The organism is Chryseomicrobium imtechense (assembly GCF_041475995.1).
In the GTDB taxonomy this organism is placed as follows: Bacteria; Bacillota; Bacilli; order Bacillales_A; family Planococcaceae; genus Chryseomicrobium; species Chryseomicrobium aureum.
Window position 1 is genome coordinate 57,672 of the sequence record NZ_JBGOBM010000005.1, and the last position, 57,671, is coordinate 115,342.

At 40.6% G+C, this 57,671-nt stretch carries 61 protein-coding genes, 4 pseudogenes and 2 riboswitches (2 of these 67 cut by a window edge); of the genes and pseudogenes, 5 read left to right on the forward strand and 60 right to left on the reverse strand.

Features of this window, described 5'->3' with window-relative positions; translation table 11 throughout:
- Positions 1–352, reverse strand: partial view of a queuosine precursor transporter gene (locus AB5N96_RS06420; RefSeq protein ID WP_204590578.1) — the 5' portion only. Its footprint begins 281 nt before the window's first position; the window shows 352 of its 633 coding nt (coding positions 1–352); the start codon lies at positions 350–352; its stop codon lies beyond the left edge, outside the window.
- An 11-nt stretch (positions 353–363) separates the two neighbouring features.
- Positions 364–864, reverse strand: coding sequence for a preQ(1) synthase (gene queF, locus AB5N96_RS06425; protein WP_204590579.1), 501 nt, complete (start codon positions 862–864; stop codon positions 364–366).
- Positions 865–960: 96 nt separating this feature from the next.
- A riboswitch (PreQ1 riboswitch) is annotated at positions 961–1,007 on the reverse strand.
- A 168-nt stretch (positions 1,008–1,175) separates the two neighbouring features.
- Here queF and AB5N96_RS06430 point away from each other — a divergent pair.
- On the forward strand, positions 1,176–2,264 hold the full coding sequence (locus AB5N96_RS06430; protein ID WP_499704983.1) for a CapA family protein: 1,089 nt from the start codon (positions 1,176–1,178) through the stop codon (positions 2,262–2,264).
- Positions 2,265–2,339: 75 nt separating this feature from the next.
- On the opposite strand, the gene AB5N96_RS06435 is transcribed toward AB5N96_RS06430, so the two are convergent.
- The 9 genes from AB5N96_RS06435 to AB5N96_RS06475 form a co-directional block, all read right to left on the reverse strand.
- On the reverse strand, positions 2,340–3,386 hold the full coding sequence (locus AB5N96_RS06435) for a YkvI family membrane protein (RefSeq protein ID WP_499704984.1): 1,047 nt from the start codon (positions 3,384–3,386) through the stop codon (positions 2,340–2,342).
- A gap of 13 nt (positions 3,387–3,399) precedes the next feature.
- Positions 3,400–4,512: an o-succinylbenzoate synthase gene (gene menC, locus AB5N96_RS06440; RefSeq protein WP_499704985.1), complete on the reverse strand. Its 1,113-nt coding sequence runs from the start codon at positions 4,510–4,512 to the stop codon at positions 3,400–3,402.
- Positions 4,509–5,306 (reverse strand): GNAT family N-acetyltransferase, encoded by a 798-nt coding sequence (locus tag AB5N96_RS06445; RefSeq protein WP_499704986.1) that lies wholly within the window; start codon positions 5,304–5,306, stop codon positions 4,509–4,511. The genes menC and AB5N96_RS06445 overlap by 4 nt, the downstream gene beginning before the upstream one ends.
- Complete coding sequence (locus AB5N96_RS06450; protein ID WP_499704987.1) at positions 5,303–6,424, reverse strand: amidohydrolase; 1,122 nt, start codon at positions 6,422–6,424, stop codon at positions 5,303–5,305. Before AB5N96_RS06450 ends, AB5N96_RS06445 begins: the two co-directional genes overlap by 4 nt.
- Positions 6,425–6,428: 4 nt before the next feature.
- Positions 6,429–7,286, reverse strand: a complete 858-nt coding sequence (locus AB5N96_RS06455) for a MurR/RpiR family transcriptional regulator (RefSeq protein ID WP_499704988.1) — start codon at positions 7,284–7,286, stop codon at positions 6,429–6,431.
- Positions 7,287–7,568: 282 nt separating this feature from the next.
- The gene (locus AB5N96_RS06460; RefSeq protein ID WP_499704989.1) at positions 7,569–13,115 is read right to left on the reverse strand and encodes a pullulanase; all 5,547 of its coding nucleotides are present in this window, start codon (positions 13,113–13,115) and stop codon (positions 7,569–7,571) included.
- A 199-nt stretch (positions 13,116–13,314) separates the two neighbouring features.
- Positions 13,315–14,928 (reverse strand): M20/M25/M40 family metallo-hydrolase, encoded by a 1,614-nt coding sequence (locus tag AB5N96_RS06465; protein WP_499704990.1) that lies wholly within the window; start codon positions 14,926–14,928, stop codon positions 13,315–13,317.
- A gap of 258 nt (positions 14,929–15,186) precedes the next feature.
- Positions 15,187–16,161 (reverse strand): ornithine cyclodeaminase family protein, encoded by a 975-nt coding sequence (locus tag AB5N96_RS06470; protein WP_499704991.1) that lies wholly within the window; start codon positions 16,159–16,161, stop codon positions 15,187–15,189.
- A 90-nt stretch (positions 16,162–16,251) separates the two neighbouring features.
- Entirely contained in the window at positions 16,252–17,529 is a 1,278-nt protein-coding gene (locus AB5N96_RS06475) for an MFS transporter (RefSeq protein WP_204589588.1), read from the reverse strand.
- A 136-nt stretch (positions 17,530–17,665) separates the two neighbouring features.
- Between AB5N96_RS06475 and AB5N96_RS06480 the strand changes: the two genes are divergently transcribed.
- The gene (locus AB5N96_RS06480; protein WP_275580366.1) at positions 17,666–18,154 is read left to right on the forward strand and encodes a helix-turn-helix domain-containing protein; all 489 of its coding nucleotides are present in this window, start codon (positions 17,666–17,668) and stop codon (positions 18,152–18,154) included.
- An 825-nt stretch (positions 18,155–18,979) separates the two neighbouring features.
- Here the strand turns inward: AB5N96_RS06480 and AB5N96_RS06485 are convergent.
- The 3 genes and pseudogenes from AB5N96_RS06485 to AB5N96_RS06495 form a co-directional block, all read right to left on the reverse strand.
- The gene (locus tag AB5N96_RS06485; RefSeq protein WP_499704992.1) at positions 18,980–19,927 is read right to left on the reverse strand and encodes a hypothetical protein; all 948 of its coding nucleotides are present in this window, start codon (positions 19,925–19,927) and stop codon (positions 18,980–18,982) included.
- Between the two features lie 97 nt (positions 19,928–20,024).
- Positions 20,025–21,155, reverse strand: coding sequence for an SEC-C metal-binding domain-containing protein (locus AB5N96_RS06490; protein ID WP_499704993.1), 1,131 nt, complete (start codon positions 21,153–21,155; stop codon positions 20,025–20,027).
- 126 nt (positions 21,156–21,281) lie between these two features.
- Positions 21,282–22,418: pseudogene (locus AB5N96_RS06495) on the reverse strand (DegT/DnrJ/EryC1/StrS family aminotransferase); the annotation flags it as partial.
- A 310-nt stretch (positions 22,419–22,728) separates the two neighbouring features.
- On the opposite strand from AB5N96_RS06495, the gene AB5N96_RS06500 reads away from it, so the two are divergent.
- Positions 22,729–23,070, forward strand: coding sequence for a hypothetical protein (locus tag AB5N96_RS06500; RefSeq protein WP_499704994.1), 342 nt, complete (start codon positions 22,729–22,731; stop codon positions 23,068–23,070).
- A 253-nt stretch (positions 23,071–23,323) separates the two neighbouring features.
- Here the strand turns inward: AB5N96_RS06500 and AB5N96_RS06505 are convergent, their stop codons facing one another.
- From AB5N96_RS06505 to flgB, 28 genes and pseudogenes are all read right to left on the reverse strand, one after another.
- On the reverse strand, positions 23,324–23,533 hold the full coding sequence (locus tag AB5N96_RS06505; protein WP_499704995.1) for a response regulator transcription factor: 210 nt from the start codon (positions 23,531–23,533) through the stop codon (positions 23,324–23,326).
- Positions 23,534–23,546: 13 nt separating this feature from the next.
- Entirely contained in the window at positions 23,547–23,903 is a 357-nt protein-coding gene (locus AB5N96_RS06510; RefSeq protein ID WP_499704996.1) for a response regulator transcription factor, read from the reverse strand.
- 136 nt (positions 23,904–24,039) lie between these two features.
- A riboswitch (cyclic di-GMP riboswitch) is annotated at positions 24,040–24,121 on the reverse strand.
- 138 nt (positions 24,122–24,259) lie between these two features.
- Positions 24,260–24,619, reverse strand: a complete 360-nt coding sequence (locus tag AB5N96_RS06515) for a PilZ domain-containing protein (protein WP_499704997.1) — start codon at positions 24,617–24,619, stop codon at positions 24,260–24,262.
- 2 nt (positions 24,620–24,621) lie between these two features.
- On the reverse strand, positions 24,622–25,050 hold the full coding sequence (locus tag AB5N96_RS06520; protein WP_204589595.1) for a YaaR family protein: 429 nt from the start codon (positions 25,048–25,050) through the stop codon (positions 24,622–24,624).
- On the reverse strand, positions 25,047–25,415 hold the full coding sequence (locus AB5N96_RS06525; protein ID WP_499704998.1) for a hypothetical protein: 369 nt from the start codon (positions 25,413–25,415) through the stop codon (positions 25,047–25,049). Before AB5N96_RS06525 ends, AB5N96_RS06520 begins: the two co-directional genes overlap by 4 nt.
- Before the next feature lie 15 nt (positions 25,416–25,430).
- Positions 25,431–26,177 carry a FliA/WhiG family RNA polymerase sigma factor gene (locus AB5N96_RS06530; RefSeq protein WP_499704999.1) on the reverse strand — a complete coding sequence of 249 codons (747 nt, stop codon included), beginning with the start codon at positions 26,175–26,177 and terminating at the stop codon, positions 25,431–25,433.
- 12 nt (positions 26,178–26,189) lie between these two features.
- Entirely contained in the window at positions 26,190–27,041 is an 852-nt protein-coding gene (locus tag AB5N96_RS06535; protein WP_499705000.1) for a P-loop NTPase, read from the reverse strand.
- Positions 27,016–28,134 carry a flagellar biosynthesis GTPase FlhF gene (flhF, locus tag AB5N96_RS06540; RefSeq protein WP_499705001.1) on the reverse strand — a complete coding sequence of 373 codons (1,119 nt, stop codon included), beginning with the start codon at positions 28,132–28,134 and terminating at the stop codon, positions 27,016–27,018. The genes AB5N96_RS06535 and flhF overlap by 26 nt, the downstream gene beginning before the upstream one ends.
- Complete coding sequence (flhA, locus tag AB5N96_RS06545) at positions 28,135–30,183, reverse strand: flagellar biosynthesis protein FlhA (protein WP_499705002.1); 2,049 nt, start codon at positions 30,181–30,183, stop codon at positions 28,135–28,137.
- Between the two features lie 4 nt (positions 30,184–30,187).
- Positions 30,188–31,282 (reverse strand): flagellar biosynthesis protein FlhB, encoded by a 1,095-nt coding sequence (gene flhB / locus AB5N96_RS06550; protein WP_499705003.1) that lies wholly within the window; start codon positions 31,280–31,282, stop codon positions 30,188–30,190.
- Positions 31,283–31,286: 4 nt separating this feature from the next.
- On the reverse strand, positions 31,287–32,069 hold the full coding sequence (gene fliR, locus AB5N96_RS06555) for a flagellar biosynthetic protein FliR (protein WP_499705004.1): 783 nt from the start codon (positions 32,067–32,069) through the stop codon (positions 31,287–31,289).
- A complete protein-coding gene (fliQ, locus tag AB5N96_RS06560; protein ID WP_204589603.1) occupies positions 32,066–32,335 on the reverse strand; it encodes a flagellar biosynthesis protein FliQ in 270 nt (89 codons plus the stop codon). Before fliQ ends, fliR begins: the two co-directional genes overlap by 4 nt.
- Positions 32,336–32,349: 14 nt before the next feature.
- Positions 32,350–33,030 carry a flagellar type III secretion system pore protein FliP gene (fliP, locus tag AB5N96_RS06565; RefSeq protein WP_338032434.1) on the reverse strand — a complete coding sequence of 227 codons (681 nt, stop codon included), beginning with the start codon at positions 33,028–33,030 and terminating at the stop codon, positions 32,350–32,352.
- On the reverse strand, positions 33,030–33,575 hold the full coding sequence (locus AB5N96_RS06570; protein ID WP_204589605.1) for a flagellar biosynthetic protein FliO: 546 nt from the start codon (positions 33,573–33,575) through the stop codon (positions 33,030–33,032). Before AB5N96_RS06570 ends, fliP begins: the two co-directional genes overlap by 1 nt.
- 16 nt (positions 33,576–33,591) lie before the next feature.
- Positions 33,592–33,906: pseudogene (fliN, locus tag AB5N96_RS06575) on the reverse strand (flagellar motor switch protein FliN); the annotation flags it as partial.
- 554 nt (positions 33,907–34,460) lie between these two features.
- Positions 34,461–35,351 carry a flagellar motor switch protein FliM gene (locus tag AB5N96_RS06580; RefSeq protein ID WP_499705005.1) on the reverse strand — a complete coding sequence of 297 codons (891 nt, stop codon included), beginning with the start codon at positions 35,349–35,351 and terminating at the stop codon, positions 34,461–34,463.
- A gap of 18 nt (positions 35,352–35,369) precedes the next feature.
- Positions 35,370–35,579 carry a flagellar FlbD family protein gene (locus AB5N96_RS06585; RefSeq protein ID WP_204589607.1) on the reverse strand — a complete coding sequence of 70 codons (210 nt, stop codon included), beginning with the start codon at positions 35,577–35,579 and terminating at the stop codon, positions 35,370–35,372.
- A 9-nt stretch (positions 35,580–35,588) separates the two neighbouring features.
- Complete coding sequence (locus AB5N96_RS06590) at positions 35,589–36,407, reverse strand: flagellar hook-basal body complex protein (RefSeq protein WP_499705006.1); 819 nt, start codon at positions 36,405–36,407, stop codon at positions 35,589–35,591.
- A gap of 15 nt (positions 36,408–36,422) precedes the next feature.
- Complete coding sequence (locus AB5N96_RS06595) at positions 36,423–36,872, reverse strand: flagellar hook capping FlgD N-terminal domain-containing protein (protein ID WP_204589609.1); 450 nt, start codon at positions 36,870–36,872, stop codon at positions 36,423–36,425.
- A 12-nt stretch (positions 36,873–36,884) separates the two neighbouring features.
- Positions 36,885–37,958, reverse strand: a complete 1,074-nt coding sequence (locus AB5N96_RS06600) for a flagellar hook-length control protein FliK (RefSeq protein ID WP_499705007.1) — start codon at positions 37,956–37,958, stop codon at positions 36,885–36,887.
- 148 nt (positions 37,959–38,106) lie between these two features.
- A complete protein-coding gene (locus AB5N96_RS06605) occupies positions 38,107–38,553 on the reverse strand; it encodes a flagellar FliJ family protein (protein WP_499705008.1) in 447 nt (148 codons plus the stop codon).
- 2 nt (positions 38,554–38,555) lie between these two features.
- Positions 38,556–39,875 carry a FliI/YscN family ATPase gene (locus AB5N96_RS06610; protein ID WP_499705009.1) on the reverse strand — a complete coding sequence of 440 codons (1,320 nt, stop codon included), beginning with the start codon at positions 39,873–39,875 and terminating at the stop codon, positions 38,556–38,558.
- Complete coding sequence (locus AB5N96_RS06615; RefSeq protein ID WP_499705010.1) at positions 39,844–40,584, reverse strand: FliH/SctL family protein; 741 nt, start codon at positions 40,582–40,584, stop codon at positions 39,844–39,846. Before AB5N96_RS06615 ends, AB5N96_RS06610 begins: the two co-directional genes overlap by 32 nt.
- Positions 40,577–41,599 carry a flagellar motor switch protein FliG gene (gene fliG, locus AB5N96_RS06620; protein WP_499705011.1) on the reverse strand — a complete coding sequence of 341 codons (1,023 nt, stop codon included), beginning with the start codon at positions 41,597–41,599 and terminating at the stop codon, positions 40,577–40,579. Before fliG ends, AB5N96_RS06615 begins: the two co-directional genes overlap by 8 nt.
- A gap of 11 nt (positions 41,600–41,610) precedes the next feature.
- The gene (fliF, locus tag AB5N96_RS06625; RefSeq protein ID WP_204589615.1) at positions 41,611–43,227 is read right to left on the reverse strand and encodes a flagellar basal-body MS-ring/collar protein FliF; all 1,617 of its coding nucleotides are present in this window, start codon (positions 43,225–43,227) and stop codon (positions 41,611–41,613) included.
- A gap of 24 nt (positions 43,228–43,251) precedes the next feature.
- Complete coding sequence (gene fliE / locus AB5N96_RS06630) at positions 43,252–43,551, reverse strand: flagellar hook-basal body complex protein FliE (protein ID WP_204589616.1); 300 nt, start codon at positions 43,549–43,551, stop codon at positions 43,252–43,254.
- A 12-nt stretch (positions 43,552–43,563) separates the two neighbouring features.
- On the reverse strand, positions 43,564–44,001 hold the full coding sequence (flgC, locus tag AB5N96_RS06635) for a flagellar basal body rod protein FlgC (protein ID WP_204589617.1): 438 nt from the start codon (positions 43,999–44,001) through the stop codon (positions 43,564–43,566).
- A 5-nt stretch (positions 44,002–44,006) separates the two neighbouring features.
- Positions 44,007–44,405, reverse strand: a complete 399-nt coding sequence (gene flgB, locus AB5N96_RS06640) for a flagellar basal body rod protein FlgB (protein WP_204589618.1) — start codon at positions 44,403–44,405, stop codon at positions 44,007–44,009.
- 249 nt (positions 44,406–44,654) lie between these two features.
- Here flgB and AB5N96_RS06645 point away from each other — a divergent pair, with 249 nt between their 5' ends.
- Together AB5N96_RS06645 and AB5N96_RS06650 are read left to right on the forward strand one after the other, a co-directional pair.
- A complete protein-coding gene (locus AB5N96_RS06645) occupies positions 44,655–45,479 on the forward strand; it encodes a flagellar hook-basal body protein (RefSeq protein WP_499705012.1) in 825 nt (274 codons plus the stop codon).
- 15 nt (positions 45,480–45,494) lie between these two features.
- Positions 45,495–46,322 carry a flagellar hook-basal body protein gene (locus AB5N96_RS06650; protein ID WP_499705013.1) on the forward strand — a complete coding sequence of 276 codons (828 nt, stop codon included), beginning with the start codon at positions 45,495–45,497 and terminating at the stop codon, positions 46,320–46,322.
- Between the two features lie 45 nt (positions 46,323–46,367).
- Here the strand turns inward: AB5N96_RS06650 and AB5N96_RS06655 are convergent, their stop codons facing one another.
- From AB5N96_RS06655 to rbsB, 18 genes and pseudogenes are all read right to left on the reverse strand, one after another.
- Entirely contained in the window at positions 46,368–47,171 is an 804-nt protein-coding gene (locus tag AB5N96_RS06655) for a flagellin N-terminal helical domain-containing protein (protein WP_204589621.1), read from the reverse strand.
- Positions 47,172–47,186: 15 nt separating this feature from the next.
- A pseudogene (locus AB5N96_RS06660) lies at positions 47,187–47,339 on the reverse strand (flagellar basal body rod C-terminal domain-containing protein); the annotation flags it as partial.
- Positions 47,340–47,573: 234 nt separating this feature from the next.
- Positions 47,574–48,347 (reverse strand): annotated as a pseudogene (gene flgK, locus AB5N96_RS06665) (flagellar hook-associated protein FlgK); the annotation flags it as partial.
- Positions 48,348–48,361: 14 nt separating this feature from the next.
- On the reverse strand, positions 48,362–48,742 hold the full coding sequence (locus AB5N96_RS06670; protein WP_204589622.1) for a hypothetical protein: 381 nt from the start codon (positions 48,740–48,742) through the stop codon (positions 48,362–48,364).
- Positions 48,739–49,023, reverse strand: coding sequence for a flagellar biosynthesis anti-sigma factor FlgM (flgM, locus tag AB5N96_RS06675; RefSeq protein WP_204589623.1), 285 nt, complete (start codon positions 49,021–49,023; stop codon positions 48,739–48,741). The genes AB5N96_RS06670 and flgM overlap by 4 nt, the downstream gene beginning before the upstream one ends.
- A gap of 53 nt (positions 49,024–49,076) precedes the next feature.
- Complete coding sequence (locus tag AB5N96_RS06680; protein WP_204589624.1) at positions 49,077–49,493, reverse strand: flagellar basal body-associated FliL family protein; 417 nt, start codon at positions 49,491–49,493, stop codon at positions 49,077–49,079.
- 4 nt (positions 49,494–49,497) lie between these two features.
- Positions 49,498–50,334, reverse strand: a complete 837-nt coding sequence (locus tag AB5N96_RS06685) for a flagellar motor protein MotB (RefSeq protein ID WP_499705014.1) — start codon at positions 50,332–50,334, stop codon at positions 49,498–49,500.
- Positions 50,315–51,118 (reverse strand): flagellar motor stator protein MotA, encoded by an 804-nt coding sequence (gene motA, locus AB5N96_RS06690; RefSeq protein WP_204589626.1) that lies wholly within the window; start codon positions 51,116–51,118, stop codon positions 50,315–50,317. The genes AB5N96_RS06685 and motA overlap by 20 nt, the downstream gene beginning before the upstream one ends.
- Positions 51,119–51,134: 16 nt before the next feature.
- Positions 51,135–51,506 (reverse strand): flagellar export chaperone FliS, encoded by a 372-nt coding sequence (gene fliS / locus AB5N96_RS06695; RefSeq protein ID WP_204589627.1) that lies wholly within the window; start codon positions 51,504–51,506, stop codon positions 51,135–51,137.
- A 15-nt stretch (positions 51,507–51,521) separates the two neighbouring features.
- On the reverse strand, positions 51,522–51,881 hold the full coding sequence (locus AB5N96_RS06700; protein WP_204589628.1) for a hypothetical protein: 360 nt from the start codon (positions 51,879–51,881) through the stop codon (positions 51,522–51,524).
- 1 nt (position 51,882) lies between these two features.
- Positions 51,883–53,376, reverse strand: coding sequence for a flagellar filament capping protein FliD (gene fliD, locus AB5N96_RS06705; protein WP_499705015.1), 1,494 nt, complete (start codon positions 53,374–53,376; stop codon positions 51,883–51,885).
- Between the two features lie 16 nt (positions 53,377–53,392).
- Positions 53,393–53,719 carry a flagellar protein FlaG gene (locus AB5N96_RS06710; RefSeq protein ID WP_204589630.1) on the reverse strand — a complete coding sequence of 109 codons (327 nt, stop codon included), beginning with the start codon at positions 53,717–53,719 and terminating at the stop codon, positions 53,393–53,395.
- Between the two features lie 98 nt (positions 53,720–53,817).
- Positions 53,818–54,510: a glucosaminidase domain-containing protein gene (locus AB5N96_RS06715; RefSeq protein ID WP_499705016.1), complete on the reverse strand. Its 693-nt coding sequence runs from the start codon at positions 54,508–54,510 to the stop codon at positions 53,818–53,820.
- Between the two features lie 115 nt (positions 54,511–54,625).
- Positions 54,626–55,474, reverse strand: coding sequence for a flagellin N-terminal helical domain-containing protein (locus tag AB5N96_RS06720; RefSeq protein ID WP_204589632.1), 849 nt, complete (start codon positions 55,472–55,474; stop codon positions 54,626–54,628).
- 107 nt (positions 55,475–55,581) lie between these two features.
- Positions 55,582–55,794, reverse strand: a complete 213-nt coding sequence (csrA, locus tag AB5N96_RS06725; RefSeq protein ID WP_204589633.1) for a carbon storage regulator CsrA — start codon at positions 55,792–55,794, stop codon at positions 55,582–55,584.
- Positions 55,795–56,184, reverse strand: coding sequence for a flagellar assembly protein FliW (gene fliW / locus AB5N96_RS06730; RefSeq protein WP_392454492.1), 390 nt, complete (start codon positions 56,182–56,184; stop codon positions 55,795–55,797). It abuts the gene before it with no gap.
- An 11-nt stretch (positions 56,185–56,195) separates the two neighbouring features.
- On the reverse strand, positions 56,196–57,194 hold the full coding sequence (locus AB5N96_RS06735) for an HD-GYP domain-containing protein (protein WP_204589635.1): 999 nt from the start codon (positions 57,192–57,194) through the stop codon (positions 56,196–56,198).
- Positions 57,195–57,387: 193 nt separating this feature from the next.
- Positions 57,388–57,671, reverse strand: the 3' portion of a protein-coding gene (rbsB, locus tag AB5N96_RS06740) for a ribose ABC transporter substrate-binding protein RbsB (protein WP_499705017.1). Its footprint extends 640 nt past the window's final position; 284 of the gene's 924 nt are visible here — the last part of the coding sequence; its start codon lies beyond the right edge, outside the window; its stop codon occupies positions 57,388–57,390.

Below are 57,671 nucleotides of genomic sequence, written 5' to 3' on the forward strand. Positions count from 1 at the left end.
AATTTGTACTGATGAAATATGAAATCAAACTAGCTACAATAATACGGATACTGCCACTTAAAATCTCCTCAAACGCTAACTGGCCTTCCCAAAACGATGCGGAGGGTAAGGCAATTGTGATGCCGATAAAAAGAATTGCAGCAAGTTGCGTGACGAGACCAGCGCGAACCGTCTGCTTAGCTTGTTCTTTCCCGTACACCTCGACAATGACATCAATAATTGGGTAGGTAAAGATATAGATCACGACGGCTGCAGGCAAAATCGCAAATTCTCCGATTGAAAACAATTTAACTGCCACAATGTTTGCAAGAATCAGCAGGCCTACAAATAATCCATTTAGATAAAGTAACATGCCGCGACCTCCTACCGGTTATCCACTTTTTCAGGATAGAGATCGTGATTCATTAAACGGTGGAATGCCATCTCTTCATATTTTGTACCTGAGCGTCCGTAGTTGCACCATGGGTCAATCGAAATTCCACCACGTGGTGTAAATTTGCCCCACACTTCAATGTATCGAGGGTTAAGTAGAGTGATTAAATCATTCATGATGATATTTACACAATCTTCATGGAAATCCCCATGATTACGGAAGCTGAATAGATACAATTTTAATGACTTACTCTCGACGATCTTTTGATCTGGAATATAAGAAATATACATCGTGGCAAAGTCTGGTTGACCTGTAATTGGGCAGAGACTAGTAAACTCCGGTGCATTGAATTTCACAAAGTAGTCCCGATTTGCGTGCAGACTGTCGACCGCCTCTAATACTTCTGGTGCGTAATCTTGTGGATACTTAGTACCTTGATTTCCGAGCAATGTAAGCTCCTCTAATCCTTGTTCGTGTGTTCGTCCTGACATAAAAAAATCCTCCTTGAAATGTACTTGTTCAAGAGAGGAAAAAAATACGAATGCATACAAAAAGCCATGCCCGGAATGGACATGGCGAAGTGACATGTATCCATAGTTTTTTATAGAGGGTGTCCGCTATGAACCTCTCCTGCACAAGCAGGTTTATTTACTTTCTCAGTATATCAAAATTCCGATTAGTTTAGAATGTATTTTTTCAACTCTCTCATTCTCATATTAAAAATTATTAGATATTTTTTCCTATACAGTGTACCTAGTATTTATTATGATTAAAGCAATGAAATGGAAGAGAGTTGATTACTATGAAGTGGTTCTCATGGACTGCTTGGGCAAGTTTGCTCATTGTTATCAGTGTTATTGCATATTCAATTGGTTATCAAAAAGTTCAAGAGCTTTTGCTTCCTACCTTTTCCTATGAGCTCACTTTTCATCCTATCGACCGTTCTTCTCAAAATTTCGAACTTCCTACTCGCACAGTAACCATTGGAATGGCTGGGGATGTCTTGTTGCATAAAGATCTAAACAATTATGAAGATTACCGTCCATCCTTCAGTGGTGTCCGAGAAATGACCCAATCATTGGACTTCTTCTTGATCAATTTAGAGTCTCTAGCAGCTGGGGAAGCATTTGAGCTTTCTGGCTATCCAAATTTTAATAGTACTGACACAATTGTCGATGGGTTAGTTGATCTCGGGTCCGACTTAGTCATGGTCTCGAACAATCACACTCTTGATAAACGAGCAGCCGGATTGCGCCAATCGCTTGCAAATTTACAAGCGCGGGATTTACCCTATGTTGGCGCTTATGCATCTGAAAAAGACGCTGCCACGAAACGCATCTTTGAAGTAGATGCGCTTACAATCGGGGTTGTTTCCTATACATATGGGCTAAATGGACACATCGTGCCAGCCGACCAACCCTATCTTGTAGATCTTATCGATGTAGCAAAAATTCAAAGTGATATTCGTGACTTGGATGCGGAAGTAGATCTTGTAATTGCACTTATGCACTGGGGAACTGAATACGAATTAGAGGAAAATGAGGAACAAAATTACTTAGCAACGATTGCACACCAGGCAGGAGCAGATATCATTTTTGGTGGACATCCGCATGTTCTACAACCTTATGAAGTAATGGAATCTGGCGATAAAAAAACACATATCTTCTATTCCCTTGGAAACTTCTTTAGTGGGCAGACAATTGAAAACACCAATTATGGCGGCGTTGCCGTTCTGTCTGTTGAAACAGATGGCGACGACATTCTAGCTATTGAGCCTTCTTTTTATCCAACAGAGGTGACATTTACTCCCGACCGTGTTGTTGTAAACCCTATGCCAGAGTCTCAAGCAAGCTTTTGGACAAATCATATCGGCGTACCTCTTTATGAGTAATTGAAAAGTTCCCAGGGAAGGTTTCAAAACGCGAATTTCCTTGCGTAGTGAAATCATCCCTAGGAACTTGATAAATTATTTCTTTCGTTCTCGAACCCATGCGACGATAATGGTAGCCATGAGGGCAAAGCCTAGGTAACCAACTGTTGAATATACTTTACTCACAAGAGTCGTAAATCCAACTAAACTTGCTACGTAGCCTGCTATACCCACGAATACAATCACATACTTGAATGATTTATGGTCCGGCTGAATAAATCGAACTGTGAACGAATAAAACATCCCGACTGCAGTATTATAAATCATGGCAAGTAAAGCGATTGCCATCAAAATCCCCACTACTGGATGAATCTGCGTTGCAAGTTCAAGTGTCGGCAAATCAACACCAGCGATTGTGTCCACTTTCACAAACAAAGTTACATTCACTAAGATGATCATCAGTCCAAGTAATGCCCCACCTAATGCACCACCAATTCCTGCTACACGACGATCTTTTTCCGCCCCACCCATCACAATCAAGAGTGCAGCCCCGCAAGCGATATTATACGAAACGTAAAGCAATGCCCCAAGGAACCAGTTCCCTGCTGCTGAAGATTGTTCTATTGCAATTGCATTTGCTTCAGCAATCGATAAATCCATCGTTACTAGTGAATACCCAAGAATGACTAAAATCACTAGCAATAAATACGGCGTGATAGAGGCAATGACATTTAAAATGCTTTTCAGGTTCAGTAATAGAGTTAGAATTGTTAGAACGACCATGATGATGCTTCCAATGCGAGCATCTAACCCGAAGACTTGTTCAAATGTAGAACCTGCCCCTGCAAACATAACCACGGCTACACCGAACAAGAAGAATGTAATGAGTACATCCAGTGCAAGTCCTAAATAACGGCCACCTATATGATAAATAACTCCTTTATGTGAGGTAGTTTGTAATTGAGATCCAAGCTGCGCAAGTGTCATCCCGAGAAATGCAAACAGTGCTGTCGCTACAACTCCTCCTGCTATCCCCCATATACCAAAACTCGTAAAATATTGTAGGATTTCTTGACCAGAAGCAAATCCCGCTCCCACAATTAATCCGACGAACGCGCCAGCCATCTGTAAACTTCGTTTCATAAAACTACCTCCGTCAGTCTAAGTTGTAAGTTTTTTTCATCACAGTGTAGTCTTCTACTGCTTTATAGTCTAGTTTATAGCCAATACCTGCCGATGTTGGTACGTGAATAACGCCTTTATCTACTACCACCTCAGGCTCGATGATATCTTTCACCCAGTAGCGAGAAGATCCTGCTGTATCACCAGGCAATATGAAATTTGGAAGAGTCGTGAGCGCGACATTATGGGCACGGCCAATTCCTGCTTCTAGCATACCCCCACACCACACCGGAACGCCTTGATCCATACAGTAATCATGAATTTGTTTTGCGACTGTCAATCCGCCTACACGACCAATTTTTATATTAATAATTTTTGTTGCACCTAATTCCACTGCTTTACGAGCGTCTTCAAGAGAATGAATACTTTCGTCAAGGCAGATGGGTGTCGACAGTTCTTTTTGTAACGTTGCATGGTCGATAATATCATCTGATGCAAGTGGTTGTTCAATCATCGTCAAATTGAATTCATCTAATTGCTTAAGAAGTGCAGTATCTTCTAAACGGTAGGCTGAATTTGCGTCTGCCATAATCGCGACATCTGGAAACTCGTTGCGGAGCGTACGCATCACGTCAACGTCCCAGCCCGGCTTGATTTTCACTTTGATGCGTTTATAGCCTTCTTCCACGTAGCCACGAACCACTTCTACGAGCTCTTCCACTGAATTTTGGATGCCAATGCTAATCCCAACATCGATTTGAGTTTTTGTACCACCAAGTGCAGCTGCAAGTGATTGATTCGATTGCTGCGCATAGATGTCCCAAATAGCGCCCTCAATTGTCGACTTCGCCATATTGTTTTTGCGAATGGTTGAAAATACTTCCGTCACTTCATCCGGATGAGCCAACTCTTTGCCTAAGATAAGCGGAATGAGGAAGTCTTCAAGCATATGCCAATTCGTTTTAAACGTTTCTTCGTTGTACCAAGGGGACGAAAACGCAACGGATTCTCCGTAACCAACTGTTCCTTTTTCATCTATTGCTTCTAATAGAATGAAATCCTTCGTTTGAAAGGTGCCAAAACTAGTCGAAAATGGACTTTTCATTTCCATTTGTAAGTGGCGTAATGTGACTTCAACAATTTTCATAATGCGGTTCCTCCATAATAAACTTCTGATTTTTTTACAAATATGTAGGAATGCCAGTCCCTATCCTGCTTTAGTTCTATTGCACAGTAATCGTTTGCTACTAACTCTTGAAACAGCTTTCGAGAATCTAGCCTCCACTGGATGGCCAGTTTCGGATCCTGTTTTTTTAGCGCTTGAAAATCTTTAGGAATCGGCATTGTATAACTTTGTGCAGAACCGACTTTTCGTATATTCGTCAAGAGAGGCATCTCATTCACCCATACGATATCCGCTAAACTTTCAGGTTCAGGAAAGTCGATTTCACTTCGAGAAGCTGTAGTTGGCCAGTGTACTTCAAAACGATCAGAGGGTAGACCTGCATTTAGACCGTCTGTCATCTCCCCATAACAATTCTCTAAATACTTAAAAGATACCGCTCCAAGCTTAGTCAAATTCAAATACCCATTCCGGGCCTCAAGCGGATCATAGGTCCATACCATGTGAGTAAAGCCTCGCTTAGCAGCAAATGTTTGTTGATGATATTTCAGCGCTTCTCCAACTTTTTTGGATTGGTAGTCAGGGTGAACACCAAGCATATGCGAGCATAAATAGGCTTTTCCGTCCGAGAACCCTGCAAATCCGTAACTAAATCCAATTAAGTCTTCTCTATCAAAAGCACCGACGATGACTCCTCCGTGTTTGATAGCTGTCATCGTCTGATGGAGGGGAATAGGTTCCATGTCCCATATGATTCGTTCGAGGGCTTGCATGCCTGCCAAATCTTCACGAGATTGTAACTCGCGGTACTGTATCATGGAGACCCCTCCTCACATCTCTCTACTGCTAGTTTCGCTGCCGAGGCTAAGATACGTGCACCTTGCTCTAAATAAGTTGTATTGAATGTCATTTCCGGATGATGAAGTCCAGGTGTCACGCCACAACCCAGCCCGAGCATCGTTGTTTTAAGTTCAGGTTTGTGGAAGGAAAAGTAATGAAAATCTTCTCCACCAGGTGAAATAATCTCTGGCCCACAATGAGACTCTCCTACGGTTTCAATGATTGCGTCTTTTAGTAAGCTTGCTGCTTCTTTATTCACTTGCGCAGCTACTATCTTGGCGCCTTCATGATAGTCAATGGAGACTTTATAAAACGTCTCGACAGACGCAATCGCACGCTCCAACCCTTCGATTAGCAAGTCCATCGTATCGTTTTCTTGCGCTCGGCAATCTAAAGAGAATGTGGCTTTACCAGGAATGATATTCGCCGCAGTCCCACCTGCCTGGAGATGTGTCATTTTAATCGAACCTGAACGCCCAGGTTGAATCCAAATCCGTTTCAGTGCATCAATAAGAGCAGCCGCCGCTTCAATTGCATTGATTCCTTGCTCGGGTCTTGCCCCGTGTGCTTCGATACCAGTAATCGTTCCTCGAATCATACGAGCCGCTCCGTGATGAAGTGCGGGACTATGCACCCCTTCTGGAAGTTCAATGAGGGGGCGGACGTGAACTCCAAATAAGTACTGCAGGGGATCAATAACACCCTGGTCTAAAAGTGCGAGCGCTCCATTCCCTTTTTCTTCTGCCGGCTGAAACAAGATTCGAACCGCTCCAGTCAAATTTGCTTCGCTTAAGAGAGCTGCAGCCCCAAGCCCCATTGTCATATGTCCATCGTGGCCACATGAATGGTTCGCTTTAAACTCACCCTCTACTTCTTGCCACAAAGCATCGATATCTGTCCGAATACCAACACGTGGCGTCCCTTTTCCGATATCTACATATAAGCCTGTCATGTCTTTAAAGCGCTTTGGAGATAGTCCCAATGCTTCAAGTTCTTGTACCAAATAGTTCGTAGTTTCATGTTCTTCCCAACTGACTTCAGGATGCGCATGTAGGTGGTCAAAGTGATGCGCAAGCGTAGTTTTCAATGTAGACATTTCATCAGCTCCATCTATTTTGTAAATAGTTCACGTGCAATTTTTCATAAATCTTCTGTTGTTCTTCATAATACGGCAAATCTTGTTTCGTCATACCTGCCACCAGCGTATTGAGGAATGCCATTAGAGCTGGAAGCAAGTCGATTGTGGAATGATTCGGTGATTGCAACACAAACGGATAATCCGCTAGAAGAATGGCCGGGGCAACGGAGGAATCGGTAATGGCAAGAACTTCTGCACCAAGGGATTTGAATTGCTCCGTCACTTGCAGAGCTTCTTTGTAGTACCTGTGAAGTGAAATCAGCACGATCAGACAGTCTTCATTTATTTCACGATACAGCTTGAATAATGAAGTTGTATCTTTCGTTGCGACTTGAACATTCGGTCGCAGGATGGAGAGCGTAAACCCGAGCCACTGTGCCGCAATATAGGATGCCCCTTCCCCAATAATCACAACGCGTTTTGTTGTATGCAGTTTTTTGGTTGCTTCATCAAAAAGTTGAGCATCGATTCGAGAAGCGATGTCGGTAATTTGTTGGCTGATTGCGCCCATGATCACCGATGCGTACTGTTCTTCGTCTGTATAGGATTCTTTAGATGCTATGTAGGTCCCAAGAGAACTCGTCTGAACAACCGTTGATGTAATAGTTGATTGAAGCTCTGTATAACCAGAGAGACCGAGTGCGTAGCAGAAACGAATCACAGTTGTCTCCGATGTCTCCGCATGTTTTCCCAGTTCCGCAGCTGAATGTATAAGAACAAGCGTAGGAGAATCTAAAATCAGTTTGGCGACGCGCTGTTGAGATTTTGAAAGGGAAGGAAAGACGTGTTCAATTTTTGTTTTTAAAGTGTCTTCTCCCATACGAAGCTCTCCCTTCTTTTTTGTAGTTTTGAAGTTTACACTTCATTTTGTTGTTAGTACTGTAGCATAGATTGACTAACATTTGCAATGAGTTATCTGAATATTGAGTAGATATAGTTAGATGTGGAGCCGACTGTTCAGAAATTGTGCGAGATGACAGCGTGGACCGTGGATAGGTGACAGCCACCAAATGGAAGTCACTTCCAAATGGTGCCTGTCACCACAAAAACTTCCCCAAATAGGCACCATCAAAAAAAGACCAGCGGCTGCTGGTCTTTTGAGTTACTTCTTGTCTTTTCCTTTTGCCTTGCCTTTCCCTTTCTTCTCTTCTACTTTCACCACAACAGCTGTTAATGGATCAAGCTTCAGTTGAGAAGACGTTAGCGAGAATCCAGAAGGCTTCTTCACTTTTTTGACGCCTGCCTCGTCATTGTCTACAAGGACTTCTCCTTTTGTTAAATTTAAATCGCCTAGTGAAAGTGTGCGACTCTTCGTATCCGCGTTGACAAACACATAATACGTACCGGTACCGTCTGTGGATTTGCTTTCGTACGCGATGACTAAGTCTGTCGCTTGCACTTCAGGAATTTCAAGCAGACGAACATTTTCATTCACCAACTCAAGCTCGCCGAGTCGGAAAGCATCCGTTGAACGACGAAGTTTGATCAGTCCTTCTGTATACGCACGGGTTGTTGTGTTAATCGAAAATTTCTTTTTGTCCGTCGCTTTTTGCCAATCAAACATGTTGATGGCATCCGAAGAATCATAAGAATCATGAATGAAGTAGCCAAATGGTTTACCTGTCTCATCTTCTAATTCATGGTACTTCTGCTCCGGAACACCTTCGCCGAACCACTGCTTCGTACGGCCATACTCTTGACCCGCATGAAGGAATGCTGTTCCTTGAGAAGTTAAAATCAATGTATTTCCTAAACGCATACGCTTATGGATTTCAAGGTTGTTTTCAGGAATTGCTGGGTCTTTCTTGATGGATTGTGCAATCACATCATATAGTGTCAAGTTGTCATGCGCTTCAATATACTGCACCATATCACCTGGGTCATCGTGTGCCGTGTTCGATGGTAGTCCTTTGATGTTGTTGAAGATTGTATCAATAGAACGCGCACCGCCTGTTAAGAAGCGTGGCTCTCCTTCAGAACCAAAGCCAGATTTTAATTCATTGCGAATCTCATCTGAGAATACGCCGACGTCATCTGTCTTATTCATCCAGTCTTGATCGGCACCCATCCCAGCAAGATCTGGCTCCGCGATATGCCCCGCAAACGTTCTCCAGCCCTCCCCAATGAATAAGGCGTCTGGGTTAATTTTTGCAGCTTCGTCATAGGCTTTTTGAATGGCCGGGTACGTCGCGTCACCCATCATATCAAAACGCATGCCGTCAATCTTGTACTCATCGAACCAATACTTCACGGAATCAACCATCAACTTCTCAGCCATTGTGTGATTCGTCGCCAAGTTGTTTCCGAACCCACCAAGGAAGTTACCGTTTGCATCTTGGTAGAAATAATAGTCCGGAACGATGTCATTTAAGTGAGAAGATTTTGCCATGTGCGTGTACACGACATCTAAAACGACACCCATTTCGCGGTCATGAATTGCGTCAATCAGTTGCTTCAACTCTCTAATGCGTAGTTCAGGGTCCATCGGGTCTTCTGAATACGCTCCGTCTGGTGCAAAATAGCCGTGCGGGTCATATCCCCAGTTGTATTCATTGCCACCTGCTGAATACTCCAGTTCACGCTCATCCATCTTCGTTTCATCTCCATAATACCAAGCCATAACTGGAAGCAATTGAACGTGTGTGACGCCAAGTGACTGAATGTAATCGAGTTTATCGATCAGAGCTGTGTATGATCCCCAACGCGTTTTCAGGTCTTTTGAAATTGATGGATCCGATGTGAAGTCACGTACATGCACTTCGTAGATAATCGCATCTTCCCGCTTTTCGTATCCATCAATTTTCGCATGTTTGAAGCCTTTTGGGTCTGTTCCTTTTAGGTCAACAATCGCTGCTTTGCCGACTAAATCTCCGTCTGGTCCTGCCTCACCTTCTGTATTGACCGTAAATGCAGCAAGTGATTTTGCATATGGATCTAGTACTTGTTTTGTGATCCCGTCATGCGTGACATCATATTGATAGTAATAGCCTTTCAAGTCTTTTACACCCACATCTTTTGGTTGAACGTTTGCAGTCCAAACACCGGACTCTCCAAGTGTGAGTGCAACTGATCCGATATGTTTTGCGGAATCTTTTTTATCATAGAAATGTGCAACGACGTCTTGTGCTTTTGGTGCCCACAGTTTCAGTGTAACGGCCCCTTTTGAATACGTTGCTCCGAGATCATCACCATCATAGGCATACAATGTGTCAATCAAACGCCAGCCAGCGTCTGCTTGCACTGTACGACCCGCGAACTCAATAGATAATGGAAGCTCTTCTAAAGAGAAGTTCGCTGTCACATCTACTGTTTTACCATCGACAATCTTCACGTCAGAAATAGCCACTGCATTTCCGGATGCATCCGTAACCGTTAGTCCTTCGCGCAGTGTATCTACTTCTAGACCGTCTGTCATTGAGAACCCTAAACGAATCGTATCTTCTGACACCACTTCACCAGTTAATAAGCCAGTTGCTACATCCCCATAAGGACTGATGTAGACAGTATCATCTCCTTGTTTGATCCACAAACGGTTGTATTTATCCAGTAAGTTAAAGGATTTGTCGCCACCATCTTTTTCCTGCGTCGTTTCATTCACAATCAAGAAACTAAGTTGTTTCGCAGCTTCTGTAAGTGTGAGGTCCACATAGGCACCGTATTGGTCGCGTCCAGAAAAATCAGCTGCATCCGTCGGCCAGTTCGCAGATGGATTTTCAACATCTCCCCAGTTCCATACACCCAAGTTTTCATAGTCTCCTGCGTCACGTGTGTAGTGAATTCGCACGGTGTTTTCAGGAAGGTCGACTGGCTCGTATGTGTAAACTGTGTCATCTCCTTGTTTGATCCAGATTTCATTTTGCTCGGGAGATGAAAGTGTAAATCCTTTATCCCCACCGTCTTTCCCAGCATCCCCTTTTGTGATATCCATCACGAGGAAACCAATGTTTTTTGCACCTTCCCGAAGTTCCACATCGATGTAAGCACCGTAGCTGTCTTTTGATGTGAACAGTGTCGCACCGACTGGCCAGTTGGCAGAAGGACGTGCTACGTCGTTCCATAACCAGGCACCGAAGTTTTCATAGTTGCCGTCTGTTCGGTTGTAATGAATGCGGATATGGTTGTCTGGAATTGGCTCAACGGCTGGCGCCGTACCTTTTGTTGCAGATAGAATCGTGCCTTCTTCAAGTGTTAAAAGTACTGTACCTCCGTCTGTATTCGCAGGTAATGTCAGAACGACTGTGCCTGCTGCATCTGCTTCATACGTTTGACCAGAATAATGGTCCACGAGTTGCGCGTTCGGTGTATCCGTCTTCACTGTAATATCCGTTGCTTCACTTGCTACATTTAGACCGACATAGACTTTATCGTCAGTAAACGTGTGGCTAGTCATTAAGAACTTCTCAGCGTTCGAACCGCCAAGTGTCTCACGTTCACCTTTAGCGAATGTTTTCGAGTGATCTGCGCGGAAATTCAGTAATTTCGTGTAATGATTTAACACATCATTGTTTTCTACTTGATCCCAAGCCAAGTCATAACGGTTGTCATACTGTGGGTAGTTGTTTGCTCCAGTTTGCCCTAGTTCTTCCCCGTAATAGATGACCGGTTGACCTTTTGCTGTTGCCTGTAGGGATGCGGCCACTTTATATTTGCCAATGTCACCACCAAGACTGTAAAGGAATCCATCTTCATCATGACTTCCTAAAAATTGACCAAGTGTTGCCGTGTTGGAAAGCTTCCCATGGCGCGCTTGCAACGTCTCATTGGCAGATTGAATATTTCCGTCAACAAAGCTTCGGGCAATCGACTTAAATTCAAAGTCAAGAAGAGAATCCATCATACCTGTATTCAAGTACCCAAGCGTATTTGTGCTACTCGCTCCCCAAGCTTCTCCAATCAATTTAAAGTCTTGTTTCTTTTCAGTAAGTGCAGCTTTAAATGCCGTCCACGTTGCATCTTCCACGTGTTTCACTGTGTCCACACGGAAGTAATCAATCGTGTTCCCGTTTGGTGTCGTCGCAAGATCGATCCACTGCGTTTGCCAGTCGATGATTTGTTTACGCACTGCGGGGTCTTCTGTCTTGAAGTCTGGCAGTCCTGCTAATTCTCCTACAACTTCATCTGACCCGACTGCTGTGCCTTGTCGCAGTAAATCGCGGAACGGAGCGCGGTCTTCTTCAGATGGGTAGCCCACAGGTGGATTTTGCAAGTTCGCATCTACGTCTTTTAATCCATAACCTGAATGGTTCAATACGACATCCACCATTAATTTCATGTCCCGTGCGTGCAATTCATCAATCAATTCATGAAGTTCGTCCATCGTCCCAAAGTGTGGATTCAGTTTCGAGAAATCATTTGCCCAGTATCCGTGATAGCCGTAATACGGTTCCCCATCTTCGCCTAAACGAACATCGTATTTTACATTGTCAACGATTGGACTAATCCAAACCGTGTTGACACCAAGCGCATCTAAATAGTCCAGTTTTTCTGTGATGCCTTTTAAGTCGCCACCTTGGTATGTCCCACGTTTTGACGTATCATAGTTCATGCCGTGTGGGTCATTGTTGGAACTGTCCCCGTCGAAGAAGCGGTCTGTCAGCATGAAATAAATCACTGACTCGTCCCACTCAACTACCTTTCCTTCGGATTTCACCACTTCTATTTGTGTAGTACTTTCATACACATTTCCGTACGAATCTTTCACAGAAATCGGCAGCTCTTTCGTACCTGCTTCAACACTGTCTTTTACTGACACAGTGATTTTAGAAACGGCAGGATCTACTTCGAGTGCCCCTGACCCGCCAAGTGCAGAATCATCGACTACGATAGATGCGATAGAAAGTCCTTCTGTGAGTCCATCAATAGATAGTGTTAAAACTGCTTGATTTGTTGCAGAAATCGTCTGAGGAGAAATGTCGCCATTCACCACAAGATCTGCTTGGCGGAAATCTATAGAAGACACTCCGTCCACAGTGTTATATGGATCTGACACTTCTTTCGTTTCGCCATTTCGTGTCACGGCATAAGTATACGGTGTAACACCATTTGGAATATCTGTGACATCCACGACGAAGCGCTCATTGTCTGTTTCATATGTCATGTCATATGTTTCTCCTGCGAATTGGAGCTTTACCTTGTCAATCGTATGCATTTCGTCTGTTTTAAAAAGGTCTTTGTCACGGTAATAAAATGTCGCATCTCCTTGATTGATGACGGGTGCCGAGCCGTCTGGCACTATACGAATTTGTTCAACACCACTTGTGACATATGCCTTTGTTAGTGTGTCATTTTTATTGACTGTAATAAAACGATCCCCAAATTCTTTTTGTGCTGTATTCCAGTCGTAAGTGCTACGGAGTACAAAACCAAATTGCTTTGTATCTTTGCCAACAGCAATGTTTGCAACTGCCTGTGTCCCTTCTTTTGTCTCAAACTCGAGCTGGTCATCTTGAACGCCCGTATTCCACGCCCAGATATTCCAGTCTCCAAATTGTCCATCTTCTCGACTATACGTCATCCGTACAGTTCGGTCTTCAGATTCTTCAGTACTTGGTGAAATAGTTTGTGCTGTAGCAGCAGGTACAATTGGTGTTCCAATTCCGATAACTAACGCGAACGAAGTGACCCAAGCCAATAGTTTTTTCCCTTTCAAATGCATTCTTCCCCTCTGTTTGTAATCGCTTTCAACTTTTCGTGCAGTTGAAATTTGCGCAAGCGTTTGCACAAATATCTACATATAATGCTACAGCACAGTAAGTTTTCAGACAATTGTTTTTTGAAAATTCCGTAAGAGGACCTAGAAAAAATAAAAACCAAGAGAGCATTACTAGCTCTCTTGGCCTTCTCTATCTTCAGATGACTTCTACACTTTCCATTACAGTGCGAATCACTTGCTCCACAAACACTGGCGTTTCCACAAAAGCACTTTGAATATGAAGTCGCTCCGTACGTTTATGAGCGTCTTTTCCAAATGGCCCCACATTCAATACTGGTGCCTGCAACTGCTCCATTTCTTTAAATGGAATAGAGTAGGTGACATCCCATACCGGCGTGTTCGCTTCATAGATCTCCCAGCCCGTTGAATCCCCTTCGTAATTGACATAACTCAAGTCAGATATTCCGTTGAAATAATGCACTTGATGAACACTTAAATCAAATTGATTTTTTGCTAAAGTTTGAATCCTGGATATACACGCTTTAACCAACTCATCCTCTGAAGAATTCACTGCTGGGTAGTAAGGTGGTGTGAACAGCAGCACGATCGCTGGAGCAAACTCTGGAAAACGCGTGAGTAATTCTTTCGTGAGTTGGAGTGCAATCTCTCGGTCGTCATGACCATCTAAGGACATACACTTTTTCTTGATTGCATTGAGTACATCTTTTCCCAAACGCTCTACTGCATACTTTTCTAGTGCTTCGTAGCGCAAGACTTGAACTTTACCTAAAGGACTTCCGCCTTGTCTTTCACATACTTTTGTATACCATTCATCAATTTCATTCGCAGCAAGTTTTGCCACTTCTTCAAACTCATTGAACACATCTGCTGCGCTTTGCTTCATCGTAAATACGTTATAAAGCGCGGACGATAAGAACGGAGTCTGGGTGGAATAACTTTCCCGTAAGTCTTTTTGATGAAGCGTTACAGGAAGCGGTGTCACTTCTCCGTAGACGACTTCTTCAAACAGCGGATTCATTTCCATTCTGCGCGTCATCATGGAAGCCAACAAACTTGATGTCATTCCGCTCAGCGGTTCTCCAACGTGCGTTTCTTTTCCGTAAAATAAAGCAGAGGGCATGATTTTCCCTATGGAACCTGAATAAACTTTATACTCCGTGTCGGTCGGATTCATAGAAAATACGGGTTCCCCATTTAAAAACAAAGCGTAGTCGAGCTTCTTCTCTTCTTTCCACTCAGCCAATAGCTTTACGGCTGCTCTCATACCTGCAGAGTTCACTTCTTCGTCAGGAACGGTGAGCAATACTAAATTGATCGGCCACTCCTCTAGTAATGCTTTTTCAACGGTCGCCATATGAATCGCAAGGCCTGCTTTCATGTCCATCGTCCCGCGGCCCCACAAATAGTCGCCTGATTCTAGGTCTTCTCTAGCTACTTCTGACAAAGATTCTTTATGCGCATGAAATGCTTCTGCAAGTTCGCTTGGAGAGTACGCATATGGTGCAAGTTCACCATATTCTTCAATGCCCACTGTATCGAAGTGACTAATTAATACAATCGTTTTTTTCGCTTTCGGATGTGTTGTAAGAGCAGCAACGAATTGACGTCCTTCCCCCGCATCTCCTAAAACAAGATTCTCGGAATTTGTATGGAAGTAGGAAAGTTCCTGTAGTTTTGATGCAAGCTTTTTAGAAAATTCTTGTTCCCCAGCAGTCGTGCTGCGGCTATCCCAACCGACAAGTTCTACGAGGAGATCTTGTAGGTGGTGTGGTGTCTGCCATAATGCCATGAGTTGTTCTTCCTTTCACATTCAAGTTCTTTTTCAAGCTTACCTTCTAGAGGTGGAGAACGCTAGTCTTAAAACTGAGCGGTCGTTCTTCTACCGTAACGTTGATTTATTGTGCACCAGGAGATGGTGACAGGCACCAAATGGGAGTGACTTCCAAATGGTGACAGGCACCCCCCAACAATTTATTTATGTCGCTACAGGCATAGTTTTCTCGGTTATTTGGAAAATAATCCATAAAAAAAGAAGGCCTCTGCCTTCTCAAAATTTGATACACTCTCCTATATTTAAAACACGTGCCTTTTTATAGACACCTTTGGCAACAGCCAAGTCAAAATGAGCGGCACCAACAGATTTGAAGATTGTAATGGCATTTTTATTTCGTTCGTATCCATTCGCAATCAACTCCGCTAAAGTCCCGGTCACTTGATCAAAACTCCATTTCCCGAAAGCTTCTGCTGCCAGTAATTCGCCTGCTTCTGCTCGAACCCCTTCTAAATCATCCACGAAAACCGCGTCTGCTTGTGGAATCAATTCGACTGGAATCTCGCGCATTTCGGGAAGGTAACTCCCTACCCCCATAATGTGCGTGCCTGGTTTGACCATATCTGCAGAAAAGACATCTTCTTTAGAGCGAGTAGCACAACAAACAACATCGGCTTGTTCTACGGCTCTTCTAACATCAGACTCCACAACAATTTTCGCGCTCACACCGAACTGCATCAAGCGCTCTGCAAATCGAATAGCTTTTTCTGTAGTTCGATTCACAAGAATTATATCTTCTATTGGAAGGACTTCTACAATCCCTAAGATTTGTTCAAATGCCATAGCACCTGTTCCAATCACGGTTAGAATTCTACTCTCAGGCCGTGCAAGATGTCTTGCAGATAAGGCGCTAAGTGCACCTGTTCGAAGGCGTGTCAGATAAGAACCCGAAATCATCCCGACATGTTTCCCTGTCTCTAACTCCGTCAACAGGATGGCTCCTTGTGTCGTTGCCAAAGCTTTCGACGGATTTTCAGGAAAAATTGATACTACCTTCACAGCGGCAATCTCGTCTCCATCCGAACTTGGCATATAAAGTACCGAACCATTTTTCTCCGGAACATCGATGACCGTGCGGTGTGGGTTGATGGATTCTCCTTTATGAATCGAAACTAGCATAGTTTCAACATCTCGTAAGGCATCACTCATATGATAGAATGTCTGGATAGTTTCGTCGTTGATGATACGCATGGTTCACCTCCTAATCGGTGCCTGTCACTAATTGGAAACCACTCCCAAAACGTGACAGGCACCGCTAATTGTAGAGATTTCTTTTCAAAATTATTGAATTGCCGGTTGTTGAATACGGCCTTTGACTGCCCAAATCGCAATTAATGAAATAGCCGCTGTGAACATGATATATAGCGCGACTGGCACATATGAATTTTCAAATGTCGCTAATAGAGCTGTTGCTACTAATGGCGCCGTTCCTCCAGCCACTGCTGCCCCGACTTGGTACCCGAGAGTAACACCTGTATAACGCACTTTCGCATCGAAAATTTCAGAGAACATTGTACCAAGCACTGCTGTAATCGGAGCCCAAATGATTCCAAGCCCAATTACTGTCGCAATGACCAATAAAGCTACGCTTCCTTGGTGAATCATCCAGAAATACGGGAAGGCAAATGCCATCATCGCAACAGTTCCGGCTATGTACATTTTCTTTCGGCCGACACGGTCAGATAAGCTTCCCATGATTGGAATCAAAATCGTCGTCACAACTGTTGCAATCATCACTGCTCCAAGTGTTGCAGAGCGTGAGAATCCTAAGTTTGTAGTTGCATACGACACAATGAATGTACTGAAAATATAGAATGGTGCAGTTTCCACGACTTTCGCACCGATTGTAATCAAAACTTCTCTCCAGTAAAAACGCAAGGTTTCAACGATTGGCAATTTCGGTACTTCTCCACTAGCTTGAACAGCTTTAAATTCAGGTGTCTCATCGATACCTTTACGTATCCAAAGACCAAACACGACAAGTAAAGCACTAAAAACAAACGGCACTCGCCAGCCCCAAGACATGAATGCTGCTTCAGGTAACAAACTCATGATCCAAAGAGCGAGTGTCCCCATCACCATACCAATCGTGACACCCATTTGAGGAATTGAACCAAAAAGTCCTCGGTGTTCTGGAGGTGCATATTCTGTAGCGAGTAATAGTGCTCCTCCCCATTCTCCACCAATTCCAAGCCCTTGAATCAGACGAAGAGTGATTAAGATAATGGGTGCTGCCACGCCGATAGCTTGATACGTCGGCAAAATACCCATTGCAAATGTAGCGGCTCCCATTAGACTCAACGTTAGAACTAATGTTTTCTTTCTTCCGATCCGGTCACCAATATGGCTAAAGATCACACCACCGAATGGTCGAATAAAGAATGATAGAGCGAATGAAGCGTATGCAAGTAATAGACCTACTGTAGGATCCTCACTCACAAAGAAAAGTTGATTGAATACGAGCGCCGCCATAGTGCCGTACAAGAAGTAGTCGAACCATTCAATTGAGCTACCTACTAGACTGGCAATTAATACGCGTCGGTTTGTTTTATTAATCATAGTGTTACCCCTTCCATCCCCAAAATTGAAGTGATACTTCAATAAGAGTTTAGACAAGAGATAATATTCTGTCAATATGTTTTTTATTGACAGCGCTTCCTCTTGACCAGGACAATGGGTAAAAGGGGGGATTTCATTGATCGGCTCGCGTTTAAAAGAAATTCGCAAACAACAAAAGATGACATTGAAAGAACTTGCGGAAGGAGCCAATGTGTCCATCAGCTTTCTTTCACAAGTAGAGCGCGGAAAGTCTAGCGTAACGCTAGAATCTCTCCGTAAAATTTCAGAAGTTCTCGGCGTAAACCCAAGTGTGTTTTTTGCTGGACAGGAAAATCGCCGCGATGAAGCAGCGTTTTATTATAAAGATTTGGCAGAAGGATTTCAAAATCCGGAGTTCCACCCGATCCTTGTGACGCTCCAGCCTCAAGAAAGCGATGGTCAGCCATTTACACATACTGGGCACGAATTTGTCTATGTAGTAGAGGGATCATTGACTTTAAAGGTTGGTGACGAAGAACTAGTTCTCGGGCCAAACGAGTCGCATTTTTATTCAGCTGACCGACACCATTATTGGTACAACTATACGGATCAACCGATTCGTTTTTTAGCTGTTTCTTCGAGATGATTCTATTTAGATGTGGAGAACGCCGCTCAAGAAACTCCGAGGAAATCAGACGTGCCCATGAAGGCGTACTTCAGCCTTTGTGGGTGCGGCTGATTCCGGAGCGTGTTTCTGGCGTTCGGAACTCGATTACATTCGAAGTCAAAACCACAATAAAACGTTGAGTTCCGCTACGGGGCTGCTTTCCGAGGGCGCTGCGTGAGCTTCCTCGTCGCAGGCTCCTGCGGGATCTCACGGCAGACTGGAATCCCACTGGAGTCAACCCCTCCACTGCACTCAACTTTAGTTTTGACAAGTGCGATGATGCGTCTTCAAAATCTGGTTATCTAGCAGCAAATTACAAAAGTACATCAGCAATATCTAAAAGTGGCACACAAAAAATAGAAAGTTGCTCATAAAAAACAAATGCTAGCAGCAAATCACAAAAGTGCATCAGCAATATCTAAAAGTTGCTCATAAAAAGTAGAAAGTTGCTCATAAAAAACAAATGCCAGCAGCAAATTACAAAAGTACATCAGCACTATCTAAAAGTTGCTCATAAAAAGTAGAAAGTTGCACACAAAAAGTAGAAAGTTGCTCATAAAAAACAATTGCCAGCAGCAAATCAAAAAAATTGCAAATGGTCAGGAACTCACTACCTCCACTTGTCGATTGAATCAGCTCTATTATCCAAAAATAATTTGGTGGCTGGCACCGACTCGCATTAGTACAATGCCTAAAATAACTATTTTACAGCGCATGTGGTTACCAATATGTTCTGGGAGCTATTGGTAAATGGTGACAGGCACCTAAAAAGGCACCTAAAAAAAAGACTGAGAAATCTCAGTCTTAGTAAACCTCTACAGCCTCTTCATAGGCAGATTTTGCTTTCTCGAGACCTTGTTCAATTTGCCCTCGTTGGAGTTGCAGATTGCCAAGAACCCGCGCAAGCTTTGATTTTGTATTTTCAACTTTGCTCAATGAATCATTGATACGGTTGTGTATCGACCATTCCGAGAAAATATCGTCGAAAAAATAATCTGCAAACGTCACAAATGAACCACGCTCTACAATCAACTCATCGATTGCACCGTTCTGTACGTCTGATAATTCTGCTTCAAATCGCTCTAAATTTAATTGCGCTTCGTGCAGAGCACTCTCAGATTTATCAAGATCATCATGCTTCATCATAGTTACAATAAGACCTCCACCAAGGAAGGTATCCCATGTTGACATACCGTGGGCTTCTTTGAGTTTTTTTAGAGCTTTTTCGAGAGAACGATCGGCTGCGCGACCAGCGTACAAAGCTTCATCAATCTCTTTTAAAAGAGATTGGAACTCGGAAACACGTTGCAGTTTTTCGTCAAATTGTTTAGAAGCTTCTCCATCTGCTTGCTTGACCCAAGCTTCCTTCTGTTGCAAGAAGTCCTGCCAATTTGTTTCTGCATCACGCAGCTCCCTCAATTTAGATTGCAATTCTTTACTATCTTTCCGCAAATCATGGACCATCGCTTCATGTTCGTTCAATTTCAATTCTGCTAATGCAGCCTCTTCAAATTCTTTTTCTCGCAATTCCTCATGAGTACCTCGCCACTTGCGCACGACATTCACGAGAGAAAATCGATCCTTCCGGTGCAAGTCTAGCTGTTCTTTTGACAATGTCTGTTCCAGGTCAGCTTGGCGCTTTTCATGCTCTGCGAGTTTTTTCTCCAAAACATGTAGTGTTCGTTCCAAACGTGACTTTTCATCTAGTTGTGCACGTAACTCTAATTGACGTGCCGCCAGTTTTTGTTCCATTGGTTCATCTCCCTGCTTCACTTTCTATTTTATACGGAAGAAGTTATAAAAAGTTCCAATAGAAAAAACCGAGAGACGCTTTGTCTCTCGGCTCATTTTACTTTCCACAACACTTTTTATATTTCTTTCCGCTTCCGCATGGGCATGGTTCATTTCGCCCTACTACTTTCACAGTAGATGGTGCAGCTTCTACTGGCGTAGTAGAGATGTCGTTTGGCGCATGTCCTTTTAACAGCCAACGAGGAATACTATTCACAAGTTTTGTTACATAACTCGTAAATTCTGCAGCCTGCGCTTTGGAAGAGAACTCAAAGTTTTGCACGATTCCTTGCATCACTTCATGGAAACTTAGTTCATTACGAATATCTGGAATCATTTGAGCAATTAACTCTTCACTCGTCTCACGATCCACTCGGAATGTCTTATTCAAATACTTCTCAAATTTTTCAAACTCACGGTTTTTTGGAAGCTCTCCCAATCTGCCAAGCTCGATCATTTCTTCGCGCTTAACAGGAACTGGTTCGATTTCAGTACGACGCTCAATCGCTTGTAGCATATCTTCTGGATGATCGAGTAAGAGGTCCGCTACCCACTCTTTTGTCATTTCGAAATAATATTCATAATCATTGTATTCTTGTAAAAGAAGCACGATCTCATCAAACTCTAAACGCTTAGTGGTCAATCGCAAGCTTTCGAGTTTTGTAAATAGATCTGTCCAACGCAACACACCAAAGGTTTCAATTAAACCACGCGTCGCAAAAATTACATCTTCGTTCTCAATCACAACCTGTTTGAACAGCTGGTCACGCTCAGTATCAAGTAGAAGCGGCTTAAACTCTTCTGGCATCACTACCACAAACTTTTTATTGATGGATCCAGGAATCAATAGTCCTGTCTTTTTAAACCAATTCAAACTAAACGCATCTGTTGGTATGAACTCTTGTGGTCCTTGTAGTGCTGCTTGTTTTAAAAAGTCAAAACGCTCTTTATCTAAATAGGCCATTGCCTTCTCGAAAATCAAAGTATGATTTTCAACCAATACTTCAATTAACTGAGGCTTTGCTAGTTTACTAACACCTTTTAATTTTATAAAGCGACGAATGGTGTCTAATTCTACTTTCGTTAAGCGAGCCAGTGCATCTGCAAATGATACCTTAGATGAAATTGGTGCCCACTGTTTTTCTTTTAAATATGCTTTGTGTTTCTCATGAAAATTATGCTTTGTCATTTCAATCATCCTATTCTTTACTGATTCCGCTGTTTCTCCACCCTTTAGTATACTTGATTTTGAGAGGTCTGACATTTCGATTATATGACAATAAAAAAGGAGCCCATTAGACTCCTTGTAATAAACTTATTTATAAAACTCTTTGATAGCCTCACAAACTTTAGCGATTTCTTCTTCTGTGAGATATGGATGCATAGGCAATGATAAAACAGTATCACTCAATTTATTTGTAACTTCAAAGTCTGATTCATCAAACTTCAGATGAGAGAATGCAGTTTGCTTATGCATTGGTTTGATATAATACACCATAGTCGGGATACCTAACTCTTTTAAATGACTTTGTAGATTATTTCTTTCTTCAAGAGAATCTGTTTTGATAGTATATTGAGCAAAGCTAGAATAATAGCCTTCTGGAATAACTGGAGTAGGTACCACGTCTTTTAAATGATTTGTGTAAGACGTGTAGACACGGTTCACTTCGTCCAACTCATAATTTTTAAATGCTTTCAATTTCACTTGTAAAATAGCTGCTTGAATCGTGTCTAAACGCGAATTTACTCCGATACGAACGTTATCATATTTATCGGTTCCTTTTCCATGAACTTTTAAAGATTCAAGTAAGGCAGCTAGTTCATCGTTATTCGTAAAAATAGCTCCCCCATCACCGTAACACCCTAGTGGTTTAGCTGGGAAGAAAGATGTTGTTGCTGCATCACCAAAACTTCCCGCACGCTTCCCATTAATTGCACCTCCAAAGCCTTGCGCACTATCTTCAAGAATTAGGAGGTTGAATTCAGATGCAATCTCTTGGATCTGCGGGTAGTCTGCTGGTAAACCAAATAAATCCACAGGCATGATAACCTTAGGTGTTAATAACCCTTCTGCCACTACTTTTTCTATTGCCACTTTTAATTTTGTTGGATCCATATTAAACGTAGATGGGTCAACATCCACGAAAATTGGTGTTGCGCCATTAAAGGACACTACTTCTCCACTAGCGAAGAAAGTAAAATCTGGTACGAATACAGCATCGCCTTCTTTTACATCCCAAGCCATCAAAACTAGCGATAATGCTTCAGTACCATTAGCGCATGAAATACAATGCTTAACGCCAACAAATTCAGACAACTGCTCTTCTAGCTTTTTGACTTGAGGTCCTCCGATATAATAGGCAGACTCCATCGCTTCTAATACAGCTATATCAATTTCTTCTTTTAATGTTGCATATTGAGTCTTTAAATCTCTAAATTCCATTTTGTATTCTCCCTTACATAACTAATAGTATTTGCAAATTTCGATTTTCTTAGAGGAAAGTTGCTACTTACAACCTTAGTTTACAACTTCCTGATTTCGTGAATCAAGTTACTTGTTAACTAAACTTGACCAAACTGCGCATAATTTAAACAAATTTGATCTTACATATACACTTTAACACTTTTCTCTACTAGAGTGACAAAGTTAGACAAAAGCCCTATATTATTTTTATAGTTGGTTGTCCGAATTTGCCCTCGTCAAACACACTTGTTACCCACGTATCGGAAATTGATTTTCCTAAAGGGGAAAGGAGCGGCTTATGAATTCACATGAGTTGAAGGAATGGATGGACACGCACAACATTGTTAACCGCACGATTACTGGATTTTGGAATTATTTGTACTCGTATCAAAATGATGATCCTATCAATTTTGCATTGAAGTATCCTTGTATTGAAATTGCAGAACTAGAGCCGTTGCTCAGCACAGTCTCCTACACGTTGAACTTTCAATATGGAGATACACTTGAAATGGTCACTTGCAGCTTGAGCATCCATCAAAATGAAACAAAAATTGGTGTCTACGAATCGTTATACAATAGTTCTGGTGAAGATTTAGATGATTTTTTGACTCTCTCACCATCTAAAAAAGTGTCTGCTTAAAAAAATCGTCGCATGTTCTGAAGATGTAGGCTTCAGGACATGCGACTTTTTATTTATGATAGTTTACGCGATTTCTTGAGTAGATTAGGTTCATTATATGACGCGAATTACACCAGGGATACTGACATTTTTTACTATCACAAGTTAAATTAATTTAATTTACAACCACTCTAGTATATTTAACTATTGTTCTATAATAATATTTATTAATAGCCCACGCTGATTTGCATAAAAAATCAGCATTCTCTCAGCTTTAATGAACCGCATAAGTGACAATCCCCATAGCATTTGCATAAAGAGCTGCTTGTGTCCGATCGGGTAAATCGAGTTTAGATAATATCTGACTAACATGTTTTTTAACCGTATACTCTGAAATATACAAGTTTTCTGCGATTACTTTATTGTTATTTCCTTTTCCCAATCCAATCAATACTTCTAATTCCTTAGCGGTTAGTTGATTCACAAAATGAGTATCATTAACTCCATGATTTTTTTAGCTCTAAAACATCGGGATCATAATATTTTCTTCCCCGTTTAATAATTTGGAGTGCATATAAGAACTCTTCAGGTAGAACATTTTTAATATGTAGCCATCGACTTCTAATCTCTGCGCTTCTGATAAATTCTTGGTACTTTAAAGAAGCTGTAAATACGATGAATTTGCATTCGGTATTTATTTTTCTCGCCTGTCTAATAAATTCAAATCCACTTTTTTCTCCTAACGTTACATCTACAATAACGATATCAATCATTTCCTTCACATTTAATTCTGATTCCATAGAAAAATTAGTAGCTTCAACTATCCACTCACAACTCGGTTGTTTTTCTAACAAAGATACAACACCTCGCCGTATGAATGGATGATCATTCATATTCAACACTCGCATTCGTCTTCCACCTCTACATTTTTATAGGTAAAATAGATATGCTCATCTCTAGATGAAAAAGACCTACTGATACCTTTTAAGGCTCATTAGGTCGGTTGCACCACTCGCTCCATATTTTTCAGGTGCCCAAATAAGAAAAATATTTCGTAGCTTCCGTTATTAATAGTACCTTTTTTCTAAGGTAATTATTGGTGATTAACAACCATTTTATTCCTCCAAAACATTACATTTGTATGACATAAATAAACAAGATTAGTTATTTTCCCACAAAAAAAGAAGCACCACCAGGTACTTCAATGATTTTAGTCTTCTAACAAGTAAGGTTTTGCTTTTCGAATTTTATATGTATTTAACTCTCTAAAGAGCTTTTGAAATTGTTGCTTGTCCTCACTAAAGAGGATTCCATATTGAAAATAATCAGGATATACGACCTTACGGATAACTGATCCGGGAACCGAAAAGGGATTTGAATTAATTTTAAAGTCAAGATAAACTTTGGATTTCGGTGAAATGTCAAAATCTGTCTCAACCAATGCACCTTGCGAACTGATATCAAGTATCTTCACTGTGACTCCCCCCTCGCCAAGAAGAGTCATTGTACCCCATACAGTTTCCTTAAATACAACTCTAAACAGCTCACGTCTTTCTTCTTTTCTTTGCACAATTATCCTCTCCTATCAACAAGAATACCTTTCAATTCACCAATCATGTTTAACACATCTAATTGATGGGTCTCGTCTGACAGGATTTTTTGATAGAGTTCAGCTAATTTTAGATCTACAATGCGCACTGTTTGCTGCATCACTCCTGTTCGTGTGCTAGTCTTTTCTGACACTTGATATGTTTGTCGAGATAATTCATCAAGTAGTTCACGAACAGCTTTCTTATAGCGATAAAATGTCTCCATCGTTTTCCGCTCAGTTAGTTGGCTACCACAATTGTCCATCTCTGCAAACAAACTGTCAAGGATGTTTTCATTTGTTTTCGTTTGTTTTGTTGTCAGAATACGGCTAAAAGTGCTAATAGAAGGGGACGGTTGATTTTTTTTTTCAATTAATGTTGTAGGATTAGAAGGGAGCGAAGTAATCTTCATTCATTTCTTTCCTCTCTTGATAAAAATGTAAGTAATTGAACTTCATGCACTGGTTTCGCTAACTTTTCTGCAATGGCGTTCTCAGAGATTCCCTGTTGATCTAACGCGGAAATTTGCTTTAGCTGATTATCTACCGACTTCTCCTTAGGAATGATTGTCCCACTACTAGTTTGACCATTAGTTCTAGAGATACGCTCATCCACAATATCAAGGAGCTCTTGATTTTTGATGTCCAGTTCCTCTATATACTTTACTATTTGTTCTTCGAGAGCTTGCTTGTCTTTTTTTATAACACGGACTTGTTGCATGACATAGAGTTGGAAAACAATTAAACAAATAAGCAGAACATAAATAAGTAGGTTCAATTTATCAGTACTCCTCTATAAACTGTCTATAAGTGCACGGCGGATTTTTGACATTGCTTTAGAATGTAGTTGGGAGATGCGTGAGACGCTAACCTCTAGAACCTCTGCTATTTCAGTGAATTTTAATTCATCTTGATAAGCGAGTGAAACTACAAGCTTTTCTCTCTCAGGTAACAGATGTATTGCTTCTTCAATTTGAGAGAGTAACACTGCTCGTTCTACTTGAAATTCTGGATTTATAGGTGATTGTAAAAAACCCTCACTATCTATAGTCGCCTCGTGAAAGGATTCTTGATGAATGCTGCTCACTACTGCTAATGATGAATGGCGTACAATTCGCTTGACTTCTGCTACATGCATATCTAAATGCTCTGCAACTTCTTCATCAGTAGCTTCCCTTTGAAGTTGTTGTTGTAATAAAAGGACTGCTTGATCAATCTTTTTTACTTGTTCACGAATTCCCCTGGGCAACCAATCTAATTTCCTTAATCCGTCTAATATAGACCCTTTAATTCGCCAAATTGCATACGTTTCAAATTTTGTAGCATGTGTCGTCTCAAATTTACTAAAAGCATCTAGAAGGCCTTCGAATGCAAGACTCTTTATTTCATCCTTATCTGCTGTTTTTGGTAGCTGTAAAATCATGCGGTGTGTTACATAGTCTACTAAAGGTAAATAGCGTTCTACAAGTTCATTTCCTACGTCTGGATCTTGAGTCGTTTGCCAATCAATCAGTAGTTGAGTTTCCTGTTGTATCGCCATCATCACACCTCCTTAACGAAAAGTCATCCATCGACTAATAAAGCCCACTACCCCATTTTTGTCTCTCGGTTCAAACCCTCTCAATTTAAAAGCTAATCGCTCTATTGAGCGTGCTGCACTACCTTTTGGGGCGTATAAAAAATAAGGTATTTGTTTTCTTACAGCTACTGAAATATCGGCATCCTTCATGATAAACCCTGCAATTTCTACCTCACAATTTAGAAATTCCGCACAAACTTGTTCAAATTGCTTAGCTGACTGAGTTCCTTCAACTAATGAACTGCATTGATTGACTATCAATTGAAATGAGAAATCAGGGGATGTTGCGGACATTAATTTTACTAATGAGTAAGCATCAGTCATAGCTGGTGGTTCAGGTGTTGTGACAACAAATGTCTGGTCTACCGCTTGTAAAATTGTCTTTTGCATATCAGTAAGACCTGCACCCGTGTCAAATAAGATGACGTCATACGATACATCCATGCGTGCTACTTCTGTTAAAAATCTGTTCACTTCTTCCTTGTGCCACTCTGTAATCGTAGATAACCCGCTTCCGCCTGCAAGTATATGAATACCATAAGGGCCTTCTAAAAAGGCTTCTTTTAATGACACGACTCCTTCTTTTACATCATTCATTGAATACTTTGCATTTGCTCCAAGTAATGTTTCAAGATTGCCAAATCCTATATCTATATCGAATATAGCCACCCTGCTTCCAGCTTTAGCCAACGCGACTCCTAAGTTGAGTGTTAGTGTAGATTTACCTACGCCTCCCTTACCACTTGCAACAGCGATTAAAGTAGGTTTAGGAGAATACGAATCCGGTTCTTTCATAAGTTTACGAAGTTGAGAGGCTTGATCCATCTACTAATGCCTCCCCTAAAAGAATGTGTCTCATTACTTCAGGACCAAAAAACACCATATCTTGAGGAACATGTTGGCCTGTAGTGACTGCAGAAATTGGACACGGCGCATCATAATAGAGGTTTAGAACATGACCTGGTTGTGATGTTTCGTCTAATTTTGTTAGGACTACACCACTAATTCCAATAGGTTTAAATTTAGCAAGGAGCATCTGACAATCTGCATAGCTCGCTGTGAGCGACAACACAAGTTGTATATCACACTGATCTTGCTTGCTCACTTGCTTGATTTCTTCGATATAAGCTTCTTGTTGATAATTTCGTCCTGCAGTATCAATCAAGATACGGTCACAGTCTTTTAATTTTTCAAGTGCTATGTGAATCTCTTTCGGATTTGTCACGATTTCAAAGGGAGCTTTTAGAATGGTTGCATAGGTACGTAATTGTTCAATTGCACCAATTCTAAATGTATCGGTTGTTATCAGTCCTACTTTTCGCTTATTATGAACAATTTCCTGAGTAGCCCACTTAGCAATCGTCGTTGTCTTCCCAACACCAGTCGGACCTGCAAAACATAAAATTTTAGTAGTTGGTGGAGTTGTAAAGTCAAGAGCTTCTATTGCCTTTGAAACACTAGCAATTAATGCACTAGCTGTAACTCGCTTCTCCCCATGTTGGAGTTGTACCTCGGATAAAAAACTGTGCCTAGCTTCTGCATGTACCCCTCGTTGTTTTAAATCCGAATCTAATTCTCCTAATAACTTAGGTAATTTAGGAGCCTTTGCATTCTCGTATAGCATTTGTTTAAGTTCACGCATCTCCATCAAAACTTTATCATAGCGCAAATCACGGACTGGTTGTTCTACAACAGTTTCGGTTTCTTTATATTGCTCGTTCTCTGCTACCTGGGATACTTGCTGTACTGACGGTTCTAGCGCTGCTACTACCTCGTGCTGTGGCCTTTTAAACCAGCTGAACCACTGTGTTGATCGAACTTTTCGAGTTTGAACAATTACTGCTTCAGATCCCAATTCATTTCTAACTTGCTCTAGTGCTTCATCTAAGGTTGGCGCAGTATACGTCTTTAGTTTCACTTAAACATTCACTCCATTCCACTGAACAACCCCTATGCTTTGAACTTCAAGTTGAGGTTCAAGTTCGTTGTATGATATGACAGGTATGTCTGCTGAAAATCGTTCTAAGAATTGACGCATATATGGGCGAATTCCAGGCGTTGTAAGAAGCACCGGTTGAATGCCTTGTCCTTGAACTACACGTACTTGATCTAAAAGTGCTTCATAAATTTGTTGCGTTGACTCAGCGTCTAAAGATAGAAAACTTCCGTGCTCTGATCGTTGAATTGAATTGGCGAACTTCTTTTCAACAGAAGCACCTACAGTCAAAACCTTTAAAGCTTCCCCTTGAGGAGAGAATTGTTGCGTGATCTGCCGTGACAACGATTGTCGCACATACTCCGTTAGAATTTCGGGATCTTTCGTCGAAGGAGCAAAATCAGAAAGAGTCTCAAGAATTGTCACTAAATTCCGAATCGAAATTTTTTCTTTTAAAAGCTTTGCTAATACTTTTTGCACCTCTCCAAGAGTTAGTTGTTGAGGGATTAATTCTTCTACCACTGCAGGTGAAGATTCACGCATATGATCAACAAGTGCTTTCACTTCTTCACGGCCAATTAACTCATGTGCATGGCGCTTGATCACTTCAGTCAAATGAGTCGAGACCACAGATGGTGGATCAATAATGACATACCCATAAAGTTCAGCTTCTTCTCTTGTTAATTCATCTATCCATAATGCCGGCATACCAAAAGCAGGTTCCACTGTTTCAATTCCTGTGATTAATACATCATCATCCGACTTCAAAGCCAAGTAATGATCAAGCATCAATTGACCTCGTGCTACTTCGTTACCTTTGATTTTTATAGCATAATCATTCGGTCCAAGCTGCACATTATCACGGATTCGTATGACAGGAACTACCACTCCTAGCTCCAGTGCACATTGTCTTCGAATCATAATGACACGATCAAGCAAGTCTCCTCCTTGCTTTTTGTCTGCAAGAGGAATAAGCCCGTACCCAAACTCGAACTCTATTGCATCGACATGAAGTAAATCCAGCACACTCTCGGGGCTTTTCATAGATTCAACTTCTTGTTGCTCTTGTGATTCGGGAATTAGTTGTGCCTCTTCTTTATCAAGGTTGCGTTGTAACACGAAGCCAAGTACTGCTAGACCAAAAGCCACAGGTAAGATGAGCCATTTGCTGATTGGTGTAAATACGCCAATCATAAATAGGGTTCCAGCAACCACGTACATCATTTTAGGATAAGCAAACAATTGCTTTGTAATGTCGGATCCTAAATTTCCATCTGAAGCAGCACGTGTCACAATGATACCCATTGCAGTAGAAATCAATAATGCTGGAATTTGCGAGACTAAACCATCTCCGATGGACAACAAGGTAAATGTAGTGGCAGAATCTGAAACACTCATCCCGTGTACGAGCATCCCGATAATGAATCCACCAATAATATTGATCAATGTTATGACAATTCCGGCGATTGCATCCCCTTTGACGAACTTACTCGCCCCATCCATCGCCCCGTAAAAATCTGCTTCTCGACTAATTTTTTCGCGGCGCGTTCGTGCTTCTTGTTCGCTGATCATCCCGGCGCCTAAATCAGCATCGATACTCATCTGCTTACCAGGCATGGAATCTAAAGTAAATCGTGCAGCCACTTCAGCAACACGTTCTGACCCTTTCGTGATGACTAAGAACTGGATAATGACTAGAATTAAGAATACTAATATACCAATAACTGCGCTTCCACCCACAACAAAATTTCCGAACGTTTCAATGACTTGACCACCAGTCCGTTCCGATAATATCGAACGTGTCGTCGAGACATTGAGTGCTAGACGAAAAAGTGTGGTGAGGAGGAGAAGTGTTGGGAAGATTGAGAACTGTAAAGGCTCTTTTGTATTCATCGCGACAAGTAAAATAGTAATGGCCAAACTCAAGTTAACCATGATTAACAAATCAAGAAGCATTGGTGGGAGTGGAATGACCATCATGACAACAATCATGATGACGGATACTAAAATAGCAAAGTCACGTACTTTCATCTGGTCAATTCCCTCCTTTTAATCGTCCGTTGATACGGTAAACATACGCTAAGATTTCTGCAACCGCTCCAAATAACTCTTCTGGAACCGGATCACCGATATCTGTTTGATCATAAAGTGCACGCGCAAGCGGTTTGTTCTCAACAATGGTGACACGAAACTCTTTAGCCTTCTCACGAAGTTTTAACGCTTGAAAATCCATTCCCATAGCAATAACAGTTGGGGCTTCCATCGTCTTATCATCATAAGCAAGCGCTACAGCGAAATGAGTCGGGTTTGTAATCAAGACGTCTGCTCGTGGAAGGTCTTGAATCATACGGTTCAAACTCATTTGTCGCTGCTTTTCTTTAATCTTTGATTTAATCAACGGATCGCCTTCTGTCTTTTTAAACTCATCTTTTAAATCTTGTTTTGACATACGAATCTGCTTTTCAAATTCATATTTCTGATACATATAGTCAGCAACTGCAAGAACGACTAATATGATAGCCACCGTCACGAACAACTGAAAAGTCAGTTGCCCAATTGCCGCTGTCGATTGCCGAATCGGAAGATGAGACAGTCCCATCAATGTATCCCTATTTGTCCATAAGATAATCCCTGCTGCTGTGGCAATAACGACTACCTTCAAAATCGACTTCACTAGCTCGACCAGAGCACGTAATGAAAAAATACGTTTGGCACCACTAATTGGATTGATACGACTTAGTTTTGCAAACACAGCCTCTGGAGCAAATAGAAATCCGATTTGAACAAATGTGCCGCCAATGCCAAAAATAATGGCAATAACAAACAGTGGTGTTGCTAAAATGACCATTTCAATTAGCAGTTGATTCACAAGCTCAGGTAAGTTTTGAACAGTTATTGTCGTGAGCAATATGTCTTGATAAACAAACTGAAATAACGCTAAAATCCTCTCTAAGTACCAGCCACCCAGTAAGTAAAGTGCGAGGGCACTCCCAAACAAGATAAAAGCGGAAGGGACTTCTTGTGACTTTGCGACCTCCCCTTTCTTTCGGGATTCAAGTCGCTTTTGCGGTGTGGCTTTCTCTGTTTTCTCTCCTGCAAAGTATTGAAGATCTAAGCGTAGAAGTGTCATCAAATTATCCTCCCAAAATACGCATCAAATCATTCATCAATACGCCTATCCTTTCAACAATTCGTTGAAGCAAAAAGAAAAAAGAAGGCATCAGAATAAGTAATAAAATGAAACCGACACCTATTTTCAAAGGAAAACCAACCGCGAAGATATTCATCTGTGGCACCGTTTTAGCAAGCAAGCCAAGTGCAGCATCCACCAAAAATAAGGATCCGACAATCGGCAACGCAAGCTGGAATGCAACGACAAACATCGCGGCAAAAACCGTAACAAAGAATTCTGAAAGATCTGCTGCAGAAAACAACCAATTTCGTGTGCCAACAGGGACAAGCGCTACACTATGTAACATTCCATTTATCAATAAATGATGGCCATTGATAGCTAGCAGAAATAAAATTGCTAATATGTATTTAAACTGGCCGATTATAGGGACTTGAGATCCCGTTTGAGGATCTATTACATTTGCGAGTGCAAAGCCCATCTGAAAATCAATAAATGCCCCTGCAACTTGCACCATATATAAAATCATGGCAGCTAAAAAACCTAGACTCAGCCCAATGACCAATTCCTTGAAGATTAATACCGTGTAATAGCCATCCAGTTTAAACGGCTCTGTAGTAGGTACAACTGTAGTCGTAAGTAACGCTAGGAAAACCGCAAGACCAATCTTAAGTTGAGTCGGTATGTTTCGTTGCGAAAAAATCGGTGCAATTAAAAAAAATGCACTCATCCGAATCAACACGAGTAGGAAATAGGGAAAACTAGCAAGTGCTTCGTCCCACGTCATCCGATCAACATCGGCAGTTCTCGGAATAGATTGCGTGTAAAGTCAACAATCGTCGTCAACATCCACGGTCCGAACAACACAAGAGATAAAAACACTGCGAGAATTTTTGGAATAAATGAGAGTGTCTGCTCTTGGATTTGCGTCATAGCTTGAAAAATACTAACTAGCAAACCAACTCCAAGTGCCACGAGCAAGAGAGGAGCAGAGAGCATGATGACTGTATAGACCGACTGTTCGGCAAGTTTGATTACTGCATCTGGCGTCATAAAACCTCTCCTCTCTAGAAACTCATGAGTAGCGACTCGACAATTAAGTTCCAGCCATCTACCAAGATGAATAATAAGATTTTGAATGGCAATGAAATCATAACTGGAGGAAGCATCATCATCCCCATCGCCATTAATGTACTTGCTACGACCATATCAATAATTAGAAATGGAATGAAAATAATAAATCCAATTTGAAAGGCTGTCTTCAGCTCACTAATTGCAAATGCAGGAATGAGCGAGGTCAATGGAATCTCATCAACCGAGTTTGGTTTATCAAGCCCTTGGTAACTATAAAATAAAGCAAGGTCTTTCTCACGTGTATGTTTCGCCATGAACTCCTTCATTGGGCTTGCTGCACGATCTAAGGCTTCTTGTTGTGTAATTTCTTCCTCAAGATAGGGCTGCAGTGCCGTGTCATTGATTTCTGTCAGTACAGGGCTCATTACAAAGAATGTTAAGAACAAAGCGAGACCAACTAACACTTGATTTGGTGGCATGCTCTGCGTTCCTAGACCCGTTCGCACAAAGGACAATACAATGATGATTCGTGTAAAGCTTGTAAGCATAATTAAAATCGCAGGTGCTAAAGACAAGATGGTGAGCAGCAACAACAGCTGTAAAGTCGTTGAAACGTCTCCTGTTGCTTCTGTTCCCACTGAGATTCCAGGTATGGAGATAGACAAAAGTGATATCACGTCTTGTCACCTCGTGTCATCCATTCTTCTTTTTTCTCAAGAAGTCGTTTACGCTGATTTTCTAAGCTTGTTTGAAACACTTGTTGAAAGGGTGTTCTATGTATGTTTTCTTTGTTCGAAAGCACTAATTTTTGCTTTTGTTGTTCATCCGTGATTTCCGTCAATAGCGTAACGTTTTCCCCGACACCAACGATTAAAACTTGATCTCCCACCTGAACAACTTGGACTGATTTCTGTTGTCCGACAGAACTTGCCCCTAGGACTCGAATCACTTGACTAGCAGGTAGAGCATTTTGTCGAGCAGCTAAAAACTTAATCAACCCATAAATCAATCCAACAATCAATAGTGTGTAAAGAACCAATGAGCCAAGTACTGAAAATAAGCTTCGCTCTTCGATTTCAGTAGTCACTGTTGACTGTTCTTCGGAAGATGGATTTTTTTGTATGGATTCAAATACAGAAGGATCGGATGCTGCTTCTACTGAATAACCAGTTAGCCCAAAGAAAACTAAGGTCAACATAATCATGATGCGTATGTTCAACTTCAGTACCCCATTCCTAGCGAAGCTTGGCAAGGCGATCTGCTTGGCTACTGATGTCCGTCACACGAATTCCAAATTGTTCATCGATGACCACCACTTCTCCAACAGCAATCAATTTTTGGTTGACCAAAATATCAACTGGTTCTCCAGCTAATTTATCTAGTTCGATAATTGACCCTTGCGAAATTTCCAATATTTCTTTTACTGTTTTACGCGTTCTTCCAAGTTCAACAGTGACATTCAGTGGGATATCCAGAAGCATATCCAAATTCGTTTTATTCTCACCAGTCTGTTTAACTTGCTCAAAGGAAGAGAATTGCGCTCGTTGAATGCTGGGTTCATTGTTTTGAGGAGGTTGCTCTGACATATGCGATTCTCCTTTCGATTGATTATTTGGTGAAGAAGTAGCTAGGTACGGCCACATTATTCTAAATACTACATAATTTGAGTTATATTCAGCTTCAAACTTTGCTTCAATCCATTTAGAAGTATCTCCTATCAAATGCCACTCAACCGTAGAATGATCCTGAAGAGTATCTTGGCTAATCACTGTGAATTGCCCAAAAGGTTTGGAGAAGAGTTCAGAAAATCTACTTGTTTCGAGAGGGAACTTTTCATCTATTGGAATCACTAGTAGTAATGGTGAAGCATTTTCATTTTCAAGGCGGATTAATTGATTCCTTGCCGGAACTACAAGATGTGGCTTATCGATGATACCTAGTTCAATCAGTTGTAGGGTTATCTCATATCCTTCACTATGGAAGGCTTCTTCACATAAAGGAATATTTACTTTCAATGTATTTTCAAACTTCTCCATTGATTCATCTACCGGAACCAGAGCCAACAGTTGATTCAATTCTTCAGGTGTCAGTTCTTCAAAATTTGTCATCTGATATCCTCCTGTTCCACTATTTGAATAGCTCGTTTTCCTCGATGTAGTCCAACCTGTCCTCTATAAACAACTTTTTGATCGATGTATACAGGGATGAAATCGTCAATAGCTGTAGATAATCTTAGGGTATCACCAGTTTGCAATGACAAAAGGTCTTTTACATCCAACGTACATTCACCTAAAACAGCCTGTAAGGTTAAATCTGTGTCATAGACGCCACTTTGTAGTAGCTCTCGAGATGCAAGTGTTGATTCATCATTTTGAGAGACAGGAGATTCAGAAAGAGACAGATAAGGTACCAATTCTTCAAGTGCCGTCACTGGGATAACCAATTCCACTGATTCCTCAAGTGCACCAATCTGAATTAAAGACTCTACAATCATGACACGCTCGCGCAAATGAATTGGAAAATTAAAGTCTTGAGCCAACTCAATACGTTCAAGCTTTGCTGAAATTGGGGTTAAAAATGAAAAAGATTCTGCATAGAGTTGCAACCATTCTTCTGCTAATGGTCCAATTAATATTCGGTCAATTTCTGTCAATGGTTTCTCTTCTATGGGCAACTCATGTCCACCGAGCAAAAATTCTGTACAGGCATGGATTAATCGATTAGAGACAATTAGTTGAAATTCTCCCTTTAGTGGTGGAAAGGTGGCCGTTATAACAATTGCCAAAGGGCTTAAATTTTGCGTGAAATCCTCATAGCTTTCTTGGCGAATTGAACCAGGAAAACCTGTAGTAAACTTATCTAGTCGAAGGCTCAATTGATTTCCGAGCTGTCGTGATACCTTCTCACTAACTCGCAGGAAGGAACGGACATGTCCTGGTGAGAGCTTACTAGCCCTTCTGAAATCATAGCTGATAGGCTCTTGACGTTGTTTCATCACGACAACTCCTTTCCATTAATTTGAAGACTTATGTTGTGCAGAAAATAATCCTATTTGTTGATAAAATGCCGTTACGCGATTCACAACATCTTGTTTTGACTCCAGTACATGAAGAGTTTTACCCGTAGTAAATGTGATGTATGTGTCAGGAGTCTCTTCAATCCGCTCAATTAACAACGCATTGATTGTCAACGGTGTACGATTTAATTTTGTGACCTCAATCATAATTTCACCCTATCGCTTTAAGTTTACGAGTTCTTGCAGGATTTCATCTGACGTAGTAATCATCTTCGAGTTCGCTTGGAATCCGCGCTGTGCAATAATCATTTCAGTAAATTCTTCTGTTAACTCGACGTTTGACATCTCAAGCATTCCCGATTGGATTTTAGAAACGTTTTCTTCTTCAACTCCAAAATTGATAGTTCCATTTGGACCTGCAGCAGTTGTCATCTCATAAAGTGACCCACCAACTTTTCGAAGACCTGCTGGATTCGCTGGAGCAAAAATTGCAATCTGTTGTCCATCTAAGGCCTCTTCATTCCCTGTATTTTTGTTCATTCCATACACTTGCCCATCATCTTTAATTGCAAAAGAACTATACTCTTCAGGATTAATTCGAATTTTCTCTTGGTTTTTATTTAGTAAATAATGTCCTTGAGACGTTCTTAGCGATCCAAACTCATCCACTACAAAGTTACCTGTGCGAGTTAAATAATAACTTTGATTAACAGTAGGGTTATCAAATGCGTCTGTTAGCGGATCACCTACAATAAAGAACCCTTCTCCCATAATGGCAAGGTCTGTTCCCACTCCTGTCATCATTCCCGAACCTGGGTTATGATTTTGTTGAATACTTGCTGCTGATGACCCTAGTCCAACCTGTGCTGGATTTACGCCAACGCTTGATACTGTTTGGCTTAGCATATCTTGAAACACGACAGAACTTTTCTTAAATCCTACTGTATTGACATTGGCGATATTGTTCCCGATTACATCTAGCTTAGTTTGAAAACCTTTCATTCCTGAAACTCCTGAATACATTGAACGAATCATACGTCATTTCCCCTTTTATGTAGTAGTGTCCGTGATAGGAGCGGCTTGAAGTAATGTAACAGTGGATAAATCAATGCGTGCATCGCCTTCTAACAATGTTGCATAGAACTTTCCTTCATCTTTGACAATAGACTGAACGACGCCACTTTCAACTTGAGAAGTGTCGGCATTTTTCCATGAAATCTGTTTGCCAATCATCTCTGCATAGTCCGCCATAGTCCCACCAGACATTTTTTCTGTATAAGATGTCATAGTTTTATTTAATGCAGTTAGCTGCTCTAAGCTTGTGAATTGTGCCATCTGGGCAATAAATTCAGCGTCTTTCATTGGCTCGAGAGGATTCTGATTACGTAACTGGGCAATCAAAATTTTCATAAATGCATCTTGCCCTAACCCTTGAGTACCACTAGTTTTTGTGTCTGTTGCTTGGTAAGTCGTTGTCCCGTTTACAGTCGTAATATTCATCTCGTCACCCCCTTACACGCTATAATCAATTCCGGATGATTCTTCATGTTGTGATGTTTTCGTGTTGTCCACTTCTTCACGATGTACTAGTGATTGTTCCTGACCCGTTGATGATTCCCTCTGGTGAGAATTTTGTTTGGTAGACTCTTTTTCTGAACGCCAGTCAATATCGATACTTTCGACTAAAACTCCTTGATCGAAAAGTGCTTGTCTTAGTTGAGGTAACTGGTGTTCAATTGCTTCCTTTGCATGTAGTGATGAGGTAGCTAACTGCACGCGCACTGCCCCCTCTTCAACGGACACCAATAAATCAATATGTCCAAGGTGTTCAGGGAAGACTTGAATTCTAAGAGAACTCACCGAAGTAATTGAATCTCGAATTGGTGACATTAGGAATCTTGTTAGCTCTGTTCGCAGCGGTTCAAACTCTTTCGACTGAACAGACGACTTTCCGCTAAGTCTTTCAACCAGTTTTGTAGATTCAGGAGACAATACTAGTGAAATATCTTTCTTACTTTCTACCAAATGCTCCGGATTACTATCACCAAGTGAAGTTGGCTCTTCAAAAATTTCTGAGCTTTCACTGATTGCATGCTTACTCACAAGTTCTTGCTGTGAGCTTATTTTAAAATCATCAGGTGCTACAGTCTTCTTAGGAGGAAATGGAATGCCAGCTACTTCTTTTAGAATGCCTGAAAGCGGTTGACCATTTACTCGTTCAAGTGTTGACTGCATTTCACTGCCTGGGTCTTCGATTTTAAATAAACCCTCACTATCCACCAACGAATCCGCTCTACTTTTTGGTAACATTATAGGAATTGACTTAAAGTCATCTTCAACTGCACCTAATGCTTTTGGAATTGGATTTTTCGGCAATGTTATGAGCCCTTTGGGTAGCCAAGGCATAGTTTGAATGGGCATTGATATCGCTTGTTGACGACTTTCATATAAGGGAGTTTCGAGTAAAGGTCGCTCCTCTATAGTGGGTAAATCTTCTAACAGTTCGGCAACTTCTGTATGAACTTCCCTACTCACTTTCACTGAAAGAGTAGATTTGATTTCATCATCTAAAATTTCATTCTTCAATTCCTCAAGAACCCCCTCATTTTGTTGAAGAGCTTCGAATAATTGATGAAATGGACTAGATGGTGTGCAAGAAGTTTTCAAACTCACTATTTTGGGTTCAGATGCAGAAAACATGAATTCCGTTTGCAGAACTTTCATTTCATTCCTCCTACTTAGTTCCAGATAGTTGAAAACGAGTTGTTGTAAGTTCATCTAACGCTTTCTGTTCAAGTTGTTTTTGATGTTCACTATGAGTGGCGTATGCATTTTCTTTAAGACGGTCCCACTTTTTTGTTTCCTGAGAAACGGTGAGAAGCCTTTCTTGTTTTAAAACTAATTGATTTTTTAACTGGTCAGAACTATTTTGAGTAACCTTTAGTTTATTAGAAATGTAAAGCTGATAAGCTTCATAATTTTGAAGCTCTTGTACACGAATGCCCATTAATTGTTTTTGCTCTTTTTCGTTGTAAAGCGTATGCAAGTCATCAATAATTTCTTGTTTACTCAATTCAACTGCTGAAAGTTGTGTACGTGTTTCATGTACTTCAAGTTCAACTGCCTTTTGTTGAACTTCTCTTATATCTACAGTTCTTTGATACTTATAGGAAAAAGTCACAATCAATTCCCTCCAAATTGTAAAATTAAGTCATCCACCGTTTCATTGAAAGCAGATGGTTGATGCCGATCTTGTAATAGAAATTCTTTAATTGATGGATAAAGAGCTATAGCATCATCTAATTCAGGCTGTCCACCAGGCTTATATGCACCAATGGCTAGCAAATCTTCCGCCTCTTGATAAATAGATAAAAACCTCTTTAATTTTTGAGCAGCCAATTGGTGCGATTTGTCGGTGATTTCATCCATTAAACGACTCACACTCGCTGTCACATCTATTGCAGGAAATAATCCTTTTTGAGCAATTTTTCTACTTAAGATGATATGTCCATCTAAAATTCCACGCACAGCATCTGCGATCGGTTCATTGAAATCATCCCCATCAACCAAAACTGTATAAATTGCTGTGATTGTTCCGTTCTCTGCCGTTCCTGACCTCTCAAGTAATTGAGGCAGTTTTGTAAAAACACTTGGTGTATATCCTTTTGTTGTGGGTGGCTCTCCAATTGCCAATCCAAGCTCCCTCTGTGCCATAGCAAATCGCGTAACGCTATCCATTAACAATAATACTTGGTGGCCTTGATCCCGAAAATATTCTGCAATGGCTGTTGCAGTTTGGGCACCTTTTATCCTATGAAGTGGAGATTGATCGGACGTTACTGCAACCACAACTGATTTTTCTCGCATCTCTTTACTTAAATCACGTTCAATAAATTCACGAACTTCTCGTCCTCGCTCACCGATTAGGCCAATAATAATAATTTCAGCTTCTGTTTGCCGAGCTATCATACCTAGCAGTGTGCTTTTGCCTACTCCACTTCCTGCAAAAAGACCAATGCGTTGACCTTTACCAACTGTTAATAATCCATCTATCGCCTTTACACCTAACTCTAAAGGTTTATCTATTCTAGGTCGTGTGAGTGGAGAAGGAGGCATTCTGTCAGTCTGTGTATAAACCAAACCTGCCATTGGACGCGAGCTTTCTAAAGGTCTTCCAAAACCATCAATTACAGCACCTAAAAGTCCTCGTCCCACTGGTATTTCAAGTGTTCGGTGTGTCGACACTACAAGGGAACCTGGACCAATTTGAGATAAGTCACCGTATGGCATGAGCATCAATCGATTTTCTCGAAAACCTACAACTTCTGCTTCGACAGGTTTTGCAAATTCGCTCGGATAGATGAGACAAACCTCACCTATAGTAGCATGTGGACCTAATGACTCCACAGTCAAACCTATTACCTGGACGACTTTGCCTTGCTTTGTTGTGGGTTGAATGGACTGTAATGCATCAAGATAGAGTGTTGGATTCCAAGTACTCATAGGCATTCTCCTCACTTAGTTTCACTAAATGATTTTTTATCTCCGCTAATTGGCTATCGATTCGTGCATCATAACGGCTCGCTTGCGTATGAATAATGACGTCTCCACTCGATAATTCCTTTACTGGTAGAATTACTAGTGGCGTGAACGGTGGTAGAATGCTTTCTATTTCCTCTCTTTGTAATTGGATAGCATTAAAATCTTCCAATGAAACATGTAGGGTAATCTCTTGAGTATCTTCAACTCTTTGTAGATGTTGGTTCACTAGGTGTACAACATTAGAAGAAGATGCACTCAGATGATTCGCAATGAGTTTATTTGAAACTGAGAGAGCAAGTTCAATAAGTTGCCGCTCAGCGCTAACAATGTAGCGTTTTCTTTCACTTAAAATCGTTCTTTGAAGTTCAGCCAAATTATTCATCTGCTCTTTTAGAAGTGTGTCTGCATTGAGCTTAGCTTGATTCATCCCAGAGGCAAACCCTTCTTCCCAAGCTCTTTTTTTTATCTGTTCACATTGCTCTTCTGCTTCGCGCATCGCTTCAGCGAGTATCCGTTTTTTTTCTTCCTCTAATGAGTCAAGAAACTCTTGTCTTTCTTCATCCAAATTAATTGTTTGATCAAGTGGAGAAGTAGCACTTTGGTTCTGCCATGGAACAGGGATTGGACGAGAATGTTCTGGAGTAGATGGTAGTCGAATGAAGTTAGCCAATGACTTCATCTCCTTCAGGTCTTGTAATCGTGATTTCTCCACTCTGCTCCAATTGTCGTACAATCGCTACAATGGCTCCTTGAGCTTCTTCTACTTCTTTTAACTTTATTGGTCCAGTCATTTCTAATTCCTCGAGAACAGTTTCTGCCCGTCGAGTTGAAATAGATTTTAGTAATACTTCACGAATCTCTTCTTCAGTAACTTTTAATGCTTTAATAAGATCTTCATCTTGAACATTTTGCATAACACGTTGAAGAGACCTGGCATCTAAGAGTGGTAAATTTTCAAATATGAACATCTTCTGACGTATTTTTGTGACTAAGAGTGGATCTTGTACTTCAAGGCTTTCAAGAATTGATCGCTCAGTTGCGCGATCCACTTGATTTAGCATTGTCACAATTGAATCCACACCATCATAATCTCTCATCTTGCCTAGGCTAGTTGTGGATAATTTCGCTTCAATTACACGTTCAATTTCTTCAATAATTTCATATGCTGGGGGTGTCAGTGTTGCAACACGCTTTGCAACCTCAGAACGCTTTGGATTATCTAGTAGTGATAAAATCGCTGACGCCTTTAAAGTTTCTAGTTGAGATAGCACCACTGCAATTGTCTGGGGATGCTCGTCCCGAAGTGCTACGAAAAGACTATGTGTATCAACCGTTCGCGCAAATTGGAAAGGTTTTGGTCGCGATTTAGTCGTAATTCGTGTAATAACTTCTTTTGCCTTCTCACTACCAAGTGCTTTCTCTAAAACTTCGTGAGCGTAGTCTATTCCGCCCTCGTCCATATAGTCTTGAGCTATCATAATTTCATAGAATTCATCAATCACATGTCGTGTTTGACTACTTCTCAAATGTCGAACTTTAGCAATTTCAATGGATAGTAAATCAATCTCTGCTTCAGAAAGATGTTTAAATATTTCAGCAGATGAGTCTGGCCCTAATCCGACCATTAAGATAGCAGCCTTCTGAATTCCTTTTAATTGTTTGGTCGTTGGCGATGGTGTGGTCATAAAATCACTCCCTACTTATCTGTCATCCATGCTCTTAATAATTTCGCAAAGTCTTCTGGTTGTGTAGTTGCCAGTTTTTCAATCATGTCACGCTTCGGATTCACACGTGTTTCCACTGCCAACTCTTCAGCAACTTTTGTTTCAAGCTGTACTAAAGCCTCTTGTTCCATCTCATCAAAGAACTCTTCCTCTTTACGTTTGCGTATACGAGCTATAACAATGAACGCCACAACAACTAATGCAAATAATAAAACGCCACCTACGATAAATACATACGGATTTTGTAGAAGTCTAGATAGAGTGAGTGGGTTTTCCTCCACTGCAACCTCTTGTTTTCCTAAGAACTCAGTTGCAAAAACTGTCACACGCTCGTCTACATTAAGTTCTTCTGGTGGTATTTCGTTTAGGCTTAGAGAGGCTGCTACCACATTAGAAACAATCCCTCGAACTTCACCTACAAGTTCCGGTGAAAGACTTGTAGGGTCATTGGCAATCGGTGGTTCTATGCCCACATTGATTGTTAAATCGTCGATGATATATGGATTTTTTTCAATTTGTCTTTGAATGCGATTAATTTCACGATTGATTCGTTCTTCTGTTCTTTCAGAATCACTTGTTTCCGCACCGTCAACTCCTGGAAAATTAGGAATTTCCCCTTCCCCAGTACCTGTTGCATCCTCATCGAGTCCTGATTCGCCTGTGTAAGACTCCACAATGCGTTCAACACTTATATCTAAACCTTCATTTGTTTCTTCAATAGGAGCTTGTACTAAATTTTCTTCTCTTCTCTCCGTTGTAAAATCTACACTTGCAGTTACAGAGACAATCACTTTGTCTTGTCCCATTAGCATACTTAGCATTTGTTGAATTTCACGTTGGATATCTGTTTCAATACCTTTTCGTACTTCCCTTTGCTGCTGATAAATAGATAAGGTTGTATTCGCTTGCCCCTCATTTTGAACTTCATAGACTTGTCCATTTTGATCCATAATCACAATTTCTTCAGCAGGAAGGTTTGGAACACTTTTGCTAATTAAGTGGTAGAGACCATTCACTTGGCTCTGCTCTAAATAAAAACCAGGGCTACTACGTAATACTACAGATGCACTAGCGGTCTTCGTCTCTTCAGTAATCCAAATTGACTCTTTTGGAAGCGTAATCATTACATTTGCATCTTGTACACCATCAATTTGTCTTATAAGTGTAGAGATTTCTGTTTGCATGGCATCTCGCTCAACTACATCAAAATGGCGATCTGTCATTCCCATGCCCATATTTTCACTGAAGATACTGTAATTCACACTACCATTTCTAGGAATTCCTTCAGCAGCAAGAGCTAATTTCAATTCATTCACTTGTTCACGTGGGACGCTCAATGAAGTTCCATCAGCTGCTACCTCTACTTGAATCCCTCTTTGTTCGATTGCAGCTTTCACTTCTCCAGCCTCAGCAGGAGTCAAATTATTATAAAGTACTGTCATGGATGTTCTTGTTAGAAAAAATAACACGACCGATAAAAGTAATAAGGAGATTAAAAATGTGATGATTCCTAACTTTTTCGTTCTCGGAGGAATCGCATTCCAACTTTCTCGTGCCTTTAGTTGAATTTGTGCAAATTGTTCTTTCATATGTATGTCACGACCTACCTTTGTCTAGACTTGCATTCTCATCACTTCTTGATAGGCCTCTACCATTTTGTTTCGGACTTGCATTGTAAGGTCCAATGAAAGACTGGCTTTTTGAGCAGCTATCATTACTTCATGAACATTCTCAACTCGGCCACTAATTAGGCCTGCTGTCATCTGATCCGAAACTTTTTGTGCCTGATCTACCTGTTGAATGGATTGTTGCAAGAAAGCTTGAAAACCAGCACCAGCGATTTTCGCTTCTGCTGGTTTAAAAAAAGTTGGATTTAAAAATGTGGTTTCAGTGGTCCCTGTTAGTGGATTCATTTATGTATCTCCTCATTTGCCAATTTCTAAGGCTTTCATAAACATACTTTTAGAAGCATTAAACGCTGTAACGTTTGCCTCATATGAGCGAGTGGCAGACATTAAATCTACCATTTCTTTTAATGGATCAACATTTGGTAAAAGTACATATCCCGCTTCATTTGCCTCTGGATGTTCTGGATCAAAGATTTGTTGGAATGGACTCTCATCATTTTTTATTCGATCGACAGTCACACCTGTTGTAACCGACCTCCCATTGAGGGCAGTTGAAAACTGCTGATGAAAACTTTGTAATTCAACAATTTTTCTTCTATACGGTACCCATTCTCCATCTACAATACTGCCTCTAGTCGTTTCCGCATTTGCAATATTCGAGGATACAACATCCATTCGCAAGCGATTTACTGTTAATCCCGATGCACTTGCATTCATACCACTAAATAAGCTCAACTAATTCACTTCCCATCATTTATCACAGATCGCAGACTTGAAAACTTCCCATTAATCCGTTCTGTCAGCGCGTTATACCACAATTGATTTTTCGCAATTTCAGCCATTTCAACATCGATATCGACATTATTTCCGTTAGGTTGTCGCTGTGTACTTTGATTTATCTCTACTTTCAAACCATTCGCTAGTTCATTTGAGAAAGAGAGGTGTTGAGAGTTTGTTCGAATTGCTGTTAATTGATTTGATTGAAGGTGTTGATCTAGATTAGTCTTAAATGACACTTTTTGTGCTTTGTAATTAGGTGTATCGACATTGGCAATATTAGAGGCATGGGTTTTTTGTTTTAATGCAGCAGTATGTATTCCGTTCTCCAATTGACTGACTATAGGTGAAAAAAGGTTCATTCAAATCGATCCTTTCTACGCTTTTTTAGAAAAAGTCCTATTTTTGTAATTCTATGTTGTCGATTTTTAATTTATTTGTAACATTGCAAGATGAATAGTAACATAAATAATTTAAAATTAGTTTAGGACTATTATCACAAAAATTAGGTTTGTGTGAAAAAAAGCCTATTTTTGCAGATTATTTGTGCTATTATTTGGTCTATAGAGTTCGAAAATTGTAAATGTATAGGATTATGGAGGGGATTGAGTATGTTTCGAGGTTTGTATGCCGCTACTTCAGGTATGATGGCCTATAATCGACAACAACAAATATTGACAAATAATTTGTCGAATGCTGTTACCCCAGGATTCAAGAGTGATATCACGACCTTTCGAACCTTCCCGCAACAGTTGATTGAAAAAATGGGCGGTCCAAATTCAAATGCGAATTATGCTGGAACGTTGAGTGTTGGCACTTATGCCCAAGAGGCTATCCCACAATTTACGCAAGGTATTTTAAAACAAACTGCAAATACTACTGATTTTGCATTACAAAGTTCTTTTCTTCCTCAGGATTCCCAGACAAATCAAAGGGGAACTCTTGTATTTCAAGTGCAAACTGCAAATAATGAAATTCGCTATACCCAAAATGGTCAGTTCGTCGTTGATCAAACTGGGGTTTTAAGAACAGCAGCTGGTGATCGAGTTTTAAATCGAGCTGGAGAGCAGATTCAATTATCGTCATTAGATTTTAAAGTGGACGATCAAGGTTTGTTAGAAATCGATGGAGTTATTTCTGACTCTCTTTGGATTGGATACGCTTCAGATCCTCTTTCTTTTGTTAAAGAAGGATCTGGTCTACTGCGTTATGAAGGGGCTGCTGAAAATGCACCAGTACTGGCTAGCACTTCAGCAATCGCTGGTACAGGAAGTCCGTTAGTGTCACAAGGATTTCTTGAACAATCCAACGTGGACATGACACGAATTATGACGGATATGCTGAAAACATATCGAGGATTCGAATCGAATCAAAAAGTAATACAAGCATATGATCAAAGCATGCAAAAAGCAGTGACGGAAATCGGACGTGTATAAGGGAGCTAGCAGACAATGATTCAATTACATACTGCAACGTCATCGTTAAAACAACTTACTCAAAAAATGGATACGATTGCACATAATATGTCGAACCTAGATACAACAGCATACAAACGACAAGATGTACTCTTCTCTGATGCGCTAACAAGTGCCATGACTATGCAAGCAGGTCGGTATGAGACTGGGCGTGCTACTCCAAATGGTCTTCGTTTAGGTAATGGCGTTGTACATATGGGAACAACTACATTAAGTGAACAGGGTAGTATTAAGACTACAAATCGTCAATATGACATCGCTTTAATGCAGAAGAATACATTTTTCAGTGTAGGCGCTGGAGATACTTCTTATTATTCTCGAAGCGGAAATCTAGATGTCGCTTTCAATCCACAAGATGGATTTAACTACTTAGTAACAGGCTCAGGTGATCGTTTACTTGATATATCAGGGCAACCTTTGCGGTTTGATGAAGATTTAGATTCTCTACAAATCACAGATCAAGGGCAAGTAATAGCAAGGTTTAAGAATCAGGCAAAGCCAGCTGTTACCTATACTCTTGAGCTAACGCAAATTGACCGTCCTTCTACTATCGTTGAGAATGGCGTGAATCGTTACTCATTTATAGGAAATTTACAGCAGATGACGGCTGATGGTAGTTTTACTCGTCTAAATGGGAATGCCCGTGCAGGACTAGTAACACAAGGCGCTCTAGAACAATCCAATGTTGACATGACTTCGGAAACTACGGAAATGATTGCAACGCAACGATTGATACAATCTACTAGTCGCGCAATCTCATTTGCAGATGATATGCGGGGTCTTATCAATACAATAAATAAATAAAATAAGCCGAATTGCAAGTAAGCAATTCGGCCTTTTTATTTGATGTTATTTTAAATAATCCACTAGTGATGCCGAGTACAAACGACTTGTTGCTGCTAATCCTGCTTGGTAAGTAGCTTCTTCACTCTTCAGACGTGTTAGCACTTCCGCCATATCGACACCTTCAATGGATGAAAGTTTTTTCGTTTGTTCAAGTTTCGTGTCTTCTAAACGATTTTGAATAGATTCCAGACGATTTTTCCTGGCGCCTGCCACTGCTAAAACGTCTGTGATTTGGTCAGTTGCAGCTTTCAATGCATCAAGATCAATATACTGATTAGAAGATAAATTACTTTTCATATCAGCAAGCGTAGTAAATAAATCTCCAATTGCATTATCTACTGGTAAAGTCACCTCTAATGATGTTCCCTTCGCCACTTGAATGACCTTTGGCTGATCTTTTGTAAATAAAGCTTCGCCGTTAACTTCAAAGTTTACAATAGACTGTAGTTCAGTTGTGAGCTCAGTCAATTCATTGTTTATAATATCTCGCTCACCTTTAAACAAAGCATCATTGTTTGCTTGAATACCTAGTTCGTTGATACGTTGCATAATGCCCGACATGGATTGAAGTTTATTATCGACTTCATCTAGAAAGAGTTCCGCTTGGCCTTGATTTTTTTTATACTGCTCTAAATCAGCAAGCTGATGCTTCAATTTCATCGATTGGACAGTTTCACCAGGTGCATCTGAGGGACGCTGACTCTTTTTCCCACTTGAAGCTTGTGCAAAGGTTTCCGTCATTCTCACCATATTCTGTTGAATACGCTGTGTTGATTGGTTATGTAACATTTGATGACTTATTCTCATGCTAAATACTCCTCACTATACGCCCATTCGATTAATAATTGTATCAAGAAGCTGATCGGTTGTTGAGACTAATCGAGCCGCTGCATTATAGGCATGCTGATACTTTATCAAGTTAGACATTTCTTCATCTAGAGAAACACCCATAACCGATTGACGATCTTGTTCTGTTCCATTTTTTGCAAGAATCGCAGTATCTCGTGCACGATTTAAGCTATTTGTTCTTGTTCCAAGTTCGCCAATCATTCCTTGCCATAGTTGATGGTGCTTCTCTTTTTGCTCTTCTACCCTAGTTGAACTTTGACTAGAAAGTGGATTTGATGCTGCTGTAAAGCTAACATTTAATTCTTGTAAATTGTTTTTAAATGCAGCGATAGTTTCTTTTACTTTACTAATTCCTGCTAGAGCTCCAGAATCAACTTGGGTAGTAGATGTAAATGAATTGAGGATTTCTTTGCCAGCAATCAATCCAATCCCATTTTGCAGTTGGAGTGAAATCATTCCTTTTTCACCAGGAGTTACTCGAAGTCCAACTAATCCAGATAATTGATCAATCAATCGATCTCGTTGATCCATCGCATCGTTATCTTTTCCTCCTGAACGATAAATCACATCATTTAACCCAGAAATTGAGATGAGTAAAGAATTTGCTTGCTCCCGTGTAACAACTTCCTGTTCATTTAATCTTGATTCAATTGCATTTATTTCATTTTCTAGATGTGAAGCAGTTTCTACAAAACTTTTAAATCGCTCATTCAGTACTGCCTTAGAACCTGAGTCATTGGGATTTGTAATGACAGTCTCCCAGGCATCCCAAACATCTTGCATGGCTTTTTGCATGTTTCCATCATTTGAGCCTTGCATTAGCTTTTCAAGCTCACCTAATGCGGATGCTTGCATTGATAAGTCCCCTGCTTGTGCAGATTGCCCCCAGAACTTACTATCAAGAAATTGATCACGTAATCTAGTGATGGAATCCGTTAATACACCAGTGCCTAATTGGCCATTAGGTGATTGAGTAGTGAAAACTTGGGTAGGCGTCGAAGAAGTAGCACCTACACTTTGTCTAGAATAGCCAGGAGTAGCAGCGTTCGTCATATTGTGACCCGTTGTATTTAATTGTGTTTGGGCAGTCGTAATGCCACGCTTTCCAACTTCAAGTCCGTGAAACGTAGACATCTTTTGTCCTCCTACTAGGCTTTAAAATCAAATGCAACTGAACGTCCTGGAGTTGCTTGATTGCCTGGTTGATACGATTGGGATTCATTCTGTTCTGTAATTTGTCCAAGTAAATACCGGGTAAATTGCAGCGCATCTTCTAATAATTGCTGATTAGTTTTTAACTGCTCTCGAAGCTGTTTCTGAAAACGTTGCATTTCTACTATAACTTCATCTGGCTGAGGAAGAATTTGCTGTTTTTCTAGTGTAGAAAGTTCTTTAAGAATAGTAAGTTCTTGTTTATTTAAGGTTTCTAACCTCTCTAATTCTCTTGTGGTTATCGCCTGTTCTTTTTCAATGGCTAATTCTACTAATTGTTTCACAAGAGCAAGTAATTGATTTCCTACATCACTCATTTTGATTCTCCTTGTTTTCCAAACCAAAAATCACTTATATCTGTAGCAATCTTCTTTGTGTCGATTTTGTAGGTTCCCTCTTCAATTTGTTGTTTAATCATAGTAACCTTCTCTTGTCGAACAGCTGCCTGCGAAACTTTATGAAACATCTCCTGTGCTTGGCTAGAAATCTGAACGTGATCTTCACCAGTTGTCGCCAAGGTCGGTTTTACCTGCTGAACTTTTTGCGCCTTATTATATGATTGAACTTGGGGAAAATTCCCGGTTTTCTCTACATTCATTTCCTTCACCACCTTAATTAAAGTATCGGCTGATTCACCAGTTTGTTTAGCTTTTATTGTACTTTAAATTCTGTCACCATGACACGAACAACTTTTTCGCTTGGTATAATCTCTTGCACGGCTTCTTTCATCCGGCTCTCAAGTGTTTCAAGCCCTTGCTCTCCCTGCAGTTCTTGTCTCTCGAGACTTGTCATAGTAGAGATAACTGCGGCTCGCACTTCAGGAGCATAGTTATCCAATACTTCCCTACCTTCAACTTTGTCTAATTCAATTGCGAACTGAACTACCGCAAACTCATTAGAAGCAAGGTTTGTTGTAATTGTGTCAGTCAAAAAACGCTTTAGCGCGATTTCTTCAATCTCTTTTGCTGCTTTCGCTTCAACTTGCTTCTCTTGATAGTAGCCATATCCAAAGTATCCACCAATAGGCAGGGCTAATGCGATAAGAACTACTAGTATTATTTTTTTCATTATTCTACTCCCCTGCAGTTTGCTCTACAAATCGAGAAATCACAATTTCTACTCTGCGATTTTCATTTCGTCCAGCTTCTGTATCATTTGAAGCAATTGGTCGGTATTCTCCATACCCTGTAGCGCTAAAGAGTCTTGGATCTAAGTCTTTATTTTCCAAAACAATTTTCATGAAATTAATGGCACGAGCTGAACTTAATTCCCAGTTCGTTGCATATTGCCTTTTGTCTGTTGGAATATTATCAGTGTGCCCCTCAATGTAGACAGTACGCGGAACTTCCGACTCAAACATTTGCGATAGCTCTCTAGCAATTGTCGCAGCAGGGGAACTTAAATCAGCACTACCCGATTCGAATAATATTCCTTCTCCAATCTTCACAATCAATCCTCTATCATCGATTTCAGTTGTAAGCGGTGGGTTTAAGTCTGCTTCATCCGCAAAATTAAGCAGAGCTTGTTCCATCTCTTCAAGTTCTTGCTGATCTTGTACAGCCGAGAACAAATCTTCTCCTTCTAGCTCCGTATCAGAAGTTCCACCTGCACCGGGCTCAGTTTCTGTATCATCTTCTATAGCTTCCTCATCAACGATTGAAGGAATCTCAGAGGACGTTCCATCATCTTCTGAATCAGTTGGTGAATTCGAATCTAAAATTCCAGTTCCTCCACTAAGTTCACTAGCAAATGACTCTGCAACTGCTTCAAACTTCTTCGCATCGATTTGACTTGAAGCAAAGAGAACAATAAATAGGGCAAGTAGGAGAGTCAAAATATCCGCGTAAGGAATGAGCCAAGATTCATCTATATGTTCATCATGTTTCTTTTTACGCTTCAACTTCTTCACCTACTTTGGCTTTTCCTTCCACTTTCAAATCGCGCTCTTTAGAAGGCAAGTAAGTCTTTAGCTTTTCTTCGACAACGCGAGCAGGTAGCCCCTCTTGAACCGCAAGTATACCTTCTATCATGATTTGCTTAATCTGAGCTTCCTTTGCTGTCTTCTGTTTTAGTTTATTAGCAAATGGATGCCACATGACATAACCAGAGAAAATACCGAACAGTGTTGCAATAAAGGCTGCTGAAATAGACTTTCCTAATAACGCTACATCTTCTAGGTGACTCAGCGCTGCAACAAGTCCGATAACAGCTCCTAGTACACCGAGTGTTGGCGCATATGTACCAGCTTGAGTAAAGATTTTAGCCCCAACTGCATGACGTTCTTCCATCGCCGCGATGTCTTCTTCAAGTAAATCTCGTATCATATCCTGTGACTCTCCATCGACTACCATACGAAGCCCTCGCTTCAAGAACTCATCGTCAGTCTCCTCACTTGCATTCTCAAGCGCTAAAAGACCTTCACGACGGGCTATAACAGTCCATTGAGAAAATAGTGGAATTAATTCTCTTACAGAGTATGTAGAGGATTCTTTAAAAATAATTCCGAACAATTTCGGGATTTTTTTGAATTCATCCATGGGAAATGCAATTAAAATACAAGCAAGTGTCCCAGCAAATATGATGACAAGCGCTGCTCCATTCAATAAAACTGCAGGACTTGAACCTTTCAATATCAATCCACCGACTAAGACAACAAAGGCAAATATAAAACCAAACCATGATGTGCGATCCATTGCTGACACCTCTTTCTTAAACGGTAACTGTTCCAGTCATCATTGTTTTCCATGTATCTCGTAATTCGCGTACTAAGTCTTCTGCGAGCGCTAGAGTCTCTTGATTATTCGTCGTATTCGCTTCTATCAATTTTTCGTTTATAAACATATACAATGCATCTAAATCTTTAGAGATTGGAATATCCATATCCAATGTGATTCGAAACTGTGTGATAATAGCCTGTGCCTTTACTAGGTGAATATGTTTTTGCTCAATATTCTTTTCTTCAAGTGCACGTGAGGCTAATTTTATAAATTTCAAACATCCGTTATAAAGCATCAACGATAATTCTTGTGGTGAGGCTGTTTGAACAGCGTTGGTTTGATAAATCTGAGAAGCATTATACACGCTGGCTTCCTCCTTTTAATTTCTACTATCTATATAAGACCCATGGTGATCAGGTGCAGGACGATATGCTTGAGATACTCGCTTTTTTGAACGAATCATCTGGACATTCGTTTGTATCATTCCAAAAATAGACGTCATTTTTCCTTGAACTACTTTATCAAGTTCAACTAACTCCGGTTGTTTTAGAATTGCTCTTTCCTCCGGATGAAGTTGAGAGAGTTCGTTTAAAATTAATTGACGCTGTTCCAATAATTGATCGATTCTTTCTATCCCACTTTCGCCAACAACATCTGAAGGCGTCGTCTCAAGCATAGAATCACAGAGCGTGTTAAGCTCCCACGTGAGGGTGACAAGTCGCTCTATTTGATGCATCATCTTAGAAACCACCCATCATATTTTGTTGTATCCAACTACTTTGTTGATTCATCTGATTCATTGCGCGTTCCATTGCTGAGAACTGCTTCCAATAGCGCTCTTCTATACCTACAAGGCGATCTTGCCAGACACGAATTTGAGTGTCCATCGTTTTTAAACGCTGAGTGAGAATACTGTTATCTGTAGTTGAAGTTGGAGAGCCTGCCCGAGAACTCAATTTTCGAATTGAATCATTTACTTCTTTATACACACGCTCAGCTACACCTGTAGCGCCTGTTTTTGTAGTGAACAATTGCATCACTTCTTCAGGTTTTTCAGCCAATGCTGCTCTTAGCTTCGTTTCATCTATATTAAGCTTTCCACCTTCTCGGAAATTTCCCGTAGTGATTCCGATAGAAGATAAAGTATTTAGACTACCCGTCGGAAGTCCTGTCACAGGATCTGCAAATGCGCGGCGTAGTTTGGTGAGTGTATCCCTCAAAATGGGATCTGCTCGTAACAGCCCACTTTTAGCTTTTTCATCCCAAAGTTTTGCTTCTGTCTCTGTCAGGTCTTTTCTCTGTTCATCCGTTAAAGGTGGGAAGTCACGATACTTTGTTTCCGCCACTTGTTTTTCAAACTTCTCAATCATTTCATTGTAGGCAGTAATGGCTTTTTTAATTGCTTGGAAAGGAGCTTCTGTATCAGTAGAAACAGTAATCGTTGAGTTGCCTATAGCTTTTAGTTCGATTGTCACTCCATTTATAGTAGCTGTGTTTGTCGAGAGATTTGTGACTGGAATACCATCATACGTGAAACTACCATTTGTAGCCTTTCCAACATTTGAGGATGAGCTTGTTGCTGTATTGATAGATGAAATTGATTCTCCTGTAATCCGTTCTCCTAATTCCGTACTACTAAATTCTAGGGAAAAGTTCTGTGCCTCGCCCATCCCTTTCGTTGAAATAAAGAAACGTGAAGTAGTCGTATCAAATCCTGCACGAAGTTCTGTAGTCTTTCCTGAAGTAGTAGATTGAAGTCTTGAAGCGACATGTGCCATTGTCATCGTTTCGGTTACTTCAATTGGATCCCCTACTGCATTACCAGCTGCATCTTTAATAACGATGGTTCCTGCTGTCCCAATTTGAGAAGTAGAGAGCGTCTTTGTTCCATCGGCTTGTTTTAAGTCTGTGGCACTATGTAGTTTTGCCCCTTGAGCTAAAGATTGAACAGTGACTTGATAGCTTCCTGCAACTGCACCACTCGATGCTTTTGCGGTTGCAGAAGTCCCAGTTGTGGTAGCACTAAATGCATTAAACGCACTACTAAAGCGAAGTCCTTCAAAAGCAGACCTGAAACTTGCTAGTGCTAAGTTCGTTTCACGATAGGCATCTTTTTGCCACTCGGTCCAAATTTTTGTTTGTTTTAATTTATCGAGCGGCAATTTTTCAGCCATCATCATTTCTTTCACCATATAATCAATATCCATGCCGGACCCTAAACCAGTTATACGCATGTAACTACCTCCTTGCTCATAATCGTTTGTCGACCATTAACCCTAGTCGTTGAAGAATGGCGGCTTGATAATCGAGAATTTTTTTACTTGGAATTTCGCGGATCACTTCATCAGACTCTGCATTTACGACCTGTACATAATAATCATTCAAGTCTTCATGGTAGTGAAAGCGGACTTGAGTTGTGTGAGGCTCTAACCATTTAGCAAATTGATTTACTTTTTCTCTCACTTCATCTCTTGTTAGCTCTGCCTTATCAGTGTTTGAAAACTGTATCTGCTTTTCTGTTTTCGCTTCTTTTTGAATTACTGTCTTTTCAGGAAAACTAACTGCTTGGATATCCATGAGTCCATCCGCTCCTTTGTAGCTCATTACTAGTTCTATCGGCTAAATTTGAAAAAAGTTTAGATAAAAAAAGAAGGATGAATGAATCATCCCTCTTGTTAAATAAAATTTGCCATTTTTTTTGTAACGCCAGTTACCCAATAGTTGTTTAAACCAGTTGGATCATTGCTTGCTCCAACCGGTGCATACTTCGCACCGATTTGAGAAATTGTTGTAAGCCCTTGATTTAAATAGTTTCGACGTAGATTACTTGCCATCGCTTCAATACTTTCTTGAAGTGTTGAATAGGTGCGTAACCCGTTCGGTCCCATCATTCCAGCAACATTATTTTTTTCATGAATTGCTCGCGATGTCCCATTTCCGGTTTCATGTTGAGCAATTGAAGCTAAAAACTTTGGGTTTAAATCATACTTCTTTCCTGCTGCAATAAAGTCTTTAGCAGTGCCAGACAATTTCCCGCTTAGTTTATTCTCCATATCTAGCAAACTAATAGCTTGAAAAGATAATGGAGTGCTTCCATTTGATGGTGAAGTGACTTGTTCAGTTGGTGAAAGTGTTGGAACTTCTGGTCCAAGAGTACTCCAGTAAACGGGAGAATCTTTTTGAACTTGATTGGAAGCAAGAGATACCCAGTTCGCTGTCGGATCTGAAGACATGACGGAGTTAAGCATTGTCGAGAACAAAGCTGTCTGGGTTTGTCCATTTTTCTGTGAAGAAACTATTTGACGTGGTTGTGATAAAGTTTGCATGGTCTTTAAATAGAACCAGTTGGAATCAATGAGCGACGTCATAGGAGACTCCTTTCTCTTAGTGTTTCTTTTATCATACGGAATCTAGCTCATGGTTGCGAGGATTTTTTGACTTTCCCAATAAAAAAAGCCTCCCGAAGGAGACTTGTTTTAGAAATTAACGAAGTAATTGAAGTACTGCTTGTGGCTGTTGGTTAGCTTGTGCAAGCATCGCTTGAGAAGCTTGAGTCAAGATGTTGTTCTTAGTGAACTCCATCATTTCTTTAGCCATATCTACGTCACGGATACGTGATTCAGCAGCAGTCACGTTCTCAGAAGCTGAAGCCAAGTTATTTGTTGTGTGGTTCAAACGGTTTTGGTAGGCACCTAATGTAGAACGACCAGTAGAAACTAAATTAATTTGTGTATCGATAGTTCCAATAAGTGTAGAAGCTGTAGCCGAATCCGTTACGCTTGCAGCAGTAAGTGACCCTACAGCAGTTTCAACAGCTGTTAAATCGATACCAGATGTTGCAAAGTTTAATGTCATTACTTCAGATGCATCAGCACCGTTTTGAATCGAAACAGATCCAGCACCACCGCTACCAGCTGTTGCATCAAGTAAATTTTGACCATTGAACTTTGTATTATCCTTAATTGTAGTAATTTCAGAACCTAATTGCGCCAACTCTCCACCAATCGCATTGCGCTCATCAGCACTGTTTGTATCATTTGATGCTTGTACTGCTAGTTCACGCATACGTTGAAGAATTTCGTGAACTTCACTTAAAGCTCCGTCAGCTGTTTGAATCATCGATACGCCATCTTGTGCATTACGTTGCGCTTGCTCAAGACCACGGATTTGGTTGCGCATTTTCTCAGAGATTGAAAGACCAGCTGCGTCGTCTGCACCTTTGTTGATACGTTGACCAGAAGATAATTTCTCCATTGAGTTTTGTGCTGCGCCAGATACTTGGCCCATTTGGCGGTGCGTGTTAAGTGCTGCTAAGTTGTTATTGATAATCATGATTTCTACCTCCATGTAGATGTAATGTTAGGGTTCGACATCCTTGTCTTTTCACCCTACATACCTTTTATCGGAAGATAAAAAAAAATGTTTAGTTATTTTTCGAATTATTTTTTCAAGTGCTTTAATAGGTCCATCGAAATACGAGCTGCTTGATTTTCTTTTCGGATTTCTTCATAGATTTCTTGGCGATGAACAGCAACTGTTTTAGGGGCATTTATTCCAACTTTTATTGTTTCTCCTTCAAGTGCAGTGATGATGACTTCAATATCATTGCCAATTCGAATGCTTTCTCCAACTTTTCTTCCTAGAACTAACATTTAAGCATCCCCTTTCAAGGGATGCTTAACAGATAATGTTGGATCTTGTTGTATGTATTGAAGTGCTTTTTTTGATTTTAAATTTAAGAGTAAGGGTGCCTTCAAATTTGTGGTTGAGGTCTCAAGACTTTGTTTAAGCGTTACAAGTGTTAACAGAATGACATCTTCAGACGATTCTACACTTAACTTGTCCTGAATCGTCGCTTCAATATGAACCGAGTATTCCGGAACCAGTTTAAATGGATCAATAGCTAAAAATCCGACTTCGCCACGTGGTGATTGCAGTTCGTAAAAAGTAGCATTAAAAGGGAGATCTAAGGGTGTTAAAGTAAGCTCTCTCAAATCTTCAAAGCCTAATAAACCCTCTGGAAATTCAAAAGTTTCGTTCATTATTATACTCCTCACATTGAGACAACGTTCCGCATCTCAGGTAGTTTCTTTTGCATGATTGTCGTAAAAGCAGTAACAAGCTTCGGATCAAATTGCGTCCCAGCATTTTCTTTAATTATACGTAAAGCTTCCTCCGGTGAACGCTTGCGCTGATACACCCTATTAGTTGTCATGGCGTCATACGTATCAGCAATTGCCATTATTCGTGCAGACAAGGGTATTTCTTCTCCAATCAGTCCGGTTGGATAGCCATTCCCATCAAAGCGCTCATGATGGTATAAAATTGCATCTCGAATCGTTTGATTTCTCATTACCGGTGCGTGTTGTAATAAATCCATACCAAGTTGAGGGTGCTTCTTAATTTCACTGTACTCCTGCACAGTTAAAGAATCTGGTTTGATTAAAATAGCATCGGGAATAGCAATTTTTCCAATATCGTGTAATAGACCAGCTACGTATAGGTTTTGCTGAAATTCAGCATATAAATTTAGCTCTTTCGCTATCCAAACTGATTTTTCAGCTACATTTCTCGAATGTTGCGCAGTATAGTGATCTCGCATTTGAATAGTCTGAAGTAGTGAATAAATACTTTTCATTTCAGTACTTCGTGCTTCTTGCAGTATTTTTAATGCAGACAACGAGAAGATTCCAATTCCAATATAAAGTGCACTAATTACTGCGAGCATTGACCAATTATGTGAGGTGAATGCCTCTGAATACGTATAATAACGCAGTCCTATAAAAATAACCGCCATTAAAAAAATATAAATCCTTCGGTTAAACAACAAACTATAGCCGAATATCAGTACATAATATAATTCTGGCCCCATATGATTGGGAATAAGAACATGCTCCACCCAGAAAACAATAGGTGTAAACAAAACCATTAGAAAAGTTAAAAGTTCTTTTCGTTCTGCAAACGATAAGATGGCATCTATTAACACTACTCCATAACGAGGAGCAGCAATTTTTTCAACTTCGAGATCAGTGCGCGAAACAAAACTGTTCATGGGCTCCTCCGAGAAAATAGACCTTTGTATACGTATTATCGGATAATTCTATAAATAGTTTAGTATTTTTTTAATCTTAACTTGTTTTTATCAAACATTAAATAATTCTAAAAATAAAATATTGTAAATAAATAAATAAATAGAACCCGAAGCAAGATGCCCCGGGTTCTGTACCACGCTCATTTATTTTATTTTAGTCTTGTCCAATCAATTCAAGTTCCACTGGGATATTTGCTTCTACTTCTTCCCCAGCTAACACTTTCATTGCTGTTTCGACACCAATCTCACCAATCATCGCTGGTTGTTGTGCGATTGTTCCTGCTAGACGACCATCTTCTACTGAAGCGACTGCATCATCTGTAGCGTCAAAGCCTACAACGACGATGTCTTTACCAGCTGCTTCGATTGCTTCAAGTGCTCCAAGTGCCATTTCATCGTTGTGTGCGAACACACCCGTGATGTCAGGGTTAGATTGCA

Excerpts from the sequence above, each read along its gene's own strand:
- queF (WP_204590579.1), bottom strand. The coding sequence starts at position 864 with ATGTCAGGACGAACACACGAACAAGGATTAGAGGAGCTTACATTGCTC.
- AB5N96_RS06430 (WP_499704983.1), top strand. The coding sequence starts at position 1,176 with ATGAAGTGGTTCTCATGGACTGCTTGGGCAAGTTTGCTCATTGTTATC.
- AB5N96_RS06435 (WP_499704984.1), bottom strand. The coding sequence starts at position 3,386 with ATGAAACGAAGTTTACAGATGGCTGGCGCGTTCGTCGGATTAATTGTG.
- menC (WP_499704985.1), bottom strand. The coding sequence starts at position 4,512 with ATGAAAATTGTTGAAGTCACATTACGCCACTTACAAATGGAAATGAAA.
- AB5N96_RS06445 (WP_499704986.1), bottom strand. The coding sequence starts at position 5,306 with ATGATACAGTACCGCGAGTTACAATCTCGTGAAGATTTGGCAGGCATG.
- AB5N96_RS06450 (WP_499704987.1), bottom strand. The coding sequence starts at position 6,424 with ATGTCTACATTGAAAACTACGCTTGCGCATCACTTTGACCACCTACAT.
- AB5N96_RS06455 (WP_499704988.1), bottom strand. The coding sequence starts at position 7,286 with ATGGGAGAAGACACTTTAAAAACAAAAATTGAACACGTCTTTCCTTCC.
- AB5N96_RS06465 (WP_499704990.1), bottom strand. The coding sequence starts at position 14,928 with ATGGCATTATGGCAGACACCACACCACCTACAAGATCTCCTCGTAGAA.
- AB5N96_RS06470 (WP_499704991.1), bottom strand. The coding sequence starts at position 16,161 with ATGCGTATCATCAACGACGAAACTATCCAGACATTCTATCATATGAGT.
- AB5N96_RS06475 (WP_204589588.1), bottom strand. The coding sequence starts at position 17,529 with ATGATTAATAAAACAAACCGACGCGTATTAATTGCCAGTCTAGTAGGT.
- AB5N96_RS06485 (WP_499704992.1), bottom strand. The coding sequence starts at position 19,927 with ATGGAACAAAAACTGGCGGCACGTCAATTAGAGTTACGTGCACAACTA.
- AB5N96_RS06490 (WP_499704993.1), bottom strand. The coding sequence starts at position 21,155 with ATGACAAAGCATAATTTTCATGAGAAACACAAAGCATATTTAAAAGAA.
- AB5N96_RS06500 (WP_499704994.1), top strand. The coding sequence starts at position 22,729 with ATGAATTCACATGAGTTGAAGGAATGGATGGACACGCACAACATTGTT.
- AB5N96_RS06520 (WP_204589595.1), bottom strand. The coding sequence starts at position 25,050 with ATGAAGATTACTTCGCTCCCTTCTAATCCTACAACATTAATTGAAAAA.
- AB5N96_RS06530 (WP_499704999.1), bottom strand. The coding sequence starts at position 26,177 with ATGGCGATACAACAGGAAACTCAACTACTGATTGATTGGCAAACGACT.
- AB5N96_RS06535 (WP_499705000.1), bottom strand. The coding sequence starts at position 27,041 with ATGGATCAAGCCTCTCAACTTCGTAAACTTATGAAAGAACCGGATTCG.
- flhA (WP_499705002.1), bottom strand. The coding sequence starts at position 30,183 with ATGAAAGTACGTGACTTTGCTATTTTAGTATCCGTCATCATGATTGTT.
- flhB (WP_499705003.1), bottom strand. The coding sequence starts at position 31,282 with ATGACACTTCTACGCTTAGATCTTCAATACTTTGCAGGAGAGAAAACA.
- fliR (WP_499705004.1), bottom strand. The coding sequence starts at position 32,069 with ATGACGTGGGACGAAGCACTTGCTAGTTTTCCCTATTTCCTACTCGTG.
- fliQ (WP_204589603.1), bottom strand. The coding sequence starts at position 32,335 with ATGACGCCAGATGCAGTAATCAAACTTGCCGAACAGTCGGTCTATACA.
- AB5N96_RS06580 (WP_499705005.1), bottom strand. The coding sequence starts at position 35,351 with ATGAAACAACGTCAAGAGCCTATCAGCTATGATTTCAGAAGGGCTAGT.
- AB5N96_RS06585 (WP_204589607.1), bottom strand. The coding sequence starts at position 35,579 with ATGATTGAGGTCACAAAATTAAATCGTACACCGTTGACAATCAATGCG.
- AB5N96_RS06590 (WP_499705006.1), bottom strand. The coding sequence starts at position 36,407 with ATGATTCGTTCAATGTATTCAGGAGTTTCAGGAATGAAAGGTTTTCAA.
- AB5N96_RS06595 (WP_204589609.1), bottom strand. The coding sequence starts at position 36,872 with ATGAATATTACGACTGTAAACGGGACAACGACTTACCAAGCAACAGAC.
- AB5N96_RS06610 (WP_499705009.1), bottom strand. The coding sequence starts at position 39,875 with ATGAGTACTTGGAATCCAACACTCTATCTTGATGCATTACAGTCCATT.
- fliG (WP_499705011.1), bottom strand. The coding sequence starts at position 41,599 with ATGACCACACCATCGCCAACGACCAAACAATTAAAAGGAATTCAGAAG.
- fliF (WP_204589615.1), bottom strand. The coding sequence starts at position 43,227 with ATGAAAGAACAATTTGCACAAATTCAACTAAAGGCACGAGAAAGTTGG.
- fliE (WP_204589616.1), bottom strand. The coding sequence starts at position 43,551 with ATGAATCCACTAACAGGGACCACTGAAACCACATTTTTAAATCCAACT.
- flgB (WP_204589618.1), bottom strand. The coding sequence starts at position 44,405 with ATGAACCTTTTTTCACCTATAGTCAGTCAATTGGAGAACGGAATACAT.
- AB5N96_RS06645 (WP_499705012.1), top strand. The coding sequence starts at position 44,655 with ATGTTTCGAGGTTTGTATGCCGCTACTTCAGGTATGATGGCCTATAAT.
- AB5N96_RS06650 (WP_499705013.1), top strand. The coding sequence starts at position 45,495 with ATGATTCAATTACATACTGCAACGTCATCGTTAAAACAACTTACTCAA.
- AB5N96_RS06655 (WP_204589621.1), bottom strand. The coding sequence starts at position 47,171 with ATGAGAATAAGTCATCAAATGTTACATAACCAATCAACACAGCGTATT.
- AB5N96_RS06670 (WP_204589622.1), bottom strand. The coding sequence starts at position 48,742 with ATGAGTGATGTAGGAAATCAATTACTTGCTCTTGTGAAACAATTAGTA.
- flgM (WP_204589623.1), bottom strand. The coding sequence starts at position 49,023 with ATGAATGTAGAGAAAACCGGGAATTTTCCCCAAGTTCAATCATATAAT.
- AB5N96_RS06680 (WP_204589624.1), bottom strand. The coding sequence starts at position 49,493 with ATGAAAAAAATAATACTAGTAGTTCTTATCGCATTAGCCCTGCCTATT.
- motA (WP_204589626.1), bottom strand. The coding sequence starts at position 51,118 with ATGGATCGCACATCATGGTTTGGTTTTATATTTGCCTTTGTTGTCTTA.
- AB5N96_RS06700 (WP_204589628.1), bottom strand. The coding sequence starts at position 51,881 with ATGATGCATCAAATAGAGCGACTTGTCACCCTCACGTGGGAGCTTAAC.
- fliD (WP_499705015.1), bottom strand. The coding sequence starts at position 53,376 with ATGCGTATAACTGGTTTAGGGTCCGGCATGGATATTGATTATATGGTG.
- AB5N96_RS06710 (WP_204589630.1), bottom strand. The coding sequence starts at position 53,719 with ATGGATATCCAAGCAGTTAGTTTTCCTGAAAAGACAGTAATTCAAAAA.
- AB5N96_RS06715 (WP_499705016.1), bottom strand. The coding sequence starts at position 54,510 with ATGACGTCGCTCATTGATTCCAACTGGTTCTATTTAAAGACCATGCAA.
- AB5N96_RS06720 (WP_204589632.1), bottom strand. The coding sequence starts at position 55,474 with ATGATTATCAATAACAACTTAGCAGCACTTAACACGCACCGCCAAATG.
- csrA (WP_204589633.1), bottom strand. The coding sequence starts at position 55,794 with ATGTTAGTTCTAGGAAGAAAAGTTGGAGAAAGCATTCGAATTGGCAAT.
- fliW (WP_392454492.1), bottom strand. The coding sequence starts at position 56,184 with ATGAACGAAACTTTTGAATTTCCAGAGGGTTTATTAGGCTTTGAAGAT.
- AB5N96_RS06735 (WP_204589635.1), bottom strand. The coding sequence starts at position 57,194 with ATGAACAGTTTTGTTTCGCGCACTGATCTCGAAGTTGAAAAAATTGCT.